Below are 57,671 nucleotides of genomic sequence, written 5' to 3' on the forward strand. Positions count from 1 at the left end.
CATATGGAAATTGATTTTTCGAAAAAATAGATAATGATAGTATAATAGGGAGAAGTGGAAGAGATGTTAGCAGTTATTTATACAGCAAATTAAGTGGAGGAATGAAACATGTATAAAACATTTCTATTTGATTTAGATGGAACTTTAACGGATCCGAAAGAAGGAATTGTAAATTCGGTTTTGTATGCGTTAAAAAAAGTAGGAATTGAAGAAGTACATATAAGTGAGTTAGATTCATTTATAGGTCCTCCTATTCAGCAATCATTCGTAGAGAGATATAATATGAGTGAAGGAGAGGTTGAACGTGCAGTTTTTTACTTCCGTGAGTATTTAAAGCAGCGTGGATTGTTTGAAAATAATGTATACGAGGGGATTCTGAAGCTCTTGCAACAATTAAAAAGTTCAGGGAATCGCATATTTGTAGCAACTTCAAAGCCCACTGTATTTGCGAAACAAGTTATAGAGCATTTTCAATTAACGAATTATTTCGAAGACATCATTGGAAGTAATTTAGATGGTACGAGAATAAAAAAAGAAGAAATAATTGCTCATATTTTACAAAAAAATGAAGAACTAAATAAAGAAGAAATGATAATGATTGGTGATAGAAAGCACGATATAATAGGTGCAAATCAGAATGGAATTGCTTCAATTGGTGTTTTATATGGCTATGGCTGTGAAAAAGAACTGACTGAAGTTAGTGCGACCTACATAGTGAAAGATGTTGAAGAACTGTATCATTTTTGTGTAGAGAAAAATTTAATACAGCAGTAAATATAGATTCTAGCAATCCCTTTATAACGTATGACGATGAATTCGTTTCTGTTTAAAGGGATTTTTCATATGTAATCGAATAATTATAATTAGACATTTTTAGCATAAAAATTTGTATGAATAAGAGGAGGGATGTCAGAATTAAAAGGTTAGTAGAAATTTATCAATAAAATTTAGAATATTCTGTTTAATGGAGGGGTAAAATTGGAGTTAGTTATTATATTATTAGCACTAAGTTTACTTATGTTCGTAGCATACAGAGGTTTTTCTGTTATTTTATTCGCACCGATATTTGCATTATTTGCAGTATTTTTGACAGAACCTAGTTATGTATTACCTTTCTTTTCTAATATCTTTATGGAGAAAATGGTTGGATTTATAAAATTATATTTTCCTGTGTTTTTATTAGGAGCAATATTTGGAAAAGTAGTGGAAATGTCAGGAATTGCAGATTCTATCGCAAAAACAATTATTGAGTTAGTTGGTGAAAAACGTACTATATTAGCGATTGTATTAATGGGGGCTATTTTAACGTATAGTGGTGTTAGTGTGTATGTAGTAGTGTTTGCTGTTTATCCGTTCGCAGCTAAGTTGTTTCGACAAGCTAATATTCCAAAGCGTTTAATCCCTGGAACGATTGTTCTTGGAGCAGTAACGTTTACAATGGATGCGTTACCTGGATCACCACAAATTCAAAATGTAATACCTACAACATTTTTTAAAACGGATATTTATGCTGCACCGATACTTGGGATTGTAGGAGCAATTTTTGTTCTTACAGTAGGTTTACTATATTTAGAGAGTAGACGTAAGAAGGCAAAAGCGGCAGGTGAAGGATACTTTGGTTTTAATGATGGAAATACTGAAATGGCAGCATCTTTGCAAGTAGAACAAAAAAATATGCCATTAACTAATAACATTGAAATCACAAGAGCACAACAACTTATTGCATTTATACCACTTATTTTAGTAGGTGTAATGAATAAAGTGTTTACTATTATGATACCGAAGTGGTATCCAGGCGGTTTTGATTTTTCTGCAATTGGTATGAAAACATTTGGAAAAATAGAATTAAGTGCAGTAGTAGGAATTTGGTCTGTAGAATTGGCACTTATTATAGGGATCTTAACAACGTTATTATTATATTGGAAGCGAGTAGTAACAGGTTTCCAAGCTGGATTGAATACAAGTATTGGTGGAGCGCTACTTGCAACGATGAATACAGGAGCTGAGTTTGGATTCGGTGGTGTCATTGCAGCACTTCCAGGTTTCGCAATTATGAGAGATGGCATCTCTGCTACTTTCACAAATCCGTTAGTGAATGGTGCAGTAACGACGAATATTTTAGCTGGAATTACAGGCTCGGCATCAGGAGGAATGGGAATAGTATTAAGTGCAATGGGAGATAAATTTATTGCAGCGGCCAATCAATTTGATATTCCATTAGAAGTTATGCACCGTATCGTATCAATGGCATCAGGAGGAATGGATACACTACCACATAACGGGGCTATTATTACTATTCTTACAGTAACAGGATTAACACATAAACAGTCATATAAAGATATATTTGCTATTACAATTTTGAAAACGGTTGCTGTATTTTTAGTTATCGCATTCTATACTTTAACAGGACTCTATTAAAAAATTTGAATCGTAAAGATTCATCAAATCGATAATTTATGTTATAAAATATTAATTAGGATAAGAAGGGGTGGGGGACTTGCAAGAGGTTTCTGAGTTTCGTATGCCAAAGTCGGTATTATATGGAAGGAATTCGCTTGAAAAACTGGGAGAACAATCAAAAAAGTTAGGGAAAAGAGCTTTTATAGTTACTGATACAATTATGGAGAAATTAGGATATGTTGAAAAGTGTATGCAACAACTAAATAAGAAAGGTATTACTGTTAGTACATATAATAAAGTGGATGCTGAGCCTACAAATATACACGTATTAGAAGCGTTATCTCTTTGTAAAGAGGAAAAGTGCGATTTTATTATCGGTATTGGTGGTGGAAGTTGTATTGATGCTGCGAAAGCGGTAGCGGTTTTATATACAAATGGTGGAGAAGTTGAGGATTATGTCCAAAAGGATATTAAAATAGAAAACAATCCACTACCACTTATTGCAATTCCAACAACTTCTGGTACTGGATCGGAAGTTACAAGTGTAGCAGTAATTACGAATAAAAAAACAGATGTAAAAATGATGATGAAGCATCCTAGTTTTATACCGAAAGTAGCAATTATAGATCCAGTTTTGACAAGTTCGTTACCCCCACAAATTACGGCAGCAACAGGAATAGATGCGTTATGTCATGCGATTGAAGCTTATATTTCTAAATTTTCACAACCACTTACAGATGTACTTGCTCTTTCAGCTATTGAAAGTATTATGAAATATTTACGTATAGCATATGAAGATGGACGTAATATGGAGGCAAGAGAAGCGATGATGATTGCTTCTTTACAAGCTGGAATTGCATTTTCTAATGCATCAGTTACATTAGTTCATGGAATGTCAAGGCCAGTGGGAGCATTATTTCATGTACCGCATGGAATATCAAATGCCATACTATTACCTACAGTGTTAGAGTTTACAAAAACAAGTGCAATGAAAAGGTTAGCAAAAATTGGACGTAGTTTAAATAAGGATTTGTATTCGAATTCTGATGAGGAAGTAGCAGACTACACACTTGGTGAAATAAAAAAACTTTGCTTTGATCTTCGTATTCCAAATTTAAAAGAATACGGAATCGATGAAATTGAATTTGAAAATGCTATTTCTAAAATGGCATCAGATGCAATTGAAAGTGGTAGCCCAGCTAATAACCCACGTGTTCCATCATATGATGAAATCAAAGAGCTGTATCGAGAGTGTTTTAATTATAAGTATAAAGAATTTATAAAAACATCAGATTATTAATTTCAGAATATTCTATAAAAATTTCCTTGGAAATGAAAGTAGAATTATTCTTTATTATTTCCATATTTCCGTTAAAACAAGACTTTATATTCCAAACTTAAAGTCTTGTTTTATTATGTATAATATACACAATAAAACGTTGTTATTAGTTTTATAAAAATAGTTTAGGTAGGTGTTTATATGAAAACGATAGGTCTTATAGGTGGCATGAGTTGGGAATCAACTTCTGAATATTATCGAATTATTAATGAAGAAATAAAAGAGAGATTAGGAGGGCTACATTCAGCAAAATGTTTGATTAATAGTGTGGATTTTGAAGAGATTGAACGATGTCAGTCTAGCGGAGATTGGGATGGTGCTGGAGAAATTCTAGGGAATGCGGCATATTCATTACAAAAGGGAGGAGCAGACTTTATAATCATTTGTACAAATACAATGCATAAGGTAGTTGAAAAAATAAAGGAAAAAATTGATATTCCAGTCTTACATATTGCTGATGCAACTGCAAAAGAAATTAAAAGAAAAGACATTCAAAAGGTTGGTCTGCTTGGAACTAAATATACAATGGAGCAAGATTTCTATAAGTCACGTATTGAAGAGCATGATATAAAAGTAATAGTACCATCAGGAACAAATAGAGAAAAAGTAAACGAAGTAATATATACAGAATTATGTTTAGGAAAAATAGTAGTTCAATCTAGAGAGTATTATAAAAGGGTTATAGAAGAATTAGTACAAGAAGGAGCACAAGGAATTATATTAGGTTGTACGGAAATAGGTTTATTAATAAAGCAAGAAAACGTATCAGTCCCGATATTTGATACGACCCATATACATGCAATTGAAGCAGTCAAGGTAGCTTTAGATAAATAGATTATAATTATATTATGTAAACTTAATTCGTATATCTGGAAAACATTCAGAAAATACTTTATAATGTAAGTGGTTACATTTGAGGGGGAATGCGTATGTTTTCAGTTCAACCAATCGCATTTGTACATAATGAAAGAAAGGAAATAAAAGATGATGAGTGGGGAGAAGTAAGATCACGTATAACTTTAACTGAAATGTATGCAGAAAAAAGTATACAAGGGATTGAAGATTTTTCTCATATTGAAGTTGTTTTTTATTTTCATAAAGTAACTGACGAGCAAATTCAGTATTTTGCTAGACATCCTAGAAATAATAAGGATTATCCTGAAGTAGGTATTTTTGCACAGCGCGGGAAAAATCGTCCGAATCGCATAGGTGTAACAATTGTAAAGGTGATCAAAAGAGAAGGTAAATCAATTATTGTGAGGGATTAGATGCTATTGATGGCACTCCTATATTGGATATAAAACCAATAATGAAAGAGTTTATGCCGACAGAAGAAATACACCAGCCTAAATGGGCAACGGATATAATGAGACAGTATTGGAAGGGGAATGTAGTAAAATGAGAATATATGAAGCAACAATTGCAGATTTAGATGGACTGGCATCAGTTTTTAATAACTATCGCATGTTTTATAGACAAGATTCTGATTTAGAAGGGGCAAAAGTATTTTTACGAAATCGAATTGAGAGAAAAGAGTCTGTTATTTTCGTAGCAGTTGAAGACGACGAATATATTGGATTCACGCAACTATATCCATCATTTTCTTCCATTTCAATGAAAGAATTATGGATTTTAAATGATTTATTTGTACAAGCGGCGAAGCGTGGAGCCGGAACAGGTAAAAAATTATTAGAAGCTGCTAAAGAATACGCATTAGAAAATGGAGCAAAAGGTGTAAAATTGCAAACAGAGATTGATAATTTATCAGCACAACGATTATACGCTGAAAATGGCTATTTGAGAGATAATCGTTATTTCCATTACGAATTAACGTTTTAAAAAATTAAGTTGAAAGAGGCATTTTCAAGAAAAAGAATTTCTTTGTAATGAGAAATTCTTTTTTATTTTTGCCTAAATTAAAAAACATGACAAAAATAAAACGATATTTATTTATTGTTAAACAATAAATGTTGTGATAAAATTATGTTGCCATTAAATAAGTGAGGTATTGTAAATGAATCTTAAACGAAGTTCAACAATGTTCTTAAAAGTAATTATTTTTCTTGCTGGAATTTCAGTGCTTGCTTTATGCATATTTTTAGTGCCGGAAATGGCGGATTTCACAGCGAATTTGTATCCTAACATTGCTCCGATAAAATATCTTGTTTTCATTGTAATGTATGGAGCAGCTGTGCCTTTTTACGTTGCTCTTTATCAGGCTTTCAATCTTTTACAGTACATTGATGAGAACACAGCGTTCTCGGAATTATCAGTGAAGGCGTTAAAGAATATAAAGCGCTGTGCAATTACAATCAGTGGTTTGTATGTATTAAGTTTGCCACTTTTTCATTTTATAGCGAAAAAAATGGATCCTCCTATTGGGTTAGTGGGACTCATTATCGTTTTTGCTTCGCTCGTTATCGCCGTTTTTGCTGCTATCCTCCAACGACTTCTACAAGAGGCAATTCACATAAAATCAGAAAATGATTTGACGGTTTGAGGTGGCGGATATGACAATCATTATTAATATTGACGTCATGTTAGCAAAACGAAAAATGAGTGTAACGGAGCTTTCAGAGAAGGTTGGAATTACGATGGCGAATCTTTCTATTTTGAAAAATGCGAAAGCAAAAGCGGTTCGTTTTTCAACATTAGAAGCGATATGTAAAGCTTTGGAGTGTCAGCCAGGGGATATTTTGGAGTATAAAAACGATGAGAATACTCAATAAAAACAGATAACAAATGTAAATAATAGAAGTCAATAAAGAAGGGATAGCCACTAAGCTATTCCTTCTTTACGTTAATTGCTGTTACTAATAAAAAATATAATTTGAATTGCAATGTTTGCGTATCAAAAGGGAACTTGCTACCTTTTGAGGTGATCCGTTTTGTGGAATACAATTATTTGCCAAAAGGCTATTTTAACTATGTTTTAAATTATTTCGGGTGAATCAAAATTTTCATTTGTATTATAGTTGATTTAAAACCCAGTTTGTTGCATCTTCAAAGTTATCTGCAATGTAGTTTGGTTCAATATGTGCCCATTTGTCTCGGTACGTATGCAAAGCATCATACCCAGCGCCTGTTCGGACTAGAATCGTAGTCGCATTTACTTTTGCTCCTGCAACAATATCAGTCCAACGATCACCAACTACAGCACATTGTGTTAAATTAAGTCCATGTTTTTTTGCTGCTTTAAGCAGCATGCCTGTACTTGGTTTACGGCATTCACAACCATCACCGTGTTTATGAGGACATACATAAATATCATCAAAACCGAAGCCTTCTAATTCTTGTACAAAATCGGCTACAGTTGCTATTCCATCTGCGATACCGGGTTGATTTGTGAAAGAGAAAATTTTTATATTTTTAGCTTTTAGTTTTTGCAAGGATGTTTTTGTGAATGGAAATAATGTAAAAGATCCTGGATAATGTATTGTAGTGTCACCACCAATTGTACCGTCACGATCAATGAAAATTGCTTTAATGTTTGTCATAGTTATAGTCCCTTCACTTTATAAAGTAGTTTAAAAATATTTTACAAATCGGTAGCCATTTACTTCATAACCTAATTTTTTGTAAAAAGGATGAGCTTCTACTCTTTTTGTTCCACTAACTAGCCATGTGCCAATGCAATTATGTTTCTTTGCTAATTGCTCGGCATAATCCATCAAAACTTGTCCAATGCCTTTCCGTCGTATGTTAGAATCAACGCTAATAATTGAAATCTCTCCATAACGTGTTACATCTTCTAAATTTTCACGTATGCGAAATCCAAGTAATCCAAATATAGCTTCTTCTTCCTCGTAAACATATAAAAAATCAAACGGACTCATTTGTACGAATTGTAGGCGGTTGTTCATATCTTCATAGGAAATAGAGGAACCTTTTAATTCTTTCGTTAAAGAACAAAGTGCGTCTATATCATCTATCGTTGCTTCACGAATTTGAAAAGACATATTATCAACTCCAATAAAATGTAATCAAACATTTAATATTCTGTTAAAAAATGTTTTTTCCTGCTATGAAAATAAATATTTTATAATGATATATAGATAGTTATATGTTATTCTTTTCCTTGATTGTATTGGAAATGGAAAGAAGGGGAATGCATGTTAAAAGTAAATATCCGCTCAGCTGGATATGAAATAGGCGAAAAAACAATTCATGATATAGTTTTTTCTATCGAAAAAGGTGAACTAGTTGCTCTTATTGGAGCAAATGGTGCTGGGAAAAGTACGACGATTAAAACGATACTCGGATTACTTGTAAATATGGACGGTGAAATATCATTCGGTGAAAAGAAAAATCCGTATGCATACGTACCAGAACATCCAACATACTATGATTACTTGACGCTCTGGGAACATATTGAATTATTAATGGCAGCTCGTGGAAGTGAAATGGGAAGTTGGGAAGAACGAGCGGAACAATTATTACATACTTTTCGAATGAATAAGCATAAACATGAGTATTTATCAAAGTTTTCAAAAGGCATGAAACAAAAGTCTATGCTAATATTGGCGTTTTTAACTGAGCCAGATTTTTATATCATTGACGAACCTTTTATCGGTTTAGATCCAGTAGCTACGAAAGAGTTTTTAAATTATTTATATAAAGAAAAAGAGCGCGGGGCAGGAATTTTACTTTGTACGCACGTATTAGATACTGCTGAAAAAATTTGTGAAAGATTTTTACTCATTTCACAAGGTACATTAGTCGCAGATGGACATTTAGAATCTATTCAAATATTAGCGGAAATGCCGGGTAGTTCATTATTAGACTGCTTTGATGTAATTGTAAGGCGTGAACAACATGATTAAACAACAATTTTATAAGAGATTACGCCATGAACTTGAGCGGAAATGGAAGTCTATACGTTCGGTAACAGATTGGACAGTCGCATTATATATTATTATTCCAGCACTTATATTTATGGGAATCTATTATCGATCGCTATGGATAAATGAATTATCAACGGAAGAGACGATTTATTTCGGATTAGGATTACTCGCATTTTATCTAGTAACATATCCAAGAGGAGTTCGTTCATTTTTTGAGCAAGCGGATAGTTTATTTTTAATTTCGTATGCAACACATATGCGAAAATTAGTCCAGTATGGCATGATGTACACATTTGTTCGAATAGCGATAACGAATATAATAGTAGTCGTTATTATGTTACCAGTGTTGATGAAAAGTATCGAAGTAACAGAGATACAAGTCCTATTATTTTGGGTATTCTTTACTATATTTCGATTTATGTTGTCGTTGTTAACGAGATTTGTTCATGTACATGTGGGGAAACGATGGGTTTTATGGATTGTAAAAAATGTAGTATTTTCTATGAGCGTGTCCTTTTTTGGAATTAGTTTATTTTTTATTTATAAAAATCCGTTGTATTCAATTCTATTTATCGGTCTAGTAATTTTCTTAAGTAGTGTATTAGTAAAAGAGAAAATGAATTATAAAAAGTTCTTTTTTAAAGAAATCGAGAAAGAAAAGGAGGAAAGCATGCGCTGGACGAGCGGAATTATGCAAGTTGGTGGTCATGCGGCTAAACCGAGTAGTTCGAATAAAAAACCGTGGATGTTTCCGCGCTCTAAAAGACTTTTAGGGAAAAAAGCTGATTCTCGTATTGTCGAATCTTTTTTGAAAGAATTTTTCCGTACAAGTACTGCACGAATATTTTATATTCAAATTGTATGTATCAGTACTGCAAGTATAATTATGACTCCAAGGTGGATTGCAGCTATTGTTCTCGTATTTGCTGTAGTTGCAATTTCTCGCTATGCACGTGATTATTGGAATGAATTTACGAATAAGATGTTTCTTCGTTTATATTGTGATGAAGGGAAATTACTATTGTTAAGATGGAAGGCAGATCGTTATTTACTACTACCAGCAATACTTTTATATGGAATAGTTATACTTTCACAGTTTTATTTATTGCCAGCTGTGGTAGGCAGCGTTGTTTTTATTTTATTAATTGTATGGATTGTATTTGTACCAGTAAAAAAGAGCCAGTGACGGCTCTTTTTCTAGTCTGTAACACATTGATAAATAAAATATACTAAAACGAGTATACTTGCGGCGGAATACATGACATCTAAAGTCATCTGATCGCCTCCTTATTGTTGTTGTATTTTTATTGTATGAAATCTTACAATTTCATATTCAAGTGAAAAATATGTGAACGTTAACAAAATTGTAAAGTGCAAAAATTACAATCATTTTGTATAATAGAAGAAACCACCGTTATATAAAAAATAATGAGTGAAAGGGGAGGGAACATAAATGCCAAATTGGTTTAGAAAAACCTTAGTCGCATTAATTACCGTGTTTACATTTGGTTTAGTGACGCCTCCTTCCATATTACTTGATAATGCCAAAGCTGCGGACAAGCCTACGAGCACAGCTGGGCAACAAAGTTTGGAGAGCACGTCCTATACATATGAAGAAACGAATGACAGGTTAACCACCGATACTTTTATTACTTATGCAATGCAAGAAGCAGAGAAGCAGTCGATGCAAAAGTTTGGTACTAAAATTGGTCCAGTAATTGAAGATGAGTTTAAAGATGTAATATTACCGAAAATTGAAGAGGCAATTGCTGAACTTGCTAGTGATGTACCAGAAGATTCACTACAATCATTAGCGATTTCTCAAAAACCAGCTGGTGGAAATAATGAGAAGATTTTTCACGTCTACGATACGAAATCTGGAAATGATTTATTGCGTTTCCATGTAAGAAGAGATCATCCACCGCAAGATGGTTATTATTTTAATTTCCATTACCACCGTTTTGATGATGGATACTCTGGACATCATGAGTTAGGAAATATTTATTGGAATACGAATGTACCACCGAAATGGTTGTCTTAAAAAGAACAAGAGAAAATCTTGTTCTTTTTTATTTTTATAGAAGGGACAGACACCTATGTTGTTGAATAACATAGGTTTAGAAAAAAGAAGCAAAGGGAGTATGGGAATGCAAAAATATATTGTTTTTGACTTTGATGGCACATTAGTAGATTCACAAAATATATTTGTACCGATTTATAATCAACTTGCTGAAAAACATGGGTATAAAGCAGTAAAGGAAGACGAAATTGAACATTTACGTAAATTAACGATGCCAGAGAGATGTAAACAACTTAATGTACCACTGTATAAACTACCGATATTAGCGTTGGAATTTTATAAATTATATCAGCCTGCTATAAAAAATCTCGTTTTGTTCCATGGGATGAAAGAAGTATTAGATGAACTACATAAAAAAGGCTACGGAATTGCAGTCATATCATCGAACTCAGAAGAGCATATTCGGGCGTTTTTACACAAGAATGGTATCGAAAATATTCAAGAAGTGTATTGTTCTAAAAATTTGTTTGGTAAAGATAAAATGATAAAAAGATTTTTGAAATCAAAAAAAATAACAGAGAAAGATATGTTATATGTCGGTGATGAACAGCGAGACGTAGCAGCGTGTAAAAAGGCTGGAGTGAACGTAATTTGGGTATCTTGGGGATATGATGTTATTGAAACAGTGAAAAAAGATGCACCAGATTACATGGTTCATAAGCCGATGGAAATTGTGCAAGTAGTACAAGGAGCGTATTCTTAATATGAATACACTGCGAGCAGGCATTCATCATATTGAATTTTGGGTAGCAAATTTAGAGGAATCCATTTCTTTTTATAATAAGTTGTTTTCCATAATTGGGTGGAGAAAGTTAAATGAAATAGCATATAGCACAGGAGAAAGTGAAATATACTTTAAAGAAGTAGATGAGGAAATTGTAAGGACGTTAGGGCCTAGACATATTTGTTATCAAGCTATTCATAGAGAAGTAGTTGAGGAAGTAGCAGATTTTCTTTCTAGTACGAAAGTGAAGGTAATACGTGGTCCAATTGAAATGAATCATTATTCGGAAGGTTACTATACGATTGATTTTTACGATCCGAATGGATTTATTGTAGAAGTTGCCTATACACCAAATGCAGAAATGTAAGGGGAATAGATATGAAGATAATTACAGCATGGCAAAACAATATACAAATAGTAAAAAATGCAGTGGATATTAAAGAAATTTCTAAAGGTTTTTCACCTGATAAGAAATATATAATTACGAGTGCGAATAATGATAAATATTTATTGCGGACAGGCGATATAAAAGAGTATGAAAGAAAGAAAATAGAGTTTCAAATTTTAAATGAAATGCAAAATCGTAGTGTGCAAGCACAAAAACCAATTGAAATAGGTTTGTTGGCAGAAGAAGGTTTATGCTATGGCATCTTTTCGTATTTAGAAGGGGAAGATGCGAAGAAGTTATTGCCTACGTATTCACCAAAAGAACAATATGATATTGGTATAGAGGCAGGGAAAGATTTAGCAAAAATGCATACATATGAAGCTCCTAATAATATACTTCCATGGTATGAAAGAGCAATGAAAAAACATAGTAAATATTTAGAGGCATATAAAACATGTGGAATAAACATAAAAAATGATGATAAAATCATAAAGTTTATTGAAGAAAATGAAATATATTTAAAGAACCGCCCAAATCGATTTCAACACGATGATTTTCACTTAGAAAATATAATTGTACGGGATGGAAAATATGTAGGTGTTGTTGATTTTAATGGCTACGATTGGGGCGATCCACTTCATGATTTTGTGAAAATTGCACTGTTTGCAAGGGACATTAGTATTCCGTATTCAATCGGACAAATAGAAGGATACTTTAATAGAAAAATACCAGAGGAATTCTGGAAATTATACACGGTGTACGTTGGTATGACAGTTTTCTCCTCAGTTGTCTGGACATTACGAGCAGCGCCGCATATGTTAGATGATATGTTAGAGCGCCTTACTATAGTTTTAGAGGATCATAATAACTTTGAGTTATCGAAGCCAATTTGGTTTCAATCAGATAAGATTGATATGAAATAGAAAAGGTAGGTGTGATTCGCACCTACCTTTATTTTTTACCATCAAAATACTTATTTAATTTTCTTAAATGTAAGCGGCTGAGTACTTAATGTAGCTGGTACATGTAACTGAAGGGATGGGAATTCACCACTTACATTCATTTCATAAGCGAATAATAAGCTCATTTTCATTTGGAATAAGTCAACTTTTGCAGAGAAGATGTCGTAATGATGATGCCCTAATTGAATATCCATTTCCATAAATTGTACATATAACGAATCATCTCGTTTGTATACTTGTAATGTTCCGTATGCAGGATGTTCAAAAGTACCAGTATAATCCTCTAACTTGTGCGAAGGTGTAGTCCCTTTAATTTGTTCAGGGAGGGATTCAGTTGCTTCTTTCATCATTTCCTTCATTTTTTTAGTATCTTCTACAGCACGTTTATGCCAATCAATGGATTCTAATTCAAGTAGTTCGTCATAAATTTGATTAGCGAGATAAGTAGGAAGTAATGTTCCTCCAGCATTCGTTAAAATGACAAGGCCTATGTTTTCTGTTGGTATGAATGAAACAAGCGCTGAAAATCCATCGATATTACCGCCATGATGAATCACTTTTTTACCACGATAAGCGCTAATAAACCAACCAAGACCGTAACTATTTAATGGAGATTCAGGGAGTGATAAAACCGGTTGGTCTGGAATTGAATTGTGTGGTGTATACATTTGTTGTAATAATTCAGAGGAGATTAATTCATGATCTCCAAATTTTCCTTCATTTAAGTGGAGAAGTACCCAATTTGCCATATCTTCAATTGTGGAATTAATACACCCAGCAGCGCCAACTGTATCGATGTTACGGAATGGAACTGCTTTTATTTCACCGTCATTTTCAATGTAAGGTAAAGCGTAATCATCTGTAGTTTGTGAATCGTTAACAGAGAAGTTTGTATGTCTCATATTTAAAGGTTCTAAAATATGTTCTGTAGTGTATTGCTCCCACGTTTGATTTGTAATGTTTTCAACAATGTAGCTAATTGTTGCATACATTAAATTGTTATATAGAAATGCAGTTCGGAACGGTGCATCAAGTGGTAAATGTTTTATTTTTTCAACGAGATCTTTTCGAGATAAGGAAGAACTGTACCAAAGAGCCTCATGACGACTCACTCCAGTTCGATGAGAAGCTAAATCCCGTCCTGTAACTTGTGAGCTAGCAAGTAGTTCAGATAAAGTAAAGTTAGGTATATAAGACTGGATAGGGGTATCCCAATTAAACTTTTTTTGCTGTGCTAACAAGCTTAATGAAAGTGTGCCAAATGCTTTCGTTGAGGAACCGATTGCGAATCGAGTATTCGGTGTAACAGCCTCTTTTGTTTCTATATTACGATAGCCGAAACCTTCTGAAATAATAACTTCACCGTCTTTTATAACAGCGACAGCAGCACCAGGAACATTTAAATCCTTCATCATTTTTTCAGCCGTTGTTTGTAAAGAAGTCATAACAGGCGTTTCAATTTTAGACATACTTCTAACCTCCAAATATAAATTTTGTTCTACCGCACTATACTTTCGGTAATAGAAAATGAAAACCTTTTTATATTTGGAAAGTTAATAATTTTGTAAGAATTAGCGCAAGAAATTTTATTAATTAGGATTATTAAATTTATCATTTTTCATGTTATGATAAATTGCATATACGATTGAAAGAAGGTTTTCCTACATATGAAACATGCTGAAAATGAATACTTAAATTTATGCCGCCATGTAATGGAACATGGTACGAAGAAAGAAGACCGTACAGGGACAGGCACTGTATCTGTATTTGGATATCAAATGCGTTTTGATCTAAGTAAAGGTTTTCCTTTATTAACAACAAAGAGAGTACCGTTTCGCCTTGTAGCAAGTGAACTGCTTTGGTTTATGAAAGGTGATACAAATATTCGCTATTTATTGCAGCATAATAATAACATTTGGAATGAATGGGCTTTTAAGAGCTGGGTAGAAAGTGATGAGTATACTGGTCCTGACATGACTGATTTTGGTCTTCGCTCACAACAAGATGAAGAATTTAAAGTACAGTACGACGAGCAAATGGAATTGTTTAAAAAGAACGTTTTAGAAGATGATGAGTTCTCAAATAAATATGGTTATTTAGGAGACGTTTACGGTAAACAGTGGCGTGCTTGGAAAACGACAGCTGGTGAGACACTTGATCAATTAAAAGATGTAATTGAAATGATTAAAAAAACACCAGACTCACGTCGTTTAATCGTTTCTGCCTGGAATCCAGAAGATGTACCAAGTATGGCCTTACCGCCTTGTCATACGCTATTCCAGTTTTATGTAGCAGATGGAAAGCTTTCTTGTCAGTTATATCAAAGAAGTGGTGACATATTCCTTGGGATTCCATTTAACATTGCAAGTTACTCACTACTAACACATTTAATTGCACATGAATGCGGACTTGAAGTGGGAGAATTTGTTCATACAATTGGTGATGCACACATTTATACAAATCATTTTGAACAAGTAGAAAAGCAATTGGCACGTGAACCACGTCCATTCCCGAAACTTACATTAAAACCAGATGTGAAATCTGTTTTCGATTTTGAAATGGAAGATTTAACGATTGAAGGATACGATCCGCATCCAGCAATTAAAGCACCGGTTGCAGTATAATTGTAGAGGAGATGAAAAAATGATTGTTTCATTTATGGTCGCTATGGACGAAAATAGAGTAATCGGTAAAGATAATAATTTACCTTGGCGTTTACCGAGTGAATTACAATACGTGAAGAAAACAACGATGGGTCACCCGCTTATTATGGGAAGAAAGAACTATGAAGCGATTGGTAGACCACTGCCTGGAAGACGTAATATTATTGTAACTCGTAATGAAGGGTATCATGTTGAAGGTTGTGAAGTTGTTCATTCTGTAGAAGAAGTGTTTGAACTATGTAAAAATGAAGAAGAGATTTTTATTTTTGGTGGAGCGCAAATTTACGACCTCTTTTTACCTTATGTAGACAAGTTATATATAACAAAAATCCATCATGCATTTGAAGGAGATACATTCTTCCCAGAAATAGATATGACAAATTGGAAAGAGATTTTTGTAGAAAAAGGTTTAACGGATGAAAAAAACCCATATACGTATTATTACCATGTATATGAGAAACAACAATAATAAAAAAGATTGATGTGAGAATTCGCATCAATCTTTTTATTTATATTCACCAATATAAGTTTATAGATGAGATTCGATAGTGCTATAATGATAGGTAGCATGTAAAAATGCTAAAATTTTCAAAAGTACTAATATAGAAAGAGGAGGAGAATCGATTGAGAAAGATATGGGGGATTCTTTTTCTTTGCTTAACATTCATGTTAGTTGGATGTGGTAAAGAAGAAAAACCACAAGAAGCGTTTGATACATATGTAAAAGCGTGGAATAAACAAAAATTTGCAGATATGTATGATCAACTATCAAAAAATGCAAAAAAAGATATTTCAAAGAAAGAGTTTACTGAGAAATATGAAAAAATTTATTCTGGTATCGAAGTGAAAGACTTAAAGGTAGAAACAGGGGAAGTAAAAGAAGATAAAAAAGATGAAGGCCCTGTTCCTTTTAAAGTAAGCATGGATACAGTTGGTGGTAAAATTACATTTGGTCATGAAGCAAAAATGGTGAAAGAAAAAGATGGAGATAAAGAATCTTGGAAAATAGATTGGACTCCTGATTTTATTTTCCCAGGCATGACGAAAGATAGTAAAGTGCGTATGCAGACAACACAGCCAAAACGTGGTGAAATATACGATCGTAATGGAAAAGGTCTTGCAACGAATGGGAAAGCTTCTGAAATCGGATTGATTCCTGAAAAGTTAGGCGATACTGCTCCGCAAACGAAAGAAACAGTAGCGAAGTTATTAAATATGTCTGTAGAAGAAATTGATCAAAAATTAGCTGCTAAATGGGTAAAACCAGGGTATCTCGTACCAATTGGAATTTTGCCTGAAGGGGCAACACAAAATACGTACATTGATTTACCAGGTGTTTCAACAAAACCTGTAAATGTTCGTACATATCCGTTAGGGGAAGCGGCAGCTCATCTGACTGGTTATATTGGAAAGGTAAATGCTGAAGATTTAAAAACGCTACAAAAGAAAGGCTATCAAGCTGATGACCCAGTTGGTAAAGCTGGTTTAGAGCAAGTATTAGAGGAAAAGCTACGCGGTAAAAAAGGTGGCCGTGTCTTTGTAGAAGATGCGCAAGGAAAAGAAATTAAAAACTTGGCAAAAACAGATGCTGTTGATGGAGAAAATGTAACTTTAACTATTGATAGTGTTGTTCAAGAAAAAACGTATAATGAAATGAAGGGCGAAGCTGGTTCAAGTGCAGCAATTAATCCGAAAAGTGGAGAAACAATTGCACTAGTAAGTAGTCCAGCATATGATCCTAATATAATTGCACGAGGGACATCGAAGGCACAACGCGAAGCTTGGAATAATGATCCGAAAAAACCAATGACAAATCGCTTTACACAATTGTCGGTACCAGGTTCTGTATTTAAACCTATTACAGCTGCAATTGGTCTTGAAACGAAAACGATTGATCCAAAAGAAGAGTTGAAAATTGAAGGATTAAAATGGACAAAAGATTCTTCTTGGGGTAATTACTATGTAACGCGTGTGAAAGATGCAAATCCGATTGATCTTGATAAGGCGATGAAATACTCGGATAATATTTACTTCGCACAAGAAGCTTTGAAAATCGGAAAAGACAAGTTTATGAGTGAAGCAAAAAAATTCGGATTCGATGAGAAACTACCAATTGAATATGGATTCCCTGCTTCTAAAATTGCAAATGACGGCATTAAAAATGATATTCAAATGGCAGATACGGGATATGGACAAGGACAAGTATTAATGACTCCTCTTCATTTAGCTTTAACGTATGCGCCAATTGTAAATGATGGAACGATTCCGTCACCGTATATTATTAAAACAGATAAACAACCAAAAGCTTGGAAAGAAAATGTAATTTCTAAAGGAAATCAGGATATATTAAAAACTGCAATGACGAAAGTAATTAATGATCCAGATGGTACAGGGAAAATTGCTAAAATTGATGGTATGACTCTTGCTGGAAAAACAGGTACAGCGGAATTAAAAGTATCAAAAGAGGCCGAAGGAAAAGAACTAGGTTGGTTCGCTGCATTTGATTTAAATTCGCCAGATATGGTCATTACAATGATGATTGAAGATGTAAAAGGTAGAGGCGGAAGTAATATTCCAGCTGAAAAAGTAAAACATGTATTTCAAAAATAATATGTAATAGAAGGCTATCTCTATAGGTTGTAGAGGTAGCCTTTTTATATGAAAGAGTTTGTAATATCTGTATACTAAATTTTAAGGAAACAAAGTAAATCATTAACTTACGAAAAAAAAGTAGCTATTTTTTATTGACATTGATTAAAACTTTTTATATTATACTTACATAAGGTAAGTTATTAACTTTTGAAAAACAAATCTTGAATTAAAGATAAAGAGAAAAAAGGGAGAGAATACAATGACAAAAGTACTATTTATTACAGCAAATCCAAATTCAGCAGAAGGTTCTTTCGGAATGGCAGTAGGGGAAGCTTTCATCGAAGCTTATAAAAACGAACATCCACAAGACGAAGTTGTAACAATTGATTTATTCAACACTACAGTACCAGCAATTGATGCAGATGTATTTGCTGCTTGGGGTAAATTTGCAGCAGGTGAAGGCTTTGAAGCTTTAACTGAAGTTCAACAACAAAAAGTAGCAGCAATGAACACAAACTTAGAAACATTTATGAATGCAGATCGTTATGTATTCGTAACTCCAATGTGGAACTTTAGCTATCCACCAGTAGTAAAAGCATACTTAGATAACGTAGCAATCGCAGGTAAAACATTCAAATATACTGAAAATGGTCCAGTCGGCTTATTAGAAGGTAAAAAAGCACTTCACATTCAAGCAACAGGTGGCGTATATTCTGAAGGAGCATACGCAGCTGTAGACTTCGGTCGTAATCACTTAAAGACTGTATTAGGATTTGTCGGTGTGAATGATACTGAATATATTGCAGTTGAAGGCATGAATGCAAACCCTGAAAAAGCACAAGAAATTAAAGAAGCAGCAATTGCTAATGCTCGTGAATTAGCAAAACGTTTCTAATATAGAATGCTTAAAAAGTCCGAACACTTGCTGTTTGGACTTTTTTTCTTCTTTTTCCTTCGTTTGTCTAGTATAATGAAGGTCGGAATGATAATAGGTGGGGGTTCTGTATGATTCAAACGTTTTTTAAAATCTTTTATTTAATTTTAATCGTAATTGCGATTACACCGAGAATGTGGCGTCTTAAAAGACAAGTAAATACGATGGCGCCAAAAGAAAAAGACAATGCTGTGTATAAAACGACAAATTGGTTTGGTAAGAAAATGGTACGTGTAGCTGGAGGGGCAGTAGAAGTGAAAGGACTTGAAAATGTTCCGAAAGACAAGCCAGTACTAGTTGTAAGTAATCACCAAAGTAATATGGATATCCCTGTTTTACTAGGTTACTTAAATAAACCAATTGGATTCGTTTCAAAAGCAGAGATTAAAAAGTTCCCAGTTGTACCAACTTGGATGGAACTGATGAATTGTGTATTTATGGATCGTAGCGATCGTCGTCAATCTCTTCAAGCGATTAAAGATGGAATTGAACTATTAAAGAATGGACATTCTATCGTAATTTTCCCTGAAGGAACGAGAAGTAAGGGTGGCGAAGTTGGAGAGTTTAAGGCTGGTAGTTTTCATCTTGCAGTAAAGTCAGGTGTAGCAATTTTACCTGTAACGTTAGATGGTACATATAAGATGTTTGAAGCAAATGGAAATCGTATGAAGCCAGCTCATGCAACAGTAACAATTTCTAAGCCGATTACACCTGAAGATTATGCGAATATGGATATTAAAGAATTAACGAAGCATACACAGGAAGTTATTGCATCACAATTACATAAGTAATAAAAAAGGATTCAGCTTATCGTAAGCTGAATCCTTTTTATTATGCTGTAGGTAAGACATAAAAGAGTACACAGAAGAACATCATCGCACTACCACCTAAAACGAACAGGTGCCATATGGCATGGTTGAAAGGTAGCTTTTCCCAAAGGAAGAATATAGCTCCGACAGAATATAAAATGCCACCTGCTAAAAGTAGTGAAAAACCATGTCCAGTTAGATTTTCATAAAGTGGTTTAATAGCAACGATTATGAGCCATCCCATTATGATATAACATAGCGTTGATGCCTTAATAAAGCGACGTACAAAGAAAATTTTGAAGACGATACCTCCGATTGCTAGTGTCCATATTATAGCAAGCAACGTCCATCCTAATGGGCCACGAAGTGTAATAAGTAGAAAAGGAGTATACGTGCCAGCAATCAATAAGTAAATGGCTGAATGATCTAAAATAGTAAATATTTTTTCTACTTTAGGATGATGAATGCTATGTAGCAATGTTGAAAACAAGTACAGTAAGAACATACTTACACCATAAACAGTAAATGCAACTACGGCTGATGCGGTACCGTGCTTAGAAGCATGAATAATCAATATGATTAAGGCAGGGATGCTTAAAATGGCACCGATACCATGTGTAATTGCATTTGCAATTTCTTCTTTTACAAATTGGGTCATTCGTGTCATTTTTTCAGTCATAATGCAAATCCTTTCTACTATCATAAAATAATATGTCATTTCCCTTACCATATCATACACAAGAGCAATAGAAAATGAAATTTGTATAATTGATTATATTTTTGAATTTTTTTGACAAAAGACAATGGATTTGTTGACGTTTTCAAACTTTTTTGACAAAATAAAATTATGTAATAGTAGGACAAGGAAACTACTAATAAAGGGGATGGGGAAATGTTTTCAAATATTGGCTTTCCAGGGTTAATTTTAATTTTAGTAGCAGTACTCATTTTATTTGGACCTAAAAAATTGCCGGAAATCGGGAAGGCTTTAGGGGAAACGTTAAAAGAGTTTAAAAAATCAACGAAAGAATTGACAGATGACGCATTTCAAGAAAAGGAAAAGAAAGAAAAAATGTAGTGTATTTTCCTTGTAATGGATAAATAAAGTGTGGTGAACGAGATGGAAAATCGGGAAATGAGCGTAGTAGAACATATTGTTGAGCTTCGAAAAAGAGTAATATATACGGTGTTATCCTTTGTACTATTTTTAATTATTGGATTTACTTTTACAAAGGATATTTATTTTTGGCTTGTAAAAGATTTACCAATGAAATTAACTGTTCTCGGTCCAAGTGATGTATTGTGGATTTTTTTCTCGATTGCTACAGTATTTGCTATCGTTTGTACAATTCCTTTTGCTGCTATACAAATTTGGTTATTTGTAAAACCGGGTTTACATCCAAATGAACAAAAGATGACAATAATGTATATACCGGTATTGTCTATATTATTTATTGCAGGTTTATGTTTTGGATACTTTATTGTAATGCCGTTTCTATTTCACTTTTTAACTACGATAGGTAATGAAATGTTTAATACGATGTTTACGACAGAAAAGTATTTTCATTTTGTACTTAATTTAACAGTTCCATTTGCTGTGATTTTTGAATTGCCAGTCGTTGTAATGTTTTTAACTAGTATTGGAATACTTACGGCGGAATTTTTAATAAAAATAAGAAGGTATGCTTACGTAGCATTAATTATCATTGCATCTTGTATATCACCGCCAGACTTTTTATCTCATAGTTTAGTTGCAGTGCCGCTTATTTGTATTTATGAAGTAAGTATTGCGTTATCAAAGGTTGTTAGTAAGAGGAAAAAGAAAAGAGAAGAAATGCAGTCGAAAAGTGCCTCGTTATAAAGGCACTTTTTTATTTATTTGTTATACTATAGCTATAAACGTATACAATATATAGAAGAAAAAAATTATAGAATCTCCAAAATTTAGACAAACTTTGCGCTTTTATAAGCTTATACTAAATGTATTAAACAATTGATGGATAATGAGATTCCCGTCTCAGAGATATTTAGGGCGGGAAGGTGAATTAGGTGGAGATGAATAGAGTATAAATCTTCTAGCCATAAGGACTACAGAAATCATATAAGTCTGATTTTACTCCACTTTAAACAACGTGTTACAGCGCAAAGTAGAGGAAGTTCAAAAATCCAATGAAAAAGAGGATTGATATTGTGATTACGAAAAGTTTTTATTTCACTCATTCAACAGGGGATTGCATTAAAATATTCGAAATCCCTGTCCTACAGGCACAGCATCCATTATCGTTTCTAATTCAGTCTCGTCTTCAATTATTTATTGCAAAAATTCAAAAACAAAAACACCCAAGATTTTCGTATTCTTTCCGTGAATATTTACAAAATTGTTTGAAGTGGAATGATTATTTAAATGTATATAAAACAAATACCCTTGAAAAAAATGCATGATACGAAGTACGGACAGGGTTAGTAAACTCTGTCTTTTTCATTTTAGATATGAAAATATAATTAATTTGATGAAATTTCGTTCCAAATTGTTGAAAGCAATGGGAATACTAGTATAATAACAAGGAGAGCGTATTGGAAAGGGAAGAAGTATAGTATGCAAAAAATTAAAATTGTAACAGATTCAACGGCAGATTTATCACAAGACGTAATCGAAAAGTATGACATTCATGTTTTACCATTATCAATCTCTGTAAATGGACAAACATATTTAGATCGCGTTGATTTACAACCTGACGAATTTATTGAAGAAATGATTAAATCAGAGGAATTACCAAAAACATCACAACCAGCTATGGGTACATTTGTAGAAATGTATGACAAGCTAGGGGAAGATGGAAGCGAAGTCCTTTCTATCCATATGACAAGTGGAATGAGCGGTACTGTAGCAACTGCAAATAGCGCTGCATCAATGACTGATACCAAAGTAACAGTTGTTGATTCTCAATTTATTACACATGCTTTAGCATATCAAGTAATTGAAGCTGCAAAAATGGCAAAGGACGGACGCTCACTAGAAGAAATTTTAAAACGTGTAGATGAAGTAAGAAAGAATACTCGTTTATATGTAGTAGTGGATACATTAGAAAACTTAGTGAAGGGTGGACGTATCGGTAAAGGAAAAGCGTTTATCGGTTCTCTACTTAATATAAAGCCAATTGCTAGTCTTGAAGACGGTGTTTATAATCCTGTAACGAAAGTTCGTAGCCAAGGCCAAATTGTAAAAACATTAGCTAAGTTATTTGAGCAAGATACGGCTGGAAAAGTCGTAAAAGCTGTTGCAATTCCGCATGCGAAAGCAATTCCTTTAGCTGAAAGTATGAAAGCGGCGGTTGAAAAAGTAAGTGGATTTGCTCAATCAGAAATTTTCTATACAACGCCTATTATTAGTACTCATACAGGTCCGGGCGCAATCGGATTTATGTATTTAGCAGAGTAATAAAAAAGCTACTTGAAAATATATTTCAAGTAGCTTTTTTATGTAAATAGAAAGTAAGAAATAAGAAGAGCTACACAGGCACTACCGCTAATGATATAGCGAGTCTGTAAATATTCATTCATAGAAAACACCCTTTATCCCGCTATTTGTGGACAGTAAAACTCTCTACCTCAAATTTAGCTGGAGCAAAGAGGTTAGGTAGCGGGCTGCCCGTAAAAGCTTGATTGGTGAAGGCAAATAATCAGTGGGGATGAAGAAAACCCACTAATTAAAGTTTCACTATAGGATTTTCTATATTATATGTTGGATATAGAAAATCAGTCATTACGTTACACATGTAAAGTTTCAATTTTTTCTTTTATTTGCTTATTATTTGTTGCGTTACTATAAATAAAAGTTTGACCTAAAAAGAGTACATGCAGTTGTTCCCAAGGTAACATGCGCAAATTCCAATTATTTCGAAGTCTAGTTATTGCTTCACGAGGTGTTTCATCGGCGAGTGCAAAAGCTCCGTAATGCATTGGTATAAAATGCGTAGCGTTTAAATCTAAATAAGCTTGCACGGCCTCTTCAGGTGAAACATGAGATACTTTCATAAACCATTCTGGTTCATAAGCGCCAATGGGCATAAGAGCAATATCAATTAAAAAGCGTTCACCAATTTCTTTGAAACCTTGGAAATAGCCACTGTCACCACAAAAATATATGGTTTCCATAGTCGTTTCATTATCAATAATCCATCCACCCCAGTGAGACGTATTCATATCAAATAAGAATCTTCTCGTCCAGTGCTGAGAGGGTACGAAGTGAAAAGAAACTTCGTTAATTATCGTACTTTCCCACCATTTATACTCTTCTACATGTTTAAATTTCTTACGAGTAAATAATTTTTTTAATCCAATAGGTACAAGATATAGAACATCATCATTCAACTGACGAAGAGTTGAAAAATCTAAATGATCATAATGACCATGTGAAATAAGGACAATATCAATTTTAGGTAGTGCTTCTATAGAGAGTCCAGGTTCTGTAAGTCTTGGAACTAGCTTTAATTTATTAGCCCATACTGGATCTGTTAATATATTAAGTCCATTCGTTTGGATAAGAAAAGTGGAATGCCCAATCCATGTGATAGTCGTTTTTTCAACATTACTTTGCAAAAATGCACTTTGTTTAACGGGTGATTGTTCTACTAAGAAAGAAAAATCTTTTTTGTTTTGCTTTCGTTCTTTACGCCAGCGTAAAAAAGAGCGAATTGATTTTTTTGTACTAACATTATCCATATTTTCATAGCGCTTTGCCATGAACATCACCTCATTTAAAATCGTTGTATTTGTATTGTACCGAAATGTTGTTAAGGAATACAGTGTAAAACATGGATTAATGTTTAAGGAATTGTTAAAAAATAGGGAGAGGTATTTACAAAAGTAACAATAAAATTAGTTTTATCACTTTTATTTAGAGAAATAATAGTAAAAAAATATATTTTGTCTAGTAATTCGCTTGAAATAAAAAAGTAACATACGTAAATTCGTACGATTTCGTGAACAAATGTAGTAAACAATTTTCTCGTAGTGTTAACTTTTGTTATTATAAACATAACCTATTTAAATTTAGGATAGAGAAAAGAGGTTTATAAATGAAGCGTTATCAAAAAATAATTGGTCTTATGGTTGTATTTTGTCTCTTTGTACTTGCTGGATGTAGTGAATCAGGTTCAAAGCTTCGTAAACCATTAAATTGGGATTTAGAAACCTTCCAATTTACAAATCAAGATGGAAAGAAATTTGGTACAAAAGATTTAAAAGGGAAAGTTTGGGTTGCAGATTTTATGTTCACAAATTGTCAGACAGTTTGTCCACCAATGACTGCAAATATGGCCAAGCTTCAAAAGATGGCAAAAGAAGAGAAATTAGACGTTCAGTTTGTTTCATTTAGTGTAGATCCAGACCTTGATAAGCCAGAAAATCTGAAAGCTTTTATTCAAAAGTTTACAGAGGATACTAGTAACTGGAATTTATTAACGGGGTATTCGTTAGAAGATATTACAAAGTTTTCAAAAGATAATTTCCAATCACTTGTAGATAAGCCGGAGAACGGTCAGGTCATGCATGGTACATCATTTTATTTAATTGATCAAAACGGAAAAGTAATGAAAAAGTATAGTGGCATTAGTAATACGCCATACGAAGACATTATACGTGATATGAAGCGATTAGTGGGTTAAAAATAAGGGTGCATAGCACCCTTATTTTTTTGCATTAGTCTATCGATAAAATGTCATGTTGCTGGGGAAGTTTCGGCGCCCGAATTTCTAATACGCCGTTTTGATAAGAAGCTTTTGCCGCTTTTTTATTAATTGAATACGGCAATTTAATCAATCTTGATGCTTCTGAAATGGAACGTTCTCGGCGATAATAGTTATGGGATGTTTGTTCTTCTTCCTCTTCAAGTATCTCTTCTTTTACAGAGACTTTTAAGTATTCACTTTGTATTTCAATTTGGATTTGTTCTTTTTGTATACCTGGTAGTTCAGCTGTAACAACGAGTTCTTCACCAACTTCATATAAATCTACAGGGAATGTTAATAAACGGTTTCCTTTTTGGAAAAAATGATTTAAATCAGCGATTACATTGCGAAGAGGTGTTTGCTCGAAGAAATCATCAATTTGCTTTAAGTAATTACGAACCGGTGGGCGAGAAGAATCTTTTTTTTCTTCACTCATGGTATTCCCTCCTAGAAATCAATTTGCAATATCATATGACAAAAGCGGAGAAAGGTGAGTGCCTAGTTTTCATGTTTTCATAAAAAATTGTTAAAAATGTGAAATGGAGTGATTTTTTTATAGTTTTTGGTCGCCATATTCAGTTGATTATGCTAGTATAAATAGGGTTGATATAGTAGTATAGAGACAGAATGAAAACTGAAAGAGGGTAAGAAGTATGTGTGGTTTTGTAGGATGTTTATGTGAAAACCCTAGAGAGTTTTCAGAAACAGAAAAACATCAATTTGAAAATATGAACACGATGATTTTCCACCGTGGTCCAGATGACGAAGGATATTTTCGTGATGAACATGTACAATTTGGCTTCCGCCGTTTAAGCATCATTGACTTAGAGGCAGGACATCAGCCGCTAACTTATGAAAATGATCGATATGTAATTATTTTTAATGGTGAAATTTACAACTATGTAGAATTACGTGAAATGTTACTTGAAAAAGGTGCAACGTTTGCAACGCAATCTGATACAGAAGTTATCATTGCATTGTATGCACATATGAAAGAAAAATGTGTAGATTACCTTCGTGGTATGTTTGCATTTATGATTTGGGATCGTGAAGAAAAGAAACTTTTCGGTGCACGTGACCACTTCGGTATTAAACCTTTATACATCGCACAACAAGGTGATACTACATTCTTCGCATCTGAGAAGAAAAGTATTATGCATGTGATGGAAGATAAAGGCGTTAATCCAACGTCACTACAACATTACTTTACGTACCAATATGGTCCAGAGCCAGAAACTTTAACAATTGATGTTAATAAAATCGAGCCTGGTCATTATTTCGTAAAAGAAATCGGTAAAGAGATGGAAATCCATCGCTACTGGAAACCTTATTTCAACGCTTCAAGTGCAACGAAAGAGGAGCATATCCAAGCAATTCGTGATGTGTTATACGATTCAGTAAAAGTGCATATGCGTAGTGATGTACCAGTAGGTTCATTCTTATCTGGTGGTATCGATTCATCTATCATCGCTTCTATCGCAAGAGAAATGAATCCAAATCTTTTAACATTCTCTGTTGGTTTTGAGCAACGTGGTTTCAGTGAAGTTGATGTTGCGAAAGAAACTGCTGAGAAATTAGGCGTTAAAAACCATAACGTATTCATTTCAGCGAAAGAATTTATGGATGAGTTCCCAAAAATCATTTGGCATATGGATGATCCTTTAGCTGATCCAGCAGCTGTACCATTGTACTTCGTTGCGAAAGAAGCACGTAAACATGTAACAGTTGTTCTTTCTGGTGAAGGCGCAGACGAGCTATTTGGTGGTTATAACATTTACCGTGAGCCAAACTCACTAAAAATGTTCTCTTACATTCCTAGCCCAGGTAAGAGCGTTCTAAAAGCATTAAGTGGTGCTCTTAAAGAAGGATTTAAAGGTAAGAGCTTCCTAGAGCGTGGATGTACACCAATTGAAGAGCGTTACTATGGAAATGCTAAAATCTTCCGTGAAGAAGAAAAAGCTGAATTAATGAAGTATTACAATGAAAGTGTTAACTATATGGATATCACGAAACCATTGTATAACGAGATTAAAGATTATGATGATGTAAGTAAAATGCAGTACATTGACATGTTCACATGGTTACGCGGTGACATTTTATTAAAAGCTGATAAAATGACAATGGCAAACTCATTAGAACTTCGTGTACCGTTCTTAGATAAAGAAGTATTCGATGTTGCATCTAAAATTCCAACTGAATTTAAGATTGCTAACGGAACTACGAAAGCTATTTTACGTGAAGCAGCACGCGGAATCGTTCCAGATCACGTATTAGATCGTAAAAAACTTGGATTCCCAGTACCAATTCGTCACTGGTTAAAAGACGAAATGCATGATTGGGCTATAAATATTATAAACGAAAGTAAGACAGAGCATTTAATCGACAAACAGTATGTATTAAACTTACTGGAAGCACATTGTGCAGATAAAGGCGATTATAGCCGTAAAATTTGGACTGTACTTGCGTTTATGGTATGGCACCAAATTTATGTTGAGCATAAATACGATACGAATAAGTTCCATGAAGAAACAAAACGTGCGTATAGCTTAGTTTAATTAGAAAAACCTTAAGATCGCATACGGTCTTAAGGTTTTTTTCATAAATAGGAAGTATTATTGATACAATAATAGTAAAAGGATGGACAACATATGATTACGTTTGAGAAAGTTACTGTAGAAAATGAAAGCGTTGTTAAAGAAATGTTTAAATCGCATAGTTTAGGTGAGAAAAAGGTACAGTACTGTGTGAAAGTTGATGATACATATATTGGTGTAATAGATTATAGTGTACAAGAGGAACGGGCTGTTTTATCACAGCTAATTATTCATTTTGATTACCAAGGTTACGGTTATGGTACAAATACGTATTTTACATTTGAAGAAATGATGAAACAAAGAAATGTGAAAGAAATAAAAGTGCTACAAGAGAAATTAACAGAAAAGGCGAAGTCTTTCATAGAGAGTTTTGGTTTTACTTCAGAAGATGAAGAGTACGTAAAGAAAATATAACGATGATTATTTATGCGATACAATAAATATAAGGCAGGTGGATGTATGACGATGACTTCTGGTCTTGTATTAATTGGAGGGTGCTTTATAGTAGCAGAATTATGTCATATAATCATTCGGAAAAGAATGATTAAGAAAAAAAAGCCGTATGAATTACAATACGTCCCTGTCTTTTTCATTATGTTTTGTATGCTTAGTACATTACAAAATCTAATAAACTTTCCACCACTTGTAAATGTTTTTTTAAAGTTCGGTTTACTTTATAGTGGTGTTGGAATAGCACTTTTATTTATTTTATTTTGCATACGTTATGTTCACTATCAATCGTATATATTTATTTTAAATTGGTTAAAGCAAGATGATAGTAACCGCCTTACATAAGGCGGTTTTTTTATTTGCAATTGTAACAGAATTTGTACATTTCACATAAAATAGGACGAGTAGAAATGCAAACATATTACAAGAAAGGGGCGGGGCAATAAAATGAAACTTGTTATAGACGCAGGGCACGGTGGATATGATTCTGGTGCTGTTGGTAATGGTTTAGTAGAAAAAAACTTAACACTTCAAATTGCTAGACGCGTTCGAGACATTTTAACGGTAAATTACCCAATTACAATTAAGATGACACGTGATAGTGATGTGTTTATTTCTTTATCTGAACGTGCTAATATTGCTAATGCTTTCAGTGCGGATTATTTTATTTCATTTCATATTAATAGCGGCGGGGGTACAGGTTTTGAAAGTTATATTTATAATGCGTTATCCAATAGCAGCACTGCATATGCAAAGCAACAAAAAATGCACACAGCTGTCAATCCTGTATTAACAAAATATGGTCTTCGTGATCGAGGAGCAAAAAAAGAAAATTATGCGGTATTAAGAGAAACCGCAATGGATGCAATTTTAACTGAGACTGCTTTTATTGATACAGCTTTTGATGCAAATTTATTAAAAAATCCACAATTTATTGAAGATCTAAGTCAAGCGTATGCAAATGGAATAGCAGCTATTTTTGGAGTAGCTCCAAATCCACAACCTCCTAACCCACAACCGGTACCTCAAACGAAGGGAATCGCTTATGTTCTTGGGAAAAATGTAAATTTAAGAAATGGTCCATCAACTTCTTCCTCAGTTATTCGTCAATTAAATTCTCCAGAATCTTACGTTGTATATCAAGAAAGTAACGGATGGCTAGATTTGGGGAATGGACAATGGGTGTATAATGATTCTTCTTACATTAATTTTGTAAAGACAAGCAATAGTGATGGAAGCCCGATTGGGGTTGCATATATACAAGGGATGAATGTAAATTTAAGAAGTGGTCCATCAACTACATCTGCAGTTATCCGCCAATTAAATTCTCCAGAATCTTATTTAGTATATATAAATGAAAATGGTTGGTTAAACCTTGGTGGAAATCAGTGGGTATATAATGACCCAGCGTATATTAAGTATACTCAATATTAGGAATTGAAATGATAGTGCAATATGGATGCGTATCCTTGTTATGTATAACAAGGATACGCATTTTAATAACAACATTTTTTTCATACTTATGCACTATGTTTTAAAAAGAAACATTAGAAAAGCGGATAGAATCTAAATAGTATATATTAAAAAAGTTTTCTGATATACATTGACAATGTATGTAAGATACATTAATCTTTAAATGTTAATGATAATCGATTTCATCTAGGGAGGACATATGATACATACTAAAAAACTAATTATGTTCTGCATTATGATACTCATGGTTGTAATTGCAGGATGTAGTAAAGAAGAGAAAAAAGAAAATAATATATCAGCGAAAGCAAAAGATTCATATACGGTAAAGCATGCAATGGGTGAAACGACAGTAAATGGTACACCTAAAAAAGTTGTTGTTTTAACAAATGAAGGCGCAGAGGCTCTCCTAGCTGTGGGCGTAACGCCAGTGGGGACTACGAAACCACGTGCTGGTGATGAATGGTATCCTCATTTAGCGAAAGAGTTAAAAAACACGGAAGTTGTAGGAACTGAACGTGATATTAATTTAGAGGCTGTAATGAAGCTTAAGCCAGATTTAATTATCGGAAATAAAATGCGTCATGAAAAAATATATGATCAGCTAAAAGAAATCGCACCAACTGTTTATGCAGAAACATTACGCGGTGATTGGAAAGAAAACTTTACACTTTATACAAAAGCTGTAAATAAAGAAAAAGAAGGGCAAAAAGCTCTTGATGATTATAAAAAACGCATTGAAGGAATGAAAGAGAAGTTAGGCGATAAATTGAATTCTAAAGTTTCTATTATTCGTTTCGTGCCAGGTGATGTTCGTATTTATCAAAAAAACTCATTCTCGGGCGTTGTTTTAAATGATATTGGATTTAAACGACCACCATTACAAGATAAAGATGATTTTGCGATAAAAGGAATTACAAAAGAGCAGATTCCAAATATGGACGGAGACTACTTATTCTATTTCACGTCTGATAAAGATGCAGATAAGAATAATGAAGGAAATTCGTTAGCGAAGGAATGGACAGAAGATCCACTCTTTAAGCAACTACAGGCTTCTAAAAATAATAAAGTATTCCAAGTGGATGAGGTAATCTGGAATACAGCAGGCGGTATTAAAGCTGCGAACCTTATGTTAGATGATATTGAAAAATATTTCCTTAAATAAATGATAAAATACATCACTTTTACGAAGTGATGTATTTTTAGTTTGTGAAAATACAGAAAATTCCTTCTTTCAGGGTGTCATAAGTTGTACAATAAAATCAATCATGTGATAAAGGAGTGGGGAAGAATGAAAGCTACTCATAAAGATTGGATCTTGTTTAATGGGAGAATGATTAATACGAAAGAAGAACAGCCGATGGTAGCATTAGAAGAGAGAGGCTTCCAATTTGGTGATGGGATTTATGAAGTATTTAGACTATACGATGGCAAGCCTCATTTATTAGATTTACATTTGGAACGATTCTTTAACTCTATGGCAGAAATAAAACTAATTCCACCATTTACGAAGGAAGAATTAGTAGAAGAGTTATATCAAATGATTGAAAAAAATCAATTTCAAGAAGATGGGAATGTATATTTACAAATATCAAGAGGTGCACAACCGCGCAATCATGTATATGAATCAGATTTACAACCGACATATTTTGCAAATCTTGTTTCGTTCCCAAGACCAGTTGCTTCAATGGAGGCAGGGATTAAGGTGACAGTAGAAGAGGACATCAGGTGGAAGTTTTGCCATATAAAATCTTTAAATTTGCTTCCTAATATCATGATCAAAAACAAAATAAATGAACAAGGGTATCAAGAAGCAATATTAGTACGAGATGGTATTGTGACTGAAGGGTGTCATTCCAATTTCTTTATCGTGAAGAATAATAAGTTGATTACACATCCAGCGGATCATTTCATTTTACATGGTATTACACGTCACTATGTAATTACATTAGCGAAAGAGTTACATATCGATGTAGAGGAACGAGAGTTTTCATTACAAGAAGTATATGACGCTGAGGAGTGCTTCTTTACAGCGACGCCACTTGAAATATTCCCAGTCGTTCAAATTGGTTATGAACAGTTCGGGGCTGGTGAAAGAGGACCAATTACGAAAAAACTACAAGCTGCATACGAAGAGAGTATTCGTTTGTTTAAAGTGACAAATTAATCATGAAGAAAAAAGCTGGTATTCTTCCGGCTTTTTTTCATGATATAATTCAAGCATAGGACAAGTGTTGAAAACGCTGTAAAAAGGGGATTTAATATATGAATTATGAAGATTTTAAAGAAGTAATTCACGGAAGACGAAGTGTTAGAAAGTTTACAGATCAAGAAGTATCTACTAATGATATAAAAGAAATAATTGATTGTGCTCGTTACGCACCAAGTGATACGAATTCACAAACGTGGGAATTCTTAGTTATCATGAATCGAGAGAAGATTAAAGAAATTGAACAAATGACGTGGGATGCATTACATAAACTTGCGGCAAAAGCAGCAGAAAATGGAGAAGAGAAAGCAGGGAAATTACTTACACGTTCTTTCGGACCATATGCAACAGCTTTCTCGGAGGCACCAGTATTAATCGTATGTTTGGCAACACCATATGAATCAAAGTTCCGTGAAAAGATATTTGATCCAATTGCTTTTGTTCCAAATTCAGTTTGGGAGGAAGAAGGCATTAAGAGTAGCTGTTTAGCGGCACAAAACTTAATGTTAGCTGCACATGCAAAGGGACTTGGTACTTGTCCAATGACAGGGCCAGTATTGCTAGCTCAAGATGAACTGCGCCAATATTTACAAGTTGAGCCTGAAAAACAAATAAATATGGTTATTTCACTCGGATTTCCGAAAGATAAACCGAAGAAACTTCCAAGAAAAGAAGTAGATGAGATTACAACGTTTGTTTTTTAATTGCTGTATAGAAAAGACATTGAATTAACAATGTCTTTTTATTTTTGAGGGTATGTAATTCATATGTTGGGCTAAAATGATAGATAAGAGGAAATTACTATTTATTTCATAAAAAAAATTAATGTTCTATTAAGGAAAGTATGATACATTAATCGTGAGCAAGATTCTATTTGTTCATGAAAGTGTTGAAAGTAGTCTCAAAATTTAAAAGTTATTTTTGTATAATAAATTATAATGAAGTTACAGGGGGGATGAATTTTGAAAAAATTCATAATCACTGGATTGTCTGTATTGTTATTAGTTGGTTGCGGTGCTCCACAGGAAAAAGAGGACGCGCAATCAAAACAGGAAGAACAAGTTGTAAACGCAAGTGATGAGAATATGGTTGTATTTCCTGAAGGAGCAATGTCAATTGGAGAAGGGAAAGTAAAAGTTATTACTCCAGATGGTACTTCTGAAAACGGCAATATACCGACTGTATTCATCAAAAAGGATACATTAATTCAGCAAGTTGAATTAGAACTTTCTAATTTTCAAAGTGATAAAGAAACATTCGTATTTGTAGATCAAATGTATACAGATAAACATCAAGTAACTAGTACAACGCAGACAACAGTGCAGTTAAAAGAAAAAACGCTGGAAACAGGTAGTCATACAATTACTGCAGTTCAGTATGAAAACAATGACCCGAAAGGAAAGGTTATTAGTTTTAATCAAGCAACATTTGAGACAAAACCTGCGTCTTAATAAGAATAAAAAGTACATTACTCAAAAAGTAGTGTGCTTTTTTGTTTGGACTAAAGTGGGCAAGAGTGAATAACTTATTTCATTTTCTAATACGATTAAATAGGAAGTAATCACTTGTTACTACTATGACAGAGAAAGAGGTTGAATACGTGAATCGGTGTATTCGTATCATTTTGATTAGCCTAATGATGGCAGTAATTTGGTTTACGATACAAGAGTTTATGCAAATAACGCTCAATTATCAAATTCATGACTTGTTAATAGGAGCTATTTGTTTTACCATTGTTTATCTATTATATGATAAACTCGGACTAAGGTAAGTTTCAGAAGAAAAATGTAGGTATTTCATTTGAAATGTCGAATAGTACATACGATGTCGTAATAACAAATTTTCTATTGTTTACTGTGAAACAGAAGAAGGAGAGATAGTGGTTATGAAACGAGCTCTTATTAATATTGATTATACATATGATTTTGTAGCGGAAAAGGGTGCTTTAACTTGCGGGAAACCAGGACAGGAAATTGAGAAGGAAATTGTACATATAACGAAGCAATATATTGAAAATGGAGATTACGTTGTCTTTGCTATTGATAAACATGAAGAAAATGATGTATATCATCCAGAATCAAAGTTATTCCCACCTCATAATATAGCTGGTACAAGTGGAAGAGATTTGTTTGGTGAATTACAAGATGTGTACGAAACATATAAAAATGCAGAGAATGTATATTATATGGACAAAACGCGATACAGTGCGTTTGCTGGAACGGATTTAGAGATGAAGCTAAGAGAAAGAGGAATAGAAGAAGTTCATCTTGTAGGTGTTTGTACTGATATTTGTGTTCTTCATACAGCAGTAGATGCTTATAATAAAGGGTTTAAAATTGTTGTTTATGAAAAGGCGGTTGCATCTTTTAATGCACAAGGGCATGAATATGCACTTGGACATTTTAAGTCATGCTTACATGCAGAAGTGAAGTGAAAAAAGAGGCCTTTAAAAAAGGTCTCTTTTATTTGTCCATGTTCATTGAAAACAGCTACAGCAGAGTGGTCTTGATCCGACAACTTTTCTAAGTTCTTCAATATATCCCATTGTATGTAACCTCCATAAGAAAAAATAAGAGCAAATAAACTATTCGTTATTATGTAAATATATTCCTCTTTATAAGGGGAGAGATGACATATAACTTATTTGTTTTATTTGGTAAAATATACATCAAAAAAGGTCAAACAAAAATTTTGACCTTTTTTGACCAAATGTTATAATAAAGGCAGAAAGAGATAATCTTTCATTCATAAATAATAAGGAGGAAAAAATATGCGTAATTTATTTCCAGAGATAACAAAACGTCAAAATGGCATTTTTGATTTTGGGCCTTCTTTATTAGAAGGGATGACAGATGCTTTCTTTAAGCCACTGAACATGGATACTTTTAAAGTAGATGTTCATGAGCAATCTGGTAAATATACTGTGAAAGCAGATTTACCAGGTTTTCAAAAAGAAAACATTCAAGTTGATTTTGAACAAGATATATTAACGATCCAAGCAACGAATCATAATGAAGTAGACGAAAAAAATGAGAATGGCACATATATTCGTAAAGAACGTTCTATAGGTTCTGTAACTCGACGCTTTAATTTTAAACAAGTTGAGGAAGAAAATGTTAAAGCAAATTATAAAGATGGCGTACTGACAATTGAATTGCCAAAATTGAAAGAAGAAAAAAGTAGTAAGACAACAATTAATATTGAATAAAAGAGCTGATAAATTCAGCTCTTTTTTTACGTAGTTAATGAATAAATGAGTTGAAATCGTAATGAGATGAATAAAGTTTTAACGTATAAAAAAATTTCACGATTCGCTCCCCCTTAGGTTATTAAAAAGGGTATATTTAAAGGGAAAGGAAAAAGAACACCTAGACATACTGTTTAAGGTGAATTAGTAATAGAGTCAAAATACATAGTAAGGATAGTGGCATTTTAGATTAGGATAATAGATTTTTCTGGAACAAACTTAGGCGATTATGAATTTTTTAATTAGTAAGGAAGTGGTTAAATGAGCTTATTAACGTATACTGAAGAATTTTTTAATTATGTAAGAGAGTTTTTACTTTTAAGATTTTTACTATTTGCTTTAGTTTTAATCATTATTTCTTTTGTAATAAACCGTATTATTGATTGGTTTTTTAGGAAATCAAGCTTTTTTGATGAAGAGGTAGAGCAGACGATTCAAAGTGTAATTCGATCTATTTTTAGATATATCATTATCATCAGTCTTATCATATATTTAATTAGCCAATTTGTAGATATAAAAAGTATTATTGCAGGTGCAGGGATAGCTGGAGTTGTCATCGGTTTTGCTGCACAACAGATGCTAAAAGATGTTATATTAGGCTTTGCAAGATTAGCGGACAAAGAGTTTCGGGTTGGTGATTTTGTAACTTTTAACGGAACAAATTCAGGAACTATTGAAGAGATTAGTATTCGTTTTATGCAAATTCGTGAATGGTCAGGAAAACTACTTACCATCCCGCACGGAGAGATTAGAACGATACAAAATTTTAATAAAGGATGGATGCGTGTAATTGAACGCATTACGGTAAGTTATCAGGAAGATCCAACAAGAGTGAAGGAATTGTTAGAAGAAGTATGTGTTATATGCAATGAAGAATTGAATCAAACTCTTTATAGAGTAGAGGATGAGGCTGTTGAACCATTTAAATACGTCGGTGTTACAGACTTAAATCCTAACTTGAAATATGTTGGCTATGAATTTTGTATTACAGGTTTAATAAAGCCAGAAGATTATTTTGAAACTTCTAGACAAGTAAGATTTGAATTAATGTCTATGTTCCATAAGAATCAAGTGCAAATGCCAGCAGCGAATATGGTTGTTACTACTGAAGGTTTACAGCATATCCATGGTGGACAATCTTTATCGGACAGCTAAAGTAGAATCGTTTGTTAACAAAAATTCTGCTTCCAACATTGGATAGAATAACAATAATAAAATGATTGATATAAAGAAAGGGCTGAAGGAATTCGGTTCTTTTTTTATTTATAGAATTTAGAAATTTCTTAATGTTATAATTGTAGTTGGTGATGAGAATGAACTTTGAAGAAAAAGAGATGCGTCGTTTAGAAGCATTAAAAGAAATTGCTGAATTATTAAATGAAGCAACAAACTTACAGGATATGTTAGAAAAAGTGTTGCATACATTGTTACAAGTAATGAATTTACAAACAGGGTGGATATTCTTTATTGATGAAAGTGGAAAGCACAGCATGCTTGTAGACGAAAATTTACCAGAGGCTCTTACGTGGCAAAAGAAGAAGCCGATGTGCGAAGGAAACTGTTGGTGTGTAGAACGTTTTGTGAATGGGAGATTGGAAAAAGCGACTAATATTATTGAATGTAAGCGAATAGAAGATGCAATTGAATGTAATTGGGGAGAGACAGAAGATGTTACACATCATGCGACAATTCCGCTTAGGTCTGGATCAGAAAAATTTGGTCTACTAAATGTGGCTGCACCTCATAAGACTCATTTTTCTGAGGAAGAGTTAGCGTTATTAGAATCAATTGCATTTCAAATTGGAACGACAATACAACGTATTCAATTAGTTGAGAAAGAACGTAAATATGTAGTGGTAGCGGAAAGAAATCGACTTGCACGTGATTTACATGATTCAGTAAAACAATTGTTATTTTCTATTATGCTAACAGCGAAAGGTACTCTGAATATGACGCAAGATAGAGAATTGCAAGAGATGTTAAGTTATATTGGGGAATTATCACAAGAAGCATTACAAGAGATGACGCTATTAATTTGGCAATTAAGACCTGAAGGATTGGAGAAAGGATTAGCAGAAGCAATTCAAAATTACGGGAAGTTATTAGGAGTTCAAGTGGAAGTTCGAATTGATGGGATGGTTTCAATTGGGGATGAAATAGAAGAAGTTTTATGGCGTATTAGCCAAGAGGCGCTACATAATTGTAAAAAGCATGCTTCGTGTGAAAAGGTACATATTCTTTTGAAAATAGAAAATAACCAGTTACATTTTTACATAGAAGACAATGGAATAGGATTTATACAAGAACAAGTAAGGGAATCAGCACTTGGCCTGAAAAGTATGAAGGAACGTATTCAGTTAATGAAGGGGTCGTTTCAAATTATAACAGAGCTGAAAAAGGGTACAAAAATAGAAATTCAATTGCCGATTTGAAGGGGAGAATAAGGTTGAAGATTAAACTGCTACTAGTTGAGGACCATCATATCGTTCGAAGAGGACTTGTATTCTTTTTGAAAACGAGAGAAGAATTTGAAATTATTGGGGAAGCGGAAAATGGCGAAGAGGCATTACATTTCATGCAAAAAGAAAGACCAGATGTCGTACTAATGGATGTATCGATGCCGAAAATGGATGGAATTGAGGCAACAAAACGTCTAAAGCAATATGATGAGACAATAAAGGTACTTATATTAAGTAGTTTTTCAGAGCAAGATTATGTTATACCAGCACTTGAAGCTGGAGCAGATGGTTATCAATTAAAAGAAGTACAACCTGAGCAACTTGTCGCTTCTATTATTGCAGTACATCAAGGAAATGCGAATTTTCACCCGAAAGTAACACCTGCATTAATGGGGCGTTCTGCAGTAAAGAAGGAAGTAGAAAATCCTTTTTCAATGTTAACGAAAAGAGAGCAAGAGGTACTTCGCGAAATTGCGAAAGGAAGAAGCAACAAGGAGATTGCAGCAGAACTTCATATTACAGAACAAACTGTGAAAACACACGTTTCAAACGTTTTAGCTAAATTGGAAGTGGATGATCGTACGCAAGCCGCATTATACGCAGTGAAACATGGAGAGAATTATTCATAAGCATGAATAATTCTGTTATATCGTATGACAGAATACATAGGAGCAATTAAAATTTATAGTAATCCCTAATATAGGTTTTTCTTCTTTCGATAATTAGGTACAATAAAGTGAAACTCTAATCAGTGGGGGACCATCCCCACTGATGATTAGTTTAACTAATCGGTTTTTACAGGATAAAGCTACGATGGAAGGGGAGGATATGCTATGCCTGGTACAAGAAGTGGGATTGGAAAGATTCAGGCTTCGTTAAATGGTTTATCACCGAAATTGCGAAGTATTGCCGAACATATTTTGAAACATCCACAAGATGTTGTACATAAATCTATTACAGAATTAGCTGAAGTTACGAATAGTTCCGAAGCTACGATATTCCGCTTATGTAAACACCTTGGTTTGCAAGGTTTTCAAGATTTAAAGATTACATTAGCTCGTGAAATTGTACATACACCGATGCAAAATATTCATGAAGAGGTATCAGCAGAAGATAGTATGGTAACTGTTGCTAAAAAAGTTTTTCATTCGCATATTACAGGACTGCAAGATACTTTACATTTGCTTAATGAAACGGCACTTGAGCAGGCTGTACGAGCCTTACAAGAAGCAAGTCGAATTGAGTTTTATGGAAATGGTGGCTCTGGTATTATTGCAATGGATGCGTATCATAAGTTTATGAGAACGGGTATTTCTTGTATCGCTCATACTGATTCGCATTTTCAAATTATGGGAGCAGGTTTACTCTCAGAAAATTCAGTTGTTATTGGTATTTCTCATTCTGGTAGCAATAAAGGATTACTTGAAGCGTTAGAAGTAGCGAAAGCAAGAGGAGCCAAAATTATTGCGATTACGAGCTATAAGAAATCAGCATTAAGTCAACTTGCTGATATAACGTTATATACATCAACACGTGAGACTGAATTCCGCACAGAAGCAAGTTCATCACGATTAGCACAGTTAAGCTTATTAGATACTTTGTATGTAGGGTTGTCGTTGCAGCGACAAGAGGAAACTCTAAAAAATTTACAAAGTATACGTGAAACGATTTCGATGAAGCGAATATAAAAAAAGCTCTTCAAATGAAGAGCTTTCAGACTGTAGACAAACTATTTTTGGAGAGTTCAAATGCTAAAAATAGTTTGTTTCTTATTTTAGGGATAATTTATCCAATGGAATTTATATGTAGTGCTTTCTATACTATAATTTACTATAAGTGAGGAAGATGTCTTATGAAAATATCTGTTTATGTTGCAAGTGCATTTAGCAAGGAGCATAAAGGCGGAAATAAAGCAGGAGTGGTATTTATTGAGAATACAAATACATTGACCACTACTCAAAAAATGACAATAGCCAAACAACTGGGTTATGCGGAAACCGCATTTATATCAGAATCTGAAATTGCTGATTATAAATTTGAGTATTTTACTCCAAAAGAAGAAGTTGATTTATGTGGTCATGCCACAATTGGCTCTTTCGCGATACTGATGCATTTAAATAAACTTTTCAGGAATCGCTATACGATTGAAACGAACAGCGGTGTTCTTACTATCACTATAAAAGATGACATCATATTCATGGAACAAAATAAACCGAGATTCTATGATGTTGTATCTCCAAACGAGTTCATCGACTGTTTTGATAGTAAAGATATAGACAATAAATACCCAATTCAAATTGTCTCCACTGGCTTAAAAGATATTTTAATTCCTATAAAAAGCGAAATACAATTACATGCACTGCAACCTAATTTTGAAAAAATTAAAGAAATCAGCAAGTATTATAATGTTGTCGGGATGCATTTATATACTTTTAATGACAATCGAATTATATGCAGAAATTTTGCTCCACTATACGACATTAATGAAGAAGCAGCGACTGGAACTTCAAACGGTGCATTAGCTTGCTATCTTTATGAACAGCACTATTTGCAAAAAGAAGTCTATGTATTTGAACAAGGTTATTCTTTACACTCGCCTTCCGAAATATTAGTTAAATTAGCAACCAATAGCAAGAATAAAATAGAAAAAGTTTATGTTGGTGGCAAAGGCTATTACTGTGAAACTAAGTGTTTAAATATAGAAAATATTGAGTGAAGAGCTTTTTTATCGATGAGAAGTTTGTTACTTTATTTTCTTTTAGAAATGTATGACTTACTTATAGTCAGTGATAAACTCTCATTTTTAAAAATTTAAAATAAAGACCGATTTATGTAATAATTCAAATATTGTTCATAATTTCACAAATTGTTTATGAAGTGTCATGTTATGATGAAGATGTAATGATGATTGAACACTTAAATTTGGTACAATAACTAGCCAAAGTAGTGAAGAAAGTAGTTGTGAGATAAACTCATTAAAATGCTAAAACACTAAAGGGGAGATCACATATGAAAGCAGTAGTGGTTAATAAAAACAGCAAAGCAAACATCGAAGTGATTGAAAAAGAATTACGTCCGTTACACTCAGGTGAAGCGTTAGTAGATGTAGAGTATTGTGGAGTTTGCCACACTGATTTACACGTTGCGAATCATGATTTTGGTAACACTGATGGCCGTATTCTTGGTCATGAGGGTGTAGGTATTGTTACGAAAATAGCTGATGATGTTACTTCACTAAAGATAGGTGACCGTGTAAGTATTGCATGGATGTTCCAATCTTGTGGACGTTGTGAATATTGCGTAACTGGTAGAGAAACATTTTGCCGTGAAGTTAAAAACGCTGGTTATTCAGTGGATGGTGGTATGGCTGAACAATGTATCGTTACAGCTGATTATGCGGTAAAAGTACCAGAAGGATTAGATCCTGCTCAAGCATCATCAATTACTTGTGCTGGTGTAACTACATATAAAGCTATTAAAGTATCAGATATTAAACCTAGTCAACCTATTGTAATCTATGGCTGCGGTGGATTAGGTAACTTAGCTATCCAATATGCTAAAAATGTATTTGGTGCAAAGGTAATCGCAGTAGACATTAATGACGATAAATTAGCCTTAGCGAAAGAAGTTGGTGCTGATATGACTATCAATCCAATTTCTCAAGGTCCTGCTGATAAAATTGTGCAAGAGAAGTTTGGTGGCGCTTATGCTGCGGTAGTAACAGCAGTCTCTAAAGTAGCCTTTAACTCAGCAGTTGATGCAGTACGTGCTTGCGGTAAAGTAGTTGCAGTAGGGCTACCAGTAGAAACAATGGACTTAAACATCCCACGACTTGTACTGGATGGAATTGAAGTAGTTGGTTCTCTAGTTGGTACTCGTAAAGATTTGGAAGAGGCGTTTATGTTTGGGGCAGAAGGAAAAGTAGTGCCGGTTGTTCAAACTTGTTCGCTAGATAAAGTACAAAATGTATTCGAAGAAATGGAACAAGGTAGAATTCAAGGGCGTATGGTAATTGATTTTAAAAAACATAATTGTGATTGCAAATAATTCACTTTAAATATAAAAAACATGAGTCTAGCAAAGGACATGTAAAAAAGTTAGACAGCATAAGAAGATGATCCCTGTATTTAATAGGGATCATCTTCTTTATTTTCTACTAATATCGATGCCAATTAATACTTCATTAATGAGAAATGATTAAAGGTTTACTTTATTTGCAAACGAAAAGGAATCTTTATGTTTAACAAATTTTTTATGATCTGGAACGTTTTGAATTGCTACAATTTGCGAATCTCTTGCTTTCAGTGCATCTTGAATCCCGATGGTCATAAGCTTAATAAATAGAATCGTAATAAAGAATGAAGCGAGAGTATAAAAAATAATCCACCATGAAAGATTCATTTCATTACGATTTAATCCAATAAGACCTGCCCAATCATTAGATAGAGAAACAGGTTTGAGCACTCCGTCATAGAGTTCACGCATTTGTATGCCGCCAATTACAATGTTAAGCAACGCTAAATGGATAACGAGTATGAGTGTTTGGACGATATGTTCCATAAATAATACAAATAAGCGGTCAAGTAATAAGACTCGTAAGTGTTTTTTTATAATATGAAAACGACTAGCCCCCAGTAATTGTGAACTTAAGATGTAATCTTGTTTCATAAATTCATCAACCTCTGAGGATATGTATAAAGAAAGTGTAGGCAGAGCGACGAAAATAAGTACGAGTACTTGATAAAACGTAAATGAAATATTTGGATCTACCCCATCAGCATTTGATGTGATTATAATATTAACGGGCGTGATGAGTATGAATGCGATAAATAGAGTTGGAATGTAATAAAAAACTTCTGAGCATGACTGGAAAAATCTCTTGAGTTTTGGAGCAAATAAACTTAAGAGGATTCCTATACATGTTCCGCATAAAATTCGAAAGAAGCTAATTGCCATGGCTAATAAAATAGTGAATTTTGCTCCTTCTACAATTTGTAAGAAAACAGACTCTCCAAAACGATCAGATCCAAAAGGTGGAATTAACGATGGCGGAAAGGGGGCCTTTCCAAGTAATTCGTTATTGTCATTGTAAAGTAACTGAGGAGGTTTTGGGATGTTATCTTTAAAGAACCAACTATAAATAAAACTAGCTGAAATAAGTATGAATAGATAAGTAAAGCCGATTAAAAAGCGTTTTGATTTCCAAATAGATTTCATAATGATACTCCTTTCAATTGCTTTTTCCATCTATTCATCATGAATGAGACTATTTGGAAAATAGCATAAAATGGTAAAATAATCATAACAAGTATGATAAATGCAGCTGGAGGTGAAACAAACGCCTTATTAAATAAAAATTGAATAATGCCTTCCATATTAAAAACAAATTCTAAAATGAATAAATTAGAAAGTAAGAAAACAAAAATCGTTTTTAAATGGTGGAAGAAGTGGATAGATATATTTTTGAATAAATGAATGCATAGTATATAACTTGATGAAAGGCCTTTTCCATATGCAACCTCTACGTAATGTTTTCCTTGCTCTTCTTTTATGTATAACACCATCATCCGAAACATTTGTAATGTAGGTAAGACAGCTAATGATAAAATAGGGAGTAAATAAGCTCGATTTTCATTAAAGGAAATAATAGTGACAGGAGATTCCCCAAATTTCTGAAGTACCCATATGAAAAATATTTGCAAACAGATCATCATCATCATATCAGGGACAGCTTCTAATATGAACACAATTCGGTTTATCCATTTTTTTATATAATCTTTTGCTAAAAAATAAAAAAATGCCATGCTAGATGATAAAAAGAGAGCAAGAAAAAAGGCTAAAAATAATATAGTAAATGAATATAGGTAAGGTTCTAAAACAGTTGGAAATAATGGTGTTTTTTTGAAATGACCAAACTTCGGGTCTGATCCTATAATCACTAATGATTCAGGGGAAAAAACCTGTTTTAACATAGTAACGGTCTGATTAAAAAAATAAATTGGTTGAAAGGTAAATCCTTGTTGAGTGATAAATAAATAAGGTAAATTTAATAATAGTAAGAGTGATAAAAGAATTGATGAAAGCTTAATTGTGAATTGAGATATTTTATTTAACATTAAATCCCTCCGACATCTTTTTACAACATTATACAATAAATTTCGTGTTATTGTTTTTATTTTTCTGAAAAATAAAAATACTTTTCGGTTTTATAGTATGCAAGATATATTTACAAGATAAAAAAGTGATAGTAGGGGGCCACGCTCTATGTTTATCAAGATAAAAGACTAGTGAACCTAAAACAATAAATATGAGTAAAATGCACAGAATTCTCATTCTGCGGTTAGTTACTTTTCTTGGCTTGATGGTGATGTTACGTGACCGCTAAAAATGAATATTGCTTTTCAACTTTTTCTTCAAGCAAATAAGTAGAACGTATGGAGGATTATGTATGTGTTGTTAATGAGAGGAAAGAGTGTATTGCGTAACGAATATAACGTAATTTTACCGCATGGAAAAGCTAAATTTAGTATATAAGTGAAATGGAATGAGGGGATTTATTTTTGGTATGAAAAAAATTTTCTTTTTATAACTTGATAAATGAAAAAATATTTTATATACTAATTCATGTAAACGGTTTACTAAATCGTATTTTGCTAGTAATGAAGGGAAGATTCGCATGGAAACAAGGGGGAGAGTAATCGGGATTGATATCGGTACCACAAGTACAAAAACGGTTGTGTTCACAGAAAAAGGAAAAGTCATTGCATCACATGCAATCGATTACCCAATTATTCAACCGAATGTAGGATGGGCTGAGCAAGATCCTGATGTAATATGTGCCGCTGTATACAAAAGTGTAAGCGTTGCCATTGAAAAAGGTAATGTATTACCAGAAGATATTTCTTCAATCGGTATTAGTACAGCTATGCACGCATTAATTGCAGTAGATGAAAATGGTGCGCCATTAACGCGTTCTATCATTTGGGCAGATAATCGAAGTACGAAGCAATCAGAAAAATTATTACAACAAATGAATGGGCATGAAATTTATAGACGTACAGGTACACCGATTCATCCGATGTCACCACTTTCTAAATTGTTATGGATGAAAGAAGAGGAACCAGAGTTATATACAAGTGCCTATAAATTCATTTCCATTAAAGAGTATGTGATTTACCAATTATTTTCACGCTACGTAGTTGATTATTCGATTGCTTCTGCTACAGGGTTATTTAATTTAGAAACATTAAACTGGGATGAAGATGTTTTAACTATGTTACATATGTCATCAGAAAAATTATCAACCCCTGTACCAACTACATATATTTTATCAGGTATGAAGCCAGAGTTAGCACAGAAGATGGGGATAAGTGCAGAAACACCAATTGTCATCGGAGCAAGTGATGGGGTTCTTGCAAATGTAGGAGTTGGTGCGATATCACCGGGTGCGGCTGCAATTACGATTGGAACGAGTGGTGCGGTTCGAACAATCTCATCAAATATAAATACAGATGAGAAAGGGAGAACGTTTTGTTACGCATTAACAGATGAGCACTGGGTAATCGGTGGTCCAACGAATAACGGCGGAATATTACTGAGATGGTTACGTGATGAATTTGGTAGTCCAGAGCAAGAAGTAGCAAGAAAGCTCGGCATTGATCCTTATGATTTATTAATTAAATATGCAGAAAGCGTACCAGCTGGAGCGGATGGGCTATTGTTCTTACCTTTCTTATCTGGAGAACGCGCACCTTACTGGAATGCAAATGCTCGTGGTACATTCTTTGGAATCAATCTTCAACATAAGCGAGAACATTTTATACGTGCAGTGATGGAAGGTGTTTGTATGAGTGTATATTCAGTAGCACTCGCAATCAGGGATTGTACAGGGCCACTTACTGAAATACGAGTTTCAGGAGGGTTTGCAAAATCTGCATTTTGGAGACAAATGTTGTCCGATATGATGGGAAAAGAATTGCTTGTACCTGAAAGTCATGAAGCATCTGCGCTTGGGGCAGCGGCAGTTGCTTTATATGCTGTAGGAAAAATTGATTCTCTTGAAGAGGTAAAGGATTGGATTGATATTGTCCATCACCATGTACCGAACAAAGAAAATACGGCTATATATTTAGAAATGTTTTATATGTATGAACGACTTTACAATCGCTTGAAAGAAGAATTTGATTGTATAGCTGCTTTCCAACGTAAACAATAGGGGGATTGGGAGAAATGGTAGTTGGGATCGTACTAGCGGCAGTTGTCATACTACTTTTACTTATTACGGTAGTAAAATGGCATCCATTTGTCGCATTAATTTTAACAGCAATTGGTGTAGGATTAGCAATGGGAATGCCTTTAATTGGAACTTCACCAAAAGATCCAGGGATTATTGATTCTATTAAACTAGGGCTTGGTAATACATTAGGGTTTTTAGCAATAGTTTTAGCACTAGGAACGATGCTTGGAAAAATGATGGCCGAATCTGGTGGTGCTGAACGTATCGCTAACACATTAATTAATCGTTTTGGGAAGAAACGAGTTCACTGGGCGATGATGTTCGTTGCATTTTTAGTAGGGATTCCGGTATTTTTCCAAGTTGGATTTGTACTATTAATTCCGTTAGTATTTACAATTGCGTTAGAAACTGGGGTATCACTTATTACAATTGGTATTCCGCTAGTAGCAGGACTGTCAGTCGTACACGGACTTGTTCCACCGCATCCAGCGGCAATGGCGGCAGTTGGTATTTTTAAAGCAGATGTAGGGAAGACAATTTTATATGCGTTAATTGTCGGACTTCCAACTGCAATTATTTCAGGTCCACTTTACGGGAAATGGATTGGTGCTCGTATACATAAGGAAGTACCATTAGATATAGCGGAGCAATTTGTTGAAAAAGATAATAAAAAAGAGCTTCCTAGCTTTTGGAATACATTGTTTACAATTTTACTTCCAGTATTTCTTATGCTTGGTGCATCAATAGCAGAAGTTGCATTAAATAAAACGAGTCAACTAGCACAAGTATTACACTTTATTGGAGATCCGATTGTGGCTTTATTAATTGCAACCATTTACTCTTTCTTTAGTCTTGGATATGCAAAAGGTTTCTCAAAAGATAAAGTGTTACAATTTACAAATGATTGCCTTGGACCTATTGCAAACATATTGTTAGTGATTGGTGCAGGCGGCGCATTTAATAAAGTATTATTAGATTCTGGAATTGGAACGACAATTGCAGATATGGCGAAAGAATCACATATTTCACCGATATTATTAGGGTGGGGAATTGCGGCACTAATCCGAATTGCAACTGGATCGGCAACTGTTTCTATGATGACAGCAGCTGGTATTGTTGCGCCGATTGCAGCAAGCACACCAGGTGTAAATGTTGAATTATTAGCACTTGCAACTGGTGCAGGGTCATTAATTTTATCACACGTGAATGATTCAGGATTTTGGATGATTAAAGAGTATTTCGGAATGACTGTGAAAGAAACATTATTAACATGGACTGCAATGGAGACTATATTATCTGTAGTAGCACTTGGGCTAATTTCGATATTAAATATATTTGTATAGAATAGGAGATTGATTAATATGAAACTAGGTTTAATTGGATTAGGAAAAATGGGATTTCCATTAGCTGAACACTTATATGAAGACAAGCATGAAGTAGTTGTATACGATGTAAATAAAGAGCTTGTTGAAAAGGCAGGAAAACTAGGAATTACTGCACGTCATACATTAAAAGAAATGATTGCTGAACTAGAAGCTCCTCGTACAATTTGGGTAATGGTGCCTGCAGGAGAAGTTGTAGAGTCAGTACTAAAAGATGTATATCCATTATTAGATGAAGGTGATATCGTTATTGAAGGCGGAAATTCATTCTATAAAGATACGTTACGCCGTGCTGAAGAAGCAAAAAGCTTCGGATTACATTATGTAGATATCGGTACATCAGGCGGTGTAGAAGGAGCTAGATACGGTGCTTGCTTAATGGTTGGTGGAGAAAAAGAAATTTACGACCAATTAGAACCTTTATTTAAAGATTTAGCAGTAGAAAATGGCTATTCTTATGCTGGCCGTGTTGGTAGTGGTCATTTCTTGAAAATGGTTCATAACGGTATTGAGTACGGCATGATGCAAGCAATCGCTGAAGGATTTGAAGTACTAGATAAGAGTGACTTTGATTTCAATTATGAAGATGTTGCAAAAGTATGGGCTAACGGATCAGTTATCCGTGGTTGGTTAATGGACTTAACTGAAAAAGCATTTGCAGAAGATCCGAAACTAGATGGCATTAAAGGTGTAATGAACTCTTCAGGAGAAGGAAAATGGACTGTTGAAACTGCACTTGAACTTCAAGCTGCAGCACCAGTTATCGCTATGTCATTATTTATGCGCTATCGTTCTCAGGAAGATGATACATTCCATGGAAAAGTAGTTTCAGCATTACGTAATCAGTTCGGTGGACATGAAGTTGTGAAAAAATAAGGATGTTTTTAAAAAGAAACTTGTGTATAAGCGCAAGTTTCTTTTTTATAGTTTAAGAAATTACTAATTTAAAAATACTAATCAATCATCGTTTTTTTGTCACAAATGATAGCTTCGACGTTCATTGAATGAACAATATATTCTATATTTTCTTCTTTAGCTAATAATAAGGTTGTAAAGGAATCGTATATACTCATAAACGCATACTCATTATCTTCGCCAGTAATAATTAACTCATTATTGCTAATGTCCCAAATATCTAATGGAGTAGTATTATTTACCTGTAATAATCCGTTTGTATCAAGAATTGGTTCAGAGAAATATAGATTTTTTGCACCTTTAGAACCGAGGAGTTTAAGTAATTTGTGTAATAAAAATATAGACGTATAATCTTCTGTTGGATAATAAAGATCTTTTTTTAAGTTTGAATGTAGCTTTTCAGCTAAATCCTCTCTTTTATATTCTTCTGAAAGGGCACTAATGGAAGTCAACATGGCCATTGCTAGGTCTGCGTATGAATGTAATCCACTACAAGACATCATTTCCTTCCAAGAAACGGATTTCCCATTATAAATGATTTCTTCAGCGCTAGGATAGATGTGCTCATATGGTCTTTTTCTCACAGACTTTTCCCATTCTAAAGACATTTGAATAAAAGGATGTAGCAATATAGCTGCAGATTTAAAGTTTCTTGGTAGTTGTTCTAAAATTGGTGATTTGTCATCTAGCCAAATGTAATCCAACAAAATATAACCTCCTCTTAGACTTTGAAATGTACGGATTCCCGTATTATGTTTTTTGTATTGATTGTATCAAATATAAAGCGAAGCATGAAATATGTCCCAACATAAAAGTAAGAATAAATAAAATGAAGTTTTCATAAATAGTAAAAGGGTGCTTATGTCATCAGTATAGCTAAGAAATGTTGTTACATATGAGAAGAGCGTGTTAATAAAATATGAGGTGGTTAAATGGGAAATGAGCAAGTGAAGTCTGTAAAGGAAGAAAAAAAGTTATGTCTTTGTATGATCGTTAAAAATGAGTCTAGAATTATGGAAAGATGTTTAAATGCAACAAAATCAATTGTAGACTTTGTTTCTATTTGTGATACTGGATCGACGGATAATACGCCTGAAATTATTGAAAATTGGTGTAAGGAAAATGAGATACCTGGGACGGTTCATCATGAGCCGTTTAAAAACTTTGGTTATAACAGAAGCTTAGCTGTTTCGTTAGCGCAAAAAACATACCCAGAAGCAGATTATTTATTAATATTAGATGCGGATATGATTTTAGAGGTTGATCCGAATTTCGATAAAACGAGCTTAACGGAAGATCATTATCTTACATTACAATATGATGTTCATATTAAATATTGGCTTACACGTCTTTTAAAAGCTTCTTTACCATGGAAATCTGTCGGTGTTACTCATGAGTATTGGGATATAGATCGTTCAAAAGTTGGAGCGAATTACAATACGAGGGTAGCTCGGTTAGAGACTCTTGTCGTGAATGATCCCGGAGATGGCGGGAGCAAAGCTGATAAATTTGAAAGAGATGAGAGGTTGTTGTTACAGGGAATAAACGACCCAGAAACAACGCCAGATTTGCATATAAGATATTTATTTTATTTAGCTCAGACTTATTTTCATTTAAGTCAATTTGAGAATTCAATTAAATGGTATAAAAAACGAGTGGAAGCAGGAGGATGGGTTGAAGAGGTATTCTATTCGTTATTGCGAATAGGATTTTGTTATGAGCAGTTAGCAAATCGTTCAGCAAATAAACAAAATGAAGTGACAGATGCGGATGAAAAAGAAACTGTTAAAAGGCAAGAAGAGCAATATTTAGCGTTAGCTGTTTTTTATTTTCAAAAAGCTTGGGAATATAGACCAACCCGGGCTGAACCATTATACCAACTTGCAAGGTTGTATCGATTACGATCTCAAAACAATATTGCTTTGATGTATGCTCTGCAAGGGAAGGAAATTCCTTTTCCAAAGGATGATCTACTATTTGTAGATTATCATGTGTATGATTACTTATTTGACTATGAAATTTCTATTAGTGCTTTCTATATACCTCATAAAAAACATTTAGGGGCGGTGTCGCAAAAGTATTTGGAATCGATAAAAGAAAAGATTCCATTTCATATAGCAAATATAGTAGAGAATAATGCGAAATTTTATTAAATACATTTTCGATTAAAGGAGTAGTGGAGTAATCATGGAATTAATACGATGGGCGATTGAACTAGGAGAATCGGTGCATGGAAATACGTATGAAGAATTGATGCCACTACTAGACTATTATTATGATCGTGATCATTTAAAAGCGTATTGTATCGCAAATCTTCTTTTAAACATGGATGTATTAGATGAGGACCGGGAAAGAATCGAATTAAGAAGATGCATCGCTGCTTATTATGCTGGATTATATAAAGTAGCAAGAAAACATGCAAATGAGTTGGTACTTAAACATCCGGATGTAGATCTATATAAAAATAATTTAAGATTAATGGAAGTTTATTTGAATAAAGAATATGATTATTGTCTTTTTATATGCCCAAAGACATACGGTAGTTTCATAGATGTTGCGCGAGCTTTAAAGTGGAGGTTGGAGCAGGAGGGAAATACAGTAATTATATCAGAAACAATACTGGAAAATGTAAAGAATACAGTTGTTTTTGGAGCACATACATATGCATATAACCCGAACCTTCTTCCGAAAGATGCAATTGTTTATAATTTAGAACAGCTATACGAAGGAAGTCCATATGCGCACCCCCTTTATTTAATATTATTAAAAGATAGAGTGATTTGGGATTATAGTAAACAAAATATAGAATGGCTTAAACAAAAAGGGGTAGGAAAAGAAATAAAACATGTAGAAATGAACTATGCTCCAACTTTGGAAATAAAAAAAGATGCGTTTGAAGATGAAATTATTGAAGATATTGATATTCTGTTTATAGGTGCTCTTAATCCGAGGCGACAAGCTATTTTTGATCATCTAAAAGCGATTGCCCCGAATTTAAATATAGTTTTTAAAAATAATGCGTGGGGAATTGTTAGAAATGAATTGATTGCTAGAGCTAAAATTATATTAAATATTCATTTTTATTTATCAGGAATTCTTGAAACACCTCGCGTGTCTTATGCAGTCGCAAATAAGAAATTTATTATTTCTGAAAATAGTAATCCAGAAGATGAGGTAGAGTGGCCAGGAATTGTGTTTACTCCGTACGAAAAAATAATTGAAAACGTAATGAAATATATAGAATTACCAGAAGAACGGAAAAGATTAGCGGAAAAAGCATATAATCATTTTGAAGCAAATGAAAGTTTAGGTACATTGAGCATGAGAGATGAAACAAAGTAATTGTACAAAACTCATACGAAAGTATGAGTTCTTTTTTGTTTATCATACTATTTTATGAAACAAGTTAACTCTTTATATTGTGTTTTGTATAGAAATTTCTGATAATATATAAGTAGAACTTGAAAACAAAGGGGAGAAATAATCATGAAACTAGTCGTTATTAACGGTACACCAAGAAAATTTGGTAGAACTCGCGTGGTGGCAAAATATATTGCGGATCAATTTGAAGGGGAATTATATGATTTAGCAATTGAGGAGTTACCTTTATACAATGGAGAAGAGTCGCAACGTGATTTAGAGGCAGTAAAAAAATTAAAAACGTTAGTGAAAGCTGCGGATGGGGTTGTATTATGTACACCAGAATATCATAATGCGATGAGCGGTGCGCTGAAAAACTCTTTAGATTACTTAAGTAGTAGTGAATTTATTCATAAACCAGTTGCGTTGTTAGCGGTTGCTGGTGGCGGTAAAGGTGGAATAAATGCATTAAACAGCATGCGAACGGTCGCTAGAGGTGTTTATGCAAATGCAATTCCAAAACAAGTTGTGCTTGATGGATTACATGTGCAAGATGGTGAACTTGGAGAAGATGCAAAACCATTAATTCATGATGTAGTTAAAGAATTAAAAGCATATATGAGCGTATATAAAGAGGTGAAAAAACAACTAGGAGTGGAATGATATGTCCTCACTTTATCATGATTCTCGCTTGTATTACATTCTAGGAGCCAATAGTCTATCTGCTATTGGTTCCGGAATTGTTATGATAACGATTCCTTGGCTGTTAATTAAAGAGAGTGGAGGAGAGACAACATTTGGTTATGTTTCTATCATTGCAACCCTCATTATGTTTTTATTAACACCATTCATTGGGCAAAGTATTGATCGTTTTTCAAGAAAATCTTTATTGCTATGTAACGAAGGAATCGGAATAGCCGTAATCGGAATAATGGTTATATGGGGATTTGCTGGGCAACCTTATCATTCTATTCACTATATTCTTATTTATATAGCCGGATCATTCTACTATTTATTGTTTTATCCTACAATATTTGCGTTCAACCAAGAGATATTTCAAGCAGAACATTATAAAAGTTTAAGTGGAACGATGGAAATACAAGGACAGTTAACACAAGTTATTTCTGGGGCGGCTGCGAGCTTCTTAATTGAAATTGTATCTTTGAAGTGGATTTTGTTAGTAGACATGTTAACTTTTGCTGGAGCATTTTTTCTTTTCTTATGTATACCGTACGTAAAGAAAAAAGAAGTGAAAAGAAAAATAACATTTAAGAAGCAATTGTTTGAAGGAATTCACTTTATGAAAAAACGTCCTAAGCTCTTTTGGTTCTTACTGGCCACTTATATGCCGTTTATAGGTGTTATGATGGCAAATTATTTAATACCAGTTTATATTTCGGATATACTTAAAGCCAATGCCTCTGTATACGCAATAGAGGGCACGATGTACGGTGTCGGAGCGGTTGTTGCAGGAATCTGTATTCCACTCATAATGAAATATGTAAAAACAGAAGTTTCAATCGTTATGACGATGTTCATTTATGTAATTTCAATTACCGCAATGATTATTGAACCTTCCGTAATTTTCTTATATGGACTTGCAGTTTTTCATGCAGTTGGAAATGCGGGTACAAGAGTGGCGAGAAATGTATTGATGATGGAGGAAATTCCAAACGAAGTAATGGGACGTGTAGACAGCTTATTTCGCCTAATTGGTACTGGAATACGAATTGTATTATTAATGCTGTTTACAGCGGGTGTATCTAAAGCCGGAGTAATGCTTCCGTTTTACGTATTAAGCTGCATATTGATCTTCTCATTAGGAATCGCTATTTATTATGTACTATCACAACGTAAAGTAGCGGCGAATGTTTCTAATAAATCAATCGTTTAAAAAACACTTCTGCCTCCCTTTCTTTTTCTGTATAATAAAAAGAAAGGGAGTGCAAACTTATTTATGAACAAATGGATCTTTCTTATCATTTTATTATTACCGCCACTATACATCATTTATATGACGTTTAGAATGAACAAAGTTGCTCGTGAAAAGTTGAGCTATCACTCTCCGTACGTTCTTATACTGGGTGCAAAGTTATTTGGAGATAGACCGTCTTTATCTCTTCAAAATCGTTTGGATGTAGCGGTGGAGTATTTATTTTCCCATCCTGAAGCGAAAGTAATTGTTTCAGGTGGTCAAGGAGAAGATGAAGATATACCGGAAGCTCACAGCATGAGAAACTATTTAATGGTACACGGTATAGATGAGAGTCGTATTTTAATAGAAGATCAATCTACAAATACGTATGAAAACTTAAAGTTTAGTATGGATTTATATAATGTGAAACATGCAGTAGTTGTAAGTAATACGTATCATTTATATCGAACGAAAATAATTGCAAAGCGTTTAGGCATGAAGATGGAGGCACTAGCTGCTGAAACACCAATTCGTTCTAAGAGAAAAATGTATGTTCGCGAATATGCTGCTATTATGAAAACAATATTGTTCGACCGTTAGAGCTCAAATGTGAGCTCTTTTTTAATTTAAAAGCGTATCATTTGAAATGAATGCCATATTCCATCAAAATAAAGGAAACAACATTAAAGGAGTTGTATTTGTGATTCAATTTAATCATGTGTCAAAATCGTATGAAGATGGCACGAAAGCAGTGGATTCATTGCATTTAGAAATTAAAAAGGGAGAATTTTTTGTTCTCATCGGTCCGAGTGGATGCGGTAAAACAACGACAATGAAGATGATTAATCGTTTAATCGAAACGACTGAAGGATCGCTTTTAATCGATGGAAAAGATATTCAACAATATAATATAAATGAATTACGTTGGGATATAGGATACGTGTTGCAACAGATTGCTTTGTTTCCTCATATGACAATTGCTGAAAATATTGCAATTGTTCCTGAAATGAGGCAATGGAGCAAAAAAGAAATTAAAGCACGCGTCGATGAATTGTTACATATGGTTGGATTAGATCCGGGTATTTATCGAAATCGTATGCCTCATGAATTGTCAGGAGGACAAAAACAACGTGTCGGTGTCGTGCGAGCATTAGCTGCAAACCCGAAAATCGTTCTTATGGATGAACCATTTAGTGCGTTAGATCCATTAAGTAGGGAACAGCTTCAGAAGGATATTGTACAGTTGCAAAAAAAGATTCAAAAAACAATCGTATTTGTAACACATGATATGCAAGAAGCATTATCACTTGGAGATCGCATTTGTATTATGAAAGAAGGAAAAGTTGTTCAACTAGATACACCAGAAGGAATTATACATAATCCGAAAAATGAATTTGTAGAGGAGTTTATTGGAAATCGCGGACGAACTTGGTATCAGGGGAAAAGTATAGCAGATGTATTGCCGCTTGATCAAAGTGTGCAATTAGAAGGGCAGGCGCTATCATTACATTCTTCTTTACAAGAAGCGTTAGTTCGTGTGCGTGATGAGGAGGTCGTTCCAGTTGAAAAAAACGGTCAATATATTGGAGCGTTAACAAGTCGTCATATTGTCAATTACATTGTTGAACAAATGAAGGAAAGAGGCTAAACAGTGACTAATTTTATACAAACGTTCCAAGAACGAAAAATAGAATTACTAACTGCATTAAGTGAGCATTTACAAATATCGCTTATTTCATTGTTTTTTGCAGTAATTATAGCGGTGCCACTTGGCATCTTATTAACAAGAAAAGAACGAATGGCTGAATTTATAATAGGAACTTCTGCAGTAATGCAGACAGTGCCATCACTTGCATTACTCGGACTATTAATTCCATTAGTAGGAATCGGAAAACTTCCAGCGATTATCGCATTAGTTGTGTATGCACTATTACCTATTTTACGAAATACATATACAGGAATAAGGGAATTAGATGAATCTCTAATAGAAGCCGCGAAAGCTATGGGGATGAATAGTTGGAGAAGATTGTGGAAGGTAGAACTTCCTCTTGCATTGCCTATCATTATGGCCGGTATTCGTACAGCGATGGTATTAATTGTTGGAACGGCTACATTAGCAGCTCTCATTGGTGCTGGTGGGCTCGGTAAGCTTATACTATTAGGTATAGATCGAAATGATCATGCACTTATCATTTTAGGGGCCGTACCAGCCGCGTTACTCGCTTTATTCTTTGATATAGTACTTCGCATACTTGAACGACCGAAACGCTCTTCTAAGCGTGTTATATTGACGATATGTATTGTTTGTATAATGATTGCTTCTCCATTTCTTTGGAGTACAGAAAAGAAAGATATTGTTATTGCGGGCAAACTTGGATCAGAACCTGAAATTTTAATTCAAATGTATAAGCAGCTTATTGAACAAGATACAGATTTACACGTACAATTAAAACCAGGTCTTGGAAAAACAGCATTTGTATTTGAAGCGTTGAAATCAGGGGAAGTAGATATATATCCAGAATTTTCAGGAACAGCTTTATCTACTTTCGTGAAAGAAGAACCAAAGAGTACAAATCGTGATGAAGTATATGAGCAGGCTCGCATTGGAATGGAAAAGAAATATAATATGATTATGTTGAAGCCAATGGAGTATAACAATACATATGCACTAGCTATGCCGAAAAAAATAGCAGATCAAAAGAATATAAATACAATTTCTGATTTAGGGAATGTTGCACAGGAAGCCAAAGTAGGATTTACATTGGAATTTGCTGATCGTGAAGATGGTTATAAAGGAATGCAAAAATTATATAACTATAAGTTCTCGAATGTTAAAACGATGGAGCCGAAGCTGCGTTATAGCGCAATTGAATCTGGAGATGTTAACGTAATTGATGCATATTCAACAGATAGTGAATTGGAGCAATACGGACTGAAAGTGCTGAAAGATGATAAAGGGTTATTCCCACCTTATCAAGGAGCACCATTATTAAGAAAAGAAACGTTACAGAAATATCCCGAACTTGAAAAGGTATTAAATAAATTATCTGGAAAGATTACAGATGAAGAAATGCGAAAAATGAATTATGAAGTTAACGTAAATGGTAAAAGTAGTGAAGAAGTCGCAAAACAATTTTTACAAAAAGAGAAGTTACTTCGTTAAATTTACAAGAAATATACAAATTTATATGTTTGAAATGACCGTTCATTACAAAATGAGCGGTTTTTTTGTGCATACTTATACATTTTTTCAAAAAAGTATTCCATTTTTGCTCATTTTCTTTTAGAATAAGTAATGTTTTCCTGAAAAAATATAAGAGAAACGTCTATTAGAGAAAAAGGTGACTTTAATAGTTGAACGAACATAACACCTAGAATGACAGATGGGGTGGTACAAATAGAAAAGAAGTTAGGATTTTTTCCATTAATCGCATTAGTAGTTGGAACAATGGTTGGTGGCGGTGTTTTTAGTTTACCGCATGATTTAGCAGTAGGAGCAAACAGTGGTGCAATAATAATTGGCTGGTGTATTACAGCGATGGGAATGATTCCACTTGCGCTCGTATATCAAACGTTAGCAAGACAAAAACCGGAACTTGAAGGTGGAATTTATAGTTATGCACGTGCTGGTTTCGGTGAATATATTGGATTTAATAGTGCTTGGGGATATTGGCTAGCAGGAATCTTAGGTAATGTCGCAACAATTATGTTACTGTTTAGTACATTAGGTTATTTCTTTCCAATTTTCAAAGGAGGAAATAATGTTGCGTCTATCGTTGGGGCATCACTTTTATTATGGACACTTCATTTTTTAATTTTATTTGGAATCCGTGAAGCTTCTATTATGAATGTGATCGCAACAATAGGGAAGTTAGTTCCAATCGTTTTATTTATTGTTGTAATGGTAACAGCCTTTCGCTGGGACACATTTACACATGATTTTTGGGGAGAAGGAACGATCTCACTTTCC

Annotated in this window: 59 protein-coding genes and 2 pseudogenes (1 of these 61 cut by a window edge); 52 read left to right on the forward strand and 9 right to left on the reverse strand. The window is 33.8% G+C overall.

Annotation, left to right across the window (positions count from 1 at the left end; all coding sequences use genetic code 11):
- The first annotated feature begins 108 nt into the window (after positions 1–108).
- The 8 genes and pseudogenes from ACUL40_RS02930 to ACUL40_RS02965 all read left to right on the forward strand — a co-directional run bounded on the left by ACUL40_RS02930 (position 109) and on the right by ACUL40_RS02965 (position 6,468).
- Positions 109–774 carry an HAD family hydrolase gene (locus ACUL40_RS02930; RefSeq protein WP_000278485.1) on the forward strand — a complete coding sequence of 222 codons (666 nt, stop codon included), beginning with the start codon at positions 109–111 and terminating at the stop codon, positions 772–774.
- 204 nt (positions 775–978) lie between these two features.
- Positions 979–2,418, forward strand: coding sequence for a GntP family permease (locus ACUL40_RS02935; protein WP_445422963.1), 1,440 nt, complete (start codon positions 979–981; stop codon positions 2,416–2,418).
- A 79-nt stretch (positions 2,419–2,497) separates the two neighbouring features.
- On the forward strand, positions 2,498–3,700 hold the full coding sequence (locus ACUL40_RS02940; protein ID WP_065211744.1) for an iron-containing alcohol dehydrogenase: 1,203 nt from the start codon (positions 2,498–2,500) through the stop codon (positions 3,698–3,700).
- 180 nt (positions 3,701–3,880) lie between these two features.
- Positions 3,881–4,573, forward strand: a complete 693-nt coding sequence (locus ACUL40_RS02945; RefSeq protein ID WP_000848563.1) for an aspartate/glutamate racemase family protein — start codon at positions 3,881–3,883, stop codon at positions 4,571–4,573.
- 95 nt (positions 4,574–4,668) lie between these two features.
- Positions 4,669–5,141 (forward strand): annotated as a pseudogene (locus tag ACUL40_RS02950) (SAM-dependent methyltransferase).
- On the forward strand, positions 5,138–5,578 hold the full coding sequence (locus ACUL40_RS02955) for a GNAT family N-acetyltransferase (protein WP_001223868.1): 441 nt from the start codon (positions 5,138–5,140) through the stop codon (positions 5,576–5,578). The pseudogene ACUL40_RS02950 and the gene ACUL40_RS02955 overlap by 4 nt, the downstream one beginning before the upstream one ends.
- Before the next feature lie 175 nt (positions 5,579–5,753).
- A complete protein-coding gene (locus tag ACUL40_RS02960; RefSeq protein ID WP_001050141.1) occupies positions 5,754–6,239 on the forward strand; it encodes a DUF2975 domain-containing protein in 486 nt (161 codons plus the stop codon).
- A 10-nt stretch (positions 6,240–6,249) separates the two neighbouring features.
- Positions 6,250–6,468, forward strand: coding sequence for a helix-turn-helix domain-containing protein (locus tag ACUL40_RS02965; RefSeq protein ID WP_000152532.1), 219 nt, complete (start codon positions 6,250–6,252; stop codon positions 6,466–6,468).
- A 240-nt stretch (positions 6,469–6,708) separates the two neighbouring features.
- On the opposite strand, the gene ACUL40_RS02970 is transcribed toward ACUL40_RS02965, so the two are convergent.
- Both ACUL40_RS02970 and ACUL40_RS02975 read right to left on the reverse strand, forming a co-directional pair.
- A complete protein-coding gene (locus tag ACUL40_RS02970) occupies positions 6,709–7,236 on the reverse strand; it encodes an HAD-IIIA family hydrolase (RefSeq protein ID WP_000181785.1) in 528 nt (175 codons plus the stop codon).
- Between the two features lie 30 nt (positions 7,237–7,266).
- Positions 7,267–7,698: a GNAT family N-acetyltransferase gene (locus ACUL40_RS02975; RefSeq protein WP_000009777.1), complete on the reverse strand. Its 432-nt coding sequence runs from the start codon at positions 7,696–7,698 to the stop codon at positions 7,267–7,269.
- Positions 7,699–7,851: 153 nt separating this feature from the next.
- On the opposite strand from ACUL40_RS02975, the gene ACUL40_RS02980 reads away from it, so the two are divergent.
- From ACUL40_RS02980 to ACUL40_RS03005, 6 genes are all read left to right on the forward strand, one after another.
- Complete coding sequence (locus ACUL40_RS02980; protein WP_000921912.1) at positions 7,852–8,562, forward strand: ABC transporter ATP-binding protein; 711 nt, start codon at positions 7,852–7,854, stop codon at positions 8,560–8,562.
- Entirely contained in the window at positions 8,555–9,769 is a 1,215-nt protein-coding gene (locus ACUL40_RS02985) for an ABC transporter permease (protein ID WP_000595443.1), read from the forward strand. The genes ACUL40_RS02980 and ACUL40_RS02985 overlap by 8 nt, the downstream gene beginning before the upstream one ends.
- Positions 9,770–10,036: 267 nt before the next feature.
- Positions 10,037–10,624 carry a YpjP family protein gene (locus tag ACUL40_RS02990; RefSeq protein ID WP_001134421.1) on the forward strand — a complete coding sequence of 196 codons (588 nt, stop codon included), beginning with the start codon at positions 10,037–10,039 and terminating at the stop codon, positions 10,622–10,624.
- Positions 10,625–10,730: 106 nt separating this feature from the next.
- Positions 10,731–11,366 (forward strand): HAD family hydrolase, encoded by a 636-nt coding sequence (locus ACUL40_RS02995; protein WP_025687389.1) that lies wholly within the window; start codon positions 10,731–10,733, stop codon positions 11,364–11,366.
- 1 nt (position 11,367) lies between these two features.
- Complete coding sequence (locus ACUL40_RS03000; RefSeq protein WP_001094664.1) at positions 11,368–11,754, forward strand: VOC family protein; 387 nt, start codon at positions 11,368–11,370, stop codon at positions 11,752–11,754.
- An 11-nt stretch (positions 11,755–11,765) separates the two neighbouring features.
- A complete protein-coding gene (locus tag ACUL40_RS03005) occupies positions 11,766–12,698 on the forward strand; it encodes an aminoglycoside phosphotransferase family protein (RefSeq protein ID WP_000692086.1) in 933 nt (310 codons plus the stop codon).
- 50 nt (positions 12,699–12,748) lie between these two features.
- Here ACUL40_RS03005 and ACUL40_RS03010 read toward each other — a convergent pair whose 3' ends face one another.
- Positions 12,749–14,206 carry a serine hydrolase gene (locus ACUL40_RS03010; protein WP_000034322.1) on the reverse strand — a complete coding sequence of 486 codons (1,458 nt, stop codon included), beginning with the start codon at positions 14,204–14,206 and terminating at the stop codon, positions 12,749–12,751.
- Positions 14,207–14,404: 198 nt separating this feature from the next.
- On the opposite strand from ACUL40_RS03010, the gene ACUL40_RS03015 reads away from it, so the two are divergent.
- The 5 genes from ACUL40_RS03015 (at position 14,405) to ACUL40_RS03035 (ending at position 19,717) form a co-directional block, all read left to right on the forward strand.
- A complete protein-coding gene (locus ACUL40_RS03015; RefSeq protein ID WP_229174710.1) occupies positions 14,405–15,361 on the forward strand; it encodes a thymidylate synthase in 957 nt (318 codons plus the stop codon).
- A gap of 19 nt (positions 15,362–15,380) precedes the next feature.
- Entirely contained in the window at positions 15,381–15,869 is a 489-nt protein-coding gene (locus tag ACUL40_RS03020; protein ID WP_000637205.1) for a dihydrofolate reductase, read from the forward strand.
- Between the two features lie 155 nt (positions 15,870–16,024).
- A complete protein-coding gene (gene pbpC / locus ACUL40_RS03025) occupies positions 16,025–18,010 on the forward strand; it encodes a penicillin-binding protein 3 (protein WP_001227248.1) in 1,986 nt (661 codons plus the stop codon).
- A gap of 241 nt (positions 18,011–18,251) precedes the next feature.
- Positions 18,252–18,887, forward strand: coding sequence for an FMN-dependent NADH-azoreductase (locus ACUL40_RS03030; RefSeq protein ID WP_000170025.1), 636 nt, complete (start codon positions 18,252–18,254; stop codon positions 18,885–18,887).
- Positions 18,888–18,997: 110 nt separating this feature from the next.
- A complete protein-coding gene (locus tag ACUL40_RS03035; protein ID WP_000616577.1) occupies positions 18,998–19,717 on the forward strand; it encodes a lysophospholipid acyltransferase family protein in 720 nt (239 codons plus the stop codon).
- A gap of 40 nt (positions 19,718–19,757) precedes the next feature.
- Here ACUL40_RS03035 and trhA read toward each other — a convergent pair whose 3' ends face one another.
- Positions 19,758–20,414: a PAQR family membrane homeostasis protein TrhA gene (gene trhA / locus ACUL40_RS03040; protein WP_000136889.1), complete on the reverse strand. Its 657-nt coding sequence runs from the start codon at positions 20,412–20,414 to the stop codon at positions 19,758–19,760.
- Between the two features lie 213 nt (positions 20,415–20,627).
- On the opposite strand from trhA, the gene ACUL40_RS03045 reads away from it, so the two are divergent.
- The 4 genes from ACUL40_RS03045 (at position 20,628) to ACUL40_RS03060 (ending at position 23,174) form a co-directional block, all read left to right on the forward strand.
- Positions 20,628–20,813: a twin-arginine translocase TatA/TatE family subunit gene (locus ACUL40_RS03045; protein ID WP_000492443.1), complete on the forward strand. Its 186-nt coding sequence runs from the start codon at positions 20,628–20,630 to the stop codon at positions 20,811–20,813.
- A 42-nt stretch (positions 20,814–20,855) separates the two neighbouring features.
- Positions 20,856–21,596: a twin-arginine translocase subunit TatC gene (gene tatC / locus ACUL40_RS03050; protein WP_000431523.1), complete on the forward strand. Its 741-nt coding sequence runs from the start codon at positions 20,856–20,858 to the stop codon at positions 21,594–21,596.
- Positions 21,597–21,925: 329 nt separating this feature from the next.
- Positions 21,926–22,177: a DUF2535 family protein gene (locus ACUL40_RS03055; protein WP_000629012.1), complete on the forward strand. Its 252-nt coding sequence runs from the start codon at positions 21,926–21,928 to the stop codon at positions 22,175–22,177.
- A gap of 154 nt (positions 22,178–22,331) precedes the next feature.
- Positions 22,332–23,174, forward strand: a complete 843-nt coding sequence (locus tag ACUL40_RS03060; protein WP_445422962.1) for a DegV family protein — start codon at positions 22,332–22,334, stop codon at positions 23,172–23,174.
- A 329-nt stretch (positions 23,175–23,503) separates the two neighbouring features.
- On the opposite strand, the gene ACUL40_RS03065 is transcribed toward ACUL40_RS03060, so the two are convergent.
- Entirely contained in the window at positions 23,504–24,478 is a 975-nt protein-coding gene (locus tag ACUL40_RS03065; protein WP_001129632.1) for an MBL fold metallo-hydrolase, read from the reverse strand.
- Positions 24,479–24,813: 335 nt separating this feature from the next.
- Between ACUL40_RS03065 and ACUL40_RS03070 the strand changes: the two genes are divergently transcribed.
- Positions 24,814–25,401 carry an SCO family protein gene (locus tag ACUL40_RS03070; protein ID WP_000833331.1) on the forward strand — a complete coding sequence of 196 codons (588 nt, stop codon included), beginning with the start codon at positions 24,814–24,816 and terminating at the stop codon, positions 25,399–25,401.
- Positions 25,402–25,435: 34 nt separating this feature from the next.
- On the opposite strand, the gene ACUL40_RS03075 is transcribed toward ACUL40_RS03070, so the two are convergent.
- A complete protein-coding gene (locus ACUL40_RS03075; protein ID WP_001288085.1) occupies positions 25,436–25,900 on the reverse strand; it encodes an Hsp20/alpha crystallin family protein in 465 nt (154 codons plus the stop codon).
- A 217-nt stretch (positions 25,901–26,117) separates the two neighbouring features.
- Between ACUL40_RS03075 and asnB the strand changes: the two genes are divergently transcribed.
- The 17 genes from asnB (at position 26,118) to adhP (ending at position 41,940) form a co-directional block, all read left to right on the forward strand.
- On the forward strand, positions 26,118–28,019 hold the full coding sequence (gene asnB / locus ACUL40_RS03080; protein WP_000333816.1) for an asparagine synthase (glutamine-hydrolyzing): 1,902 nt from the start codon (positions 26,118–26,120) through the stop codon (positions 28,017–28,019).
- Positions 28,020–28,112: 93 nt separating this feature from the next.
- Positions 28,113–28,472, forward strand: a complete 360-nt coding sequence (locus tag ACUL40_RS03085; RefSeq protein ID WP_000627523.1) for a GNAT family N-acetyltransferase — start codon at positions 28,113–28,115, stop codon at positions 28,470–28,472.
- A 51-nt stretch (positions 28,473–28,523) separates the two neighbouring features.
- Complete coding sequence (locus ACUL40_RS03090) at positions 28,524–28,853, forward strand: hypothetical protein (RefSeq protein ID WP_445422970.1); 330 nt, start codon at positions 28,524–28,526, stop codon at positions 28,851–28,853.
- Positions 28,854–28,955: 102 nt separating this feature from the next.
- On the forward strand, positions 28,956–29,942 hold the full coding sequence (locus ACUL40_RS03095; RefSeq protein WP_000779891.1) for an N-acetylmuramoyl-L-alanine amidase: 987 nt from the start codon (positions 28,956–28,958) through the stop codon (positions 29,940–29,942).
- A 238-nt stretch (positions 29,943–30,180) separates the two neighbouring features.
- Positions 30,181–31,143 carry an ABC transporter substrate-binding protein gene (locus ACUL40_RS03100; RefSeq protein ID WP_000581989.1) on the forward strand — a complete coding sequence of 321 codons (963 nt, stop codon included), beginning with the start codon at positions 30,181–30,183 and terminating at the stop codon, positions 31,141–31,143.
- Positions 31,144–31,269: 126 nt separating this feature from the next.
- The gene (gene dat, locus ACUL40_RS03105) at positions 31,270–32,145 is read left to right on the forward strand and encodes a D-amino-acid transaminase (protein WP_065211746.1); all 876 of its coding nucleotides are present in this window, start codon (positions 31,270–31,272) and stop codon (positions 32,143–32,145) included.
- 98 nt (positions 32,146–32,243) lie between these two features.
- A complete protein-coding gene (locus ACUL40_RS03110) occupies positions 32,244–32,891 on the forward strand; it encodes a nitroreductase family protein (RefSeq protein ID WP_001105288.1) in 648 nt (215 codons plus the stop codon).
- Between the two features lie 258 nt (positions 32,892–33,149).
- The gene (locus ACUL40_RS03115; RefSeq protein WP_000713496.1) at positions 33,150–33,638 is read left to right on the forward strand and encodes a hypothetical protein; all 489 of its coding nucleotides are present in this window, start codon (positions 33,150–33,152) and stop codon (positions 33,636–33,638) included.
- 125 nt (positions 33,639–33,763) lie between these two features.
- A complete protein-coding gene (locus tag ACUL40_RS03120; RefSeq protein ID WP_017674122.1) occupies positions 33,764–33,958 on the forward strand; it encodes a hypothetical protein in 195 nt (64 codons plus the stop codon).
- A gap of 114 nt (positions 33,959–34,072) precedes the next feature.
- Positions 34,073–34,621, forward strand: coding sequence for a cysteine hydrolase family protein (locus ACUL40_RS03125; RefSeq protein WP_000816763.1), 549 nt, complete (start codon positions 34,073–34,075; stop codon positions 34,619–34,621).
- 336 nt (positions 34,622–34,957) lie between these two features.
- Positions 34,958–35,395 (forward strand): Hsp20/alpha crystallin family protein, encoded by a 438-nt coding sequence (locus tag ACUL40_RS03130; protein ID WP_001245055.1) that lies wholly within the window; start codon positions 34,958–34,960, stop codon positions 35,393–35,395.
- Between the two features lie 300 nt (positions 35,396–35,695).
- Positions 35,696–36,589, forward strand: coding sequence for a mechanosensitive ion channel family protein (locus tag ACUL40_RS03135; RefSeq protein ID WP_000055427.1), 894 nt, complete (start codon positions 35,696–35,698; stop codon positions 36,587–36,589).
- A 179-nt stretch (positions 36,590–36,768) separates the two neighbouring features.
- On the forward strand, positions 36,769–37,866 hold the full coding sequence (gene casK / locus ACUL40_RS03140; protein WP_170879395.1) for a two-component system sensor histidine kinase CasK: 1,098 nt from the start codon (positions 36,769–36,771) through the stop codon (positions 37,864–37,866).
- Positions 37,867–37,880: 14 nt separating this feature from the next.
- On the forward strand, positions 37,881–38,522 hold the full coding sequence (gene casR, locus ACUL40_RS03145) for a two-component system response regulator CasR (RefSeq protein WP_000694623.1): 642 nt from the start codon (positions 37,881–37,883) through the stop codon (positions 38,520–38,522).
- A 204-nt stretch (positions 38,523–38,726) separates the two neighbouring features.
- Entirely contained in the window at positions 38,727–39,581 is an 855-nt protein-coding gene (locus ACUL40_RS03150; protein WP_001119642.1) for a MurR/RpiR family transcriptional regulator, read from the forward strand.
- A 164-nt stretch (positions 39,582–39,745) separates the two neighbouring features.
- Positions 39,746–40,609, forward strand: a complete 864-nt coding sequence (locus ACUL40_RS03155) for a PhzF family phenazine biosynthesis protein (RefSeq protein WP_059303884.1) — start codon at positions 39,746–39,748, stop codon at positions 40,607–40,609.
- A gap of 293 nt (positions 40,610–40,902) precedes the next feature.
- A complete protein-coding gene (gene adhP, locus ACUL40_RS03160) occupies positions 40,903–41,940 on the forward strand; it encodes an alcohol dehydrogenase AdhP (RefSeq protein ID WP_000649120.1) in 1,038 nt (345 codons plus the stop codon).
- 150 nt (positions 41,941–42,090) lie between these two features.
- Here the strand turns inward: adhP and ACUL40_RS03165 are convergent, their stop codons facing one another.
- Positions 42,091–43,110 (reverse strand): ABC transporter permease, encoded by a 1,020-nt coding sequence (locus ACUL40_RS03165; protein ID WP_000836565.1) that lies wholly within the window; start codon positions 43,108–43,110, stop codon positions 42,091–42,093.
- Positions 43,107–44,009 carry an ABC transporter permease subunit gene (locus ACUL40_RS03170; protein WP_000932683.1) on the reverse strand — a complete coding sequence of 301 codons (903 nt, stop codon included), beginning with the start codon at positions 44,007–44,009 and terminating at the stop codon, positions 43,107–43,109. Before ACUL40_RS03170 ends, ACUL40_RS03165 begins: the two co-directional genes overlap by 4 nt.
- A 560-nt stretch (positions 44,010–44,569) precedes the next feature.
- Between ACUL40_RS03170 and gntK the strand changes: the two genes are divergently transcribed.
- From gntK to gnd, 3 genes are read left to right on the forward strand one after another with little or no spacing between them, the layout of a single operon-like run.
- Positions 44,570–46,108, forward strand: a complete 1,539-nt coding sequence (gene gntK, locus ACUL40_RS03175) for a gluconokinase (RefSeq protein ID WP_000450003.1) — start codon at positions 44,570–44,572, stop codon at positions 46,106–46,108.
- A 14-nt stretch (positions 46,109–46,122) separates the two neighbouring features.
- Complete coding sequence (locus tag ACUL40_RS03180) at positions 46,123–47,472, forward strand: GntP family permease (protein WP_000260208.1); 1,350 nt, start codon at positions 46,123–46,125, stop codon at positions 47,470–47,472.
- Between the two features lie 18 nt (positions 47,473–47,490).
- The gene (gene gnd / locus ACUL40_RS03185; RefSeq protein WP_000765995.1) at positions 47,491–48,387 is read left to right on the forward strand and encodes a phosphogluconate dehydrogenase (NAD(+)-dependent, decarboxylating); all 897 of its coding nucleotides are present in this window, start codon (positions 47,491–47,493) and stop codon (positions 48,385–48,387) included.
- 77 nt (positions 48,388–48,464) lie between these two features.
- Here gnd and ACUL40_RS03190 read toward each other — a convergent pair.
- Positions 48,465–49,219: pseudogene (locus ACUL40_RS03190) on the reverse strand (DUF2711 family protein).
- A 139-nt stretch (positions 49,220–49,358) separates the two neighbouring features.
- Between ACUL40_RS03190 and ACUL40_RS03195 the strand changes: the two are divergent.
- The 8 genes from ACUL40_RS03195 to ACUL40_RS03230 form a co-directional block, all read left to right on the forward strand.
- Positions 49,359–50,579, forward strand: a complete 1,221-nt coding sequence (locus ACUL40_RS03195) for a glycosyltransferase (protein WP_326038341.1) — start codon at positions 49,359–49,361, stop codon at positions 50,577–50,579.
- A gap of 34 nt (positions 50,580–50,613) precedes the next feature.
- Entirely contained in the window at positions 50,614–51,768 is a 1,155-nt protein-coding gene (locus tag ACUL40_RS03200; RefSeq protein ID WP_000420431.1) for a hypothetical protein, read from the forward strand.
- A gap of 144 nt (positions 51,769–51,912) precedes the next feature.
- Complete coding sequence (locus tag ACUL40_RS03205) at positions 51,913–52,449, forward strand: NADPH-dependent FMN reductase (protein ID WP_000780355.1); 537 nt, start codon at positions 51,913–51,915, stop codon at positions 52,447–52,449.
- A 1-nt stretch (position 52,450) separates the two neighbouring features.
- Positions 52,451–53,680: an MFS transporter gene (locus ACUL40_RS03210; protein ID WP_000097166.1), complete on the forward strand. Its 1,230-nt coding sequence runs from the start codon at positions 52,451–52,453 to the stop codon at positions 53,678–53,680.
- 63 nt (positions 53,681–53,743) lie between these two features.
- On the forward strand, positions 53,744–54,301 hold the full coding sequence (locus ACUL40_RS03215) for a YdcF family protein (RefSeq protein ID WP_001045715.1): 558 nt from the start codon (positions 53,744–53,746) through the stop codon (positions 54,299–54,301).
- A gap of 100 nt (positions 54,302–54,401) precedes the next feature.
- Positions 54,402–55,349, forward strand: a complete 948-nt coding sequence (locus tag ACUL40_RS03220; protein ID WP_000614089.1) for an ABC transporter ATP-binding protein — start codon at positions 54,402–54,404, stop codon at positions 55,347–55,349.
- A 3-nt stretch (positions 55,350–55,352) separates the two neighbouring features.
- Positions 55,353–56,864, forward strand: a complete 1,512-nt coding sequence (locus ACUL40_RS03225) for an ABC transporter permease/substrate-binding protein (RefSeq protein WP_000181014.1) — start codon at positions 55,353–55,355, stop codon at positions 56,862–56,864.
- 213 nt (positions 56,865–57,077) lie between these two features.
- On the forward strand, positions 57,078–57,671 hold the 5' portion of the coding sequence (locus tag ACUL40_RS03230) for a basic amino acid/polyamine antiporter (RefSeq protein ID WP_000129444.1). Its footprint extends 834 nt past the window's final position; the window shows 594 of its 1,428 coding nt (coding positions 1–594); it begins with the start codon at positions 57,078–57,080; its stop codon lies off the right edge, out of view.

It is taken from the genome of Bacillus sp. KNSH39 (assembly GCF_052656585.1).

What these genes read in the sequence shown, in the direction of transcription:
- ACUL40_RS02930 (WP_000278485.1), top strand. Translation starts at nt 109, where the DNA reads ATGTATAAAACATTTCTATTTGATTTAGATGGAACTTTAACGGATCCG.
- ACUL40_RS02945 (WP_000848563.1), top strand. Translation starts at nt 3,881, where the DNA reads ATGAAAACGATAGGTCTTATAGGTGGCATGAGTTGGGAATCAACTTCT.
- ACUL40_RS02955 (WP_001223868.1), top strand. Translation starts at nt 5,138, where the DNA reads ATGAGAATATATGAAGCAACAATTGCAGATTTAGATGGACTGGCATCA.
- ACUL40_RS02960 (WP_001050141.1), top strand. Translation starts at nt 5,754, where the DNA reads ATGAATCTTAAACGAAGTTCAACAATGTTCTTAAAAGTAATTATTTTT.
- ACUL40_RS02965 (WP_000152532.1), top strand. Translation starts at nt 6,250, where the DNA reads ATGACAATCATTATTAATATTGACGTCATGTTAGCAAAACGAAAAATG.
- ACUL40_RS02970 (WP_000181785.1), bottom strand. Translation starts at nt 7,236, where the DNA reads ATGACAAACATTAAAGCAATTTTCATTGATCGTGACGGTACAATTGGT.
- ACUL40_RS02975 (WP_000009777.1), bottom strand. Translation starts at nt 7,698, where the DNA reads ATGTCTTTTCAAATTCGTGAAGCAACGATAGATGATATAGACGCACTT.
- ACUL40_RS02980 (WP_000921912.1), top strand. Translation starts at nt 7,852, where the DNA reads ATGTTAAAAGTAAATATCCGCTCAGCTGGATATGAAATAGGCGAAAAA.
- ACUL40_RS02985 (WP_000595443.1), top strand. Translation starts at nt 8,555, where the DNA reads ATGATTAAACAACAATTTTATAAGAGATTACGCCATGAACTTGAGCGG.
- ACUL40_RS02990 (WP_001134421.1), top strand. Translation starts at nt 10,037, where the DNA reads ATGCCAAATTGGTTTAGAAAAACCTTAGTCGCATTAATTACCGTGTTT.
- ACUL40_RS02995 (WP_025687389.1), top strand. Translation starts at nt 10,731, where the DNA reads ATGCAAAAATATATTGTTTTTGACTTTGATGGCACATTAGTAGATTCA.
- ACUL40_RS03000 (WP_001094664.1), top strand. Translation starts at nt 11,368, where the DNA reads ATGAATACACTGCGAGCAGGCATTCATCATATTGAATTTTGGGTAGCA.
- ACUL40_RS03005 (WP_000692086.1), top strand. Translation starts at nt 11,766, where the DNA reads ATGAAGATAATTACAGCATGGCAAAACAATATACAAATAGTAAAAAAT.
- ACUL40_RS03010 (WP_000034322.1), bottom strand. Translation starts at nt 14,206, where the DNA reads ATGTCTAAAATTGAAACGCCTGTTATGACTTCTTTACAAACAACGGCT.
- ACUL40_RS03015 (WP_229174710.1), top strand. Translation starts at nt 14,405, where the DNA reads ATGAAACATGCTGAAAATGAATACTTAAATTTATGCCGCCATGTAATG.
- ACUL40_RS03020 (WP_000637205.1), top strand. Translation starts at nt 15,381, where the DNA reads ATGATTGTTTCATTTATGGTCGCTATGGACGAAAATAGAGTAATCGGT.
- ACUL40_RS03030 (WP_000170025.1), top strand. Translation starts at nt 18,252, where the DNA reads ATGACAAAAGTACTATTTATTACAGCAAATCCAAATTCAGCAGAAGGT.
- ACUL40_RS03035 (WP_000616577.1), top strand. Translation starts at nt 18,998, where the DNA reads ATGATTCAAACGTTTTTTAAAATCTTTTATTTAATTTTAATCGTAATT.
- trhA (WP_000136889.1), bottom strand. Translation starts at nt 20,414, where the DNA reads ATGACTGAAAAAATGACACGAATGACCCAATTTGTAAAAGAAGAAATT.
- ACUL40_RS03045 (WP_000492443.1), top strand. Translation starts at nt 20,628, where the DNA reads ATGTTTTCAAATATTGGCTTTCCAGGGTTAATTTTAATTTTAGTAGCA.
- tatC (WP_000431523.1), top strand. Translation starts at nt 20,856, where the DNA reads ATGGAAAATCGGGAAATGAGCGTAGTAGAACATATTGTTGAGCTTCGA.
- ACUL40_RS03060 (WP_445422962.1), top strand. Translation starts at nt 22,332, where the DNA reads ATGCAAAAAATTAAAATTGTAACAGATTCAACGGCAGATTTATCACAA.
- ACUL40_RS03065 (WP_001129632.1), bottom strand. Translation starts at nt 24,478, where the DNA reads ATGGCAAAGCGCTATGAAAATATGGATAATGTTAGTACAAAAAAATCA.
- ACUL40_RS03070 (WP_000833331.1), top strand. Translation starts at nt 24,814, where the DNA reads ATGAAGCGTTATCAAAAAATAATTGGTCTTATGGTTGTATTTTGTCTC.
- ACUL40_RS03075 (WP_001288085.1), bottom strand. Translation starts at nt 25,900, where the DNA reads ATGAGTGAAGAAAAAAAAGATTCTTCTCGCCCACCGGTTCGTAATTAC.
- asnB (WP_000333816.1), top strand. Translation starts at nt 26,118, where the DNA reads ATGTGTGGTTTTGTAGGATGTTTATGTGAAAACCCTAGAGAGTTTTCA.
- ACUL40_RS03085 (WP_000627523.1), top strand. Translation starts at nt 28,113, where the DNA reads ATGATTACGTTTGAGAAAGTTACTGTAGAAAATGAAAGCGTTGTTAAA.
- ACUL40_RS03090 (WP_445422970.1), top strand. Translation starts at nt 28,524, where the DNA reads ATGACTTCTGGTCTTGTATTAATTGGAGGGTGCTTTATAGTAGCAGAA.
- ACUL40_RS03095 (WP_000779891.1), top strand. Translation starts at nt 28,956, where the DNA reads ATGAAACTTGTTATAGACGCAGGGCACGGTGGATATGATTCTGGTGCT.
- ACUL40_RS03100 (WP_000581989.1), top strand. Translation starts at nt 30,181, where the DNA reads ATGATACATACTAAAAAACTAATTATGTTCTGCATTATGATACTCATG.
- dat (WP_065211746.1), top strand. Translation starts at nt 31,270, where the DNA reads ATGAAAGCTACTCATAAAGATTGGATCTTGTTTAATGGGAGAATGATT.
- ACUL40_RS03110 (WP_001105288.1), top strand. Translation starts at nt 32,244, where the DNA reads ATGAATTATGAAGATTTTAAAGAAGTAATTCACGGAAGACGAAGTGTT.
- ACUL40_RS03120 (WP_017674122.1), top strand. Translation starts at nt 33,764, where the DNA reads ATGACAGAGAAAGAGGTTGAATACGTGAATCGGTGTATTCGTATCATT.
- ACUL40_RS03125 (WP_000816763.1), top strand. Translation starts at nt 34,073, where the DNA reads ATGAAACGAGCTCTTATTAATATTGATTATACATATGATTTTGTAGCG.
- ACUL40_RS03130 (WP_001245055.1), top strand. Translation starts at nt 34,958, where the DNA reads ATGCGTAATTTATTTCCAGAGATAACAAAACGTCAAAATGGCATTTTT.
- ACUL40_RS03135 (WP_000055427.1), top strand. Translation starts at nt 35,696, where the DNA reads ATGAGCTTATTAACGTATACTGAAGAATTTTTTAATTATGTAAGAGAG.
- casK (WP_170879395.1), top strand. Translation starts at nt 36,769, where the DNA reads ATGCGTCGTTTAGAAGCATTAAAAGAAATTGCTGAATTATTAAATGAA.
- ACUL40_RS03150 (WP_001119642.1), top strand. Translation starts at nt 38,727, where the DNA reads ATGCCTGGTACAAGAAGTGGGATTGGAAAGATTCAGGCTTCGTTAAAT.
- ACUL40_RS03155 (WP_059303884.1), top strand. Translation starts at nt 39,746, where the DNA reads ATGAAAATATCTGTTTATGTTGCAAGTGCATTTAGCAAGGAGCATAAA.
- adhP (WP_000649120.1), top strand. Translation starts at nt 40,903, where the DNA reads ATGAAAGCAGTAGTGGTTAATAAAAACAGCAAAGCAAACATCGAAGTG.
- ACUL40_RS03165 (WP_000836565.1), bottom strand. Translation starts at nt 43,110, where the DNA reads ATGAAATCTATTTGGAAATCAAAACGCTTTTTAATCGGCTTTACTTAT.
- ACUL40_RS03170 (WP_000932683.1), bottom strand. Translation starts at nt 44,009, where the DNA reads ATGTTAAATAAAATATCTCAATTCACAATTAAGCTTTCATCAATTCTT.
- gntK (WP_000450003.1), top strand. Translation starts at nt 44,570, where the DNA reads ATGGAAACAAGGGGGAGAGTAATCGGGATTGATATCGGTACCACAAGT.
- ACUL40_RS03180 (WP_000260208.1), top strand. Translation starts at nt 46,123, where the DNA reads ATGGTAGTTGGGATCGTACTAGCGGCAGTTGTCATACTACTTTTACTT.
- gnd (WP_000765995.1), top strand. Translation starts at nt 47,491, where the DNA reads ATGAAACTAGGTTTAATTGGATTAGGAAAAATGGGATTTCCATTAGCT.
- ACUL40_RS03195 (WP_326038341.1), top strand. Translation starts at nt 49,359, where the DNA reads ATGGGAAATGAGCAAGTGAAGTCTGTAAAGGAAGAAAAAAAGTTATGT.
- ACUL40_RS03200 (WP_000420431.1), top strand. Translation starts at nt 50,614, where the DNA reads ATGGAATTAATACGATGGGCGATTGAACTAGGAGAATCGGTGCATGGA.
- ACUL40_RS03205 (WP_000780355.1), top strand. Translation starts at nt 51,913, where the DNA reads ATGAAACTAGTCGTTATTAACGGTACACCAAGAAAATTTGGTAGAACT.
- ACUL40_RS03210 (WP_000097166.1), top strand. Translation starts at nt 52,451, where the DNA reads ATGTCCTCACTTTATCATGATTCTCGCTTGTATTACATTCTAGGAGCC.
- ACUL40_RS03215 (WP_001045715.1), top strand. Translation starts at nt 53,744, where the DNA reads ATGAACAAATGGATCTTTCTTATCATTTTATTATTACCGCCACTATAC.